The following is a 56,649-nucleotide window of genomic DNA, read 5'->3' as shown; positions in this document are numbered from 1 at the left end:
GTCGGTGCGGGACCGGGGGGTGAGGCGGCCTGTGTGGTCCCGGCATCAGCGGTGGGGGGAGCCGACGCGGGCCCGACGGACCGCGCGGGCCCGGCCTCAGCGGTGGGGGGAGCCGACGCGGGATCGGCGGTCGGCTCGGGCGGGAAGGCCGGCGTCGGACCGGTGGACGGTGGGTTCGCGGGGGCCGGGTCCGTGTCGTGGCCGGGGGCCGCCGCGGCCGGGGTGCCGTTGCGTGGCGGGGGAACCGCGGCCCGGGGCGGTACGGGCGACGGCGCCGGGGCCTCGGGCAGCCACCAGTCCTCCCGCCCGTCCCGTACGACGTCTTCCGTACGGGACTCCGGCACCCGGTCCACCGGCCCCTCCGAACGCACCGCCCCCGCCGCCGAGGCGAAATGGTCGTCGAGGGAGTCGGCGGTGGGCGCGGGGCCCGTGTCCGCGGTGGAGTCGTCGTACAGCTGCCCCCACCAGTCGTCCTCGGGACCGGTGGGCCTTCCCCCCTGCTGGCTCATGCCCCTGATTGTCCACCGCACGGGCCGTGTGGGAACGGGGCATCCGGAAAATGCACCACCGTCGCACATGCGTACGGGGCGCGCGGCGCCGACCGCCGGGCGGTTCCACCCCCCCCACGGGAGAACCGCCCGGCGACCTCCAGGTGATCCGGACTCAGTTCCCCTGCGCGCCCCTGCGCGTCATGAGCCCGGACCACGTCCGGGCCGGAGCACGGCCCGGCGCCGGAGTGTGCACGGCGTCCCCGTGGATCTCCCGGGGATCCCCCGTCGAATCCCCCCGGATCCCCGTGGATGATCACGTCTTCCCGCCGTGGCCACACCTTGGCAGAGTGATCCGCGGTACGGCGATGATGTACGGCGGCGGGTTTACGCCGTGGCCGTTTCCCGCCACCCCTGGACTGCCGGAGAAGGGACCGCACCCGATGCTGGGAGCGATTGGACTCGACGGGACGCACGAGTCGGCGTACCGGGCGCTGGTGTCGGTGGGCGCCGCCGACGTACCCGATCTGGCCCGCCGCCTGGCCCTCGGCGAGTACGACACCGAGCGTGCCCTGCGCCGTCTGGAGCGGCACGGTCTGGTGGCGCAGTCCTCGGGCCGCCCCGGCCGCTGGGTCGCCGCGCCGCCGGGTGTCGCGCTGGGCGCGCTGCTCACCCAGCACCGGCACGAGCTGGAGCAGGCGGAGCTGGCGGCCGCGCTGCTCGCCGAGGAGTACCGGGCGGCGGCCGCCGAACCGTCCGTGCACGACCTGGTCGAGGTGGTGACGGGTGCGGCGGCGGTCTCCCAGCGGTTCCTGCAGATCCAGCTGGGGGCGAGCGACGAGGTGTGCGCGCTGGTCACCGGCACCCCGGTGGCCGTGACCGGGGCGGAGAACGACGCGGAGGAGCGGGCGGCCGAGCGCGGGGTGCGCTACCGCGTCGTCCTCGAACGGGAGGTGCTCCACCAGCCGCAGGGCCTCACGGAACTGACCGCCGCGCTCGGCCGCGACGAACAGGTGCGGCTGGTGGACCGGGTGCCGACGAAACTGGTCGTGGCCGACCGTTCACTGGCCCTCGTCCCGCTGACCGGCCGCTCGGCGGAGCCCGCCGCGCTGGTGGTGCACGCCAGCGGACTCCTCGAACTCCTGTCGGGCCTGTTCGAGTCGGTGTGGCGGGAGGCCCTGCCGCTGGGGCTGGGCGCCGACGGGGTGGTGGAGCGGGAACCGCACGGGCCCGACGCCACCGATCTGGAGATCCTGTCCCTGCTGCTGGCCGGGCTGACCGACGCGAGCGTCGCCAAACAGCTGGACCTGGGGCTGCGGACCGTACAGCGCCGGGTGAAGGGCCTGATGGAGCTGACGGGGGTGTCGACCCGGCTCCAACTGGGCTGGGTCGCGCACGAGCGCGGCTGGGTGACCCGAGAGCGGTAGCCCCGCGCCCGCGTACCTCTTGACCTGCGTGTTCCCCGGGACTCCGGCACTCTGGGCAGATGGGAGCGTGGGAACTCCTGCTGGTCGGTCTGGTCCTGCTGCTCGGCCTGTGCGGAGTGCTGGTGCCCGGTGTGCCGGGGTCGTGGCTGGTGTGGTCCGCGGTCCTGTGGTGGGCGCTGAAGGATCCGCAGCCGGTCGCCTGGTGGGTGCTCGTGGGCGCCACGGCCGCGCTGATGCTGAGCCAGGTGGTCCGCTGGGCGCTCCCGCCCCGCCGGCTGCGGGAGAGCGGCGCGACGCCCCGGATGGCGGTGTACGCCGGGGCCGGGGCGTTCCTCGGGTTCTTCCTGCTGCCCGTGGTCGGCACGATCCCCGGCTTCCTGGGCGGTGTCTACCTCTGCGAGCGGCTGCGCCTGGGCCGCAGCGGCGAGGCCCGCGCGGCGCTGCGCCGGGCCATGCGCTCGGGCGGCTGGAGCGTCCTGGCGGAACTGTTCACCTGCCTGCTGATCACGGGTGCGTGGCTGGGGGCGGTGCTGTGGGGGTGAATCCCTTCGCCGGCTGCTCGGGACGGCGGAACAGGGCCGTCCACAGAAAGGCCTCGCCGAAGTGCGCGGACGCGGGGGGCTCGTCGCGCATCGGGCGGAGCTCGATCTCGGTCAGGCCGGAGAAGATCCGCCGCAGGGACTCCGGTGTGTAGGCGAGGCCGCCGTGGAGGCGGGACTGGCGGTAGAAGGCCTCGTCGGGGAGTTCCGAGCCCATCCGGCCGGCGGCGAAGCAGGTGAGGGAGAGGTGGCCGCCCGGCGCCAGGGCGCGGTCGAGCAGGGCGAGGTAGCTGATGCGGCGGTGCGGGGGCAGGTGGTGGAAGCAGCCGGAGTCGTGGATCAGGTCGTACGGGCCGCCGGGGCCGGCGCCGTCCGGGGTGAGGGCGAAGGCGTCGCCGCAGTGGAACCGGATGTCGGCCCCCGCCTCACGGGCCCGGTCCCGCGCCCAGGCCAGGGCGGCCGGGGAGAGGTCCACGGCGTCCACCTCGAAGCCGCGGGAGGCGAGGTGGAGGGCGTTGCGGCCGGGCCCGCAGCCCAGGTCGAGGGCGCGGCCCGGGGAGATGAGCCCCCGGTCGAGGTAGGAGACCAGGTTCTCGTCCGGCTTCGCCGCGAAGAACGGCACCGGCCGGTCGCGGTCCGCGTAGAAGCCGTCCCACCAGGAGGCCGCGCCGCTCGTCCAGCGGTCGGCGTCCGGCGCGAACAGGCCGTCCAGCAGCCTCAACACGTCGTCCACCGTACGTATGTGACGGTCCATGCCGTTCCCCCTTCTGCCCGCGGCGATGGGGAGAACCTAGGCGCGGAAGGCACGAAAGGCCAGCTCAGGAGGGGTGGCGGGCGGGCGCCCTCGCGTGTCTGACGGCCCCCGGCGCGGGGCGGGGACCCGGTGCCCGCCGGGGCCGCGGACCGGGTTCCGGAGCCCCGCCGAGGGCCGTCACGAGGCCTGTCGCGCGACCGCCGACGGCACTTTTCTCACCAGCGCGCCACCCCTTCGAGCTCGAGGAGCCGGATCTTGCGCTCCAGGCCGCCGGCGTAGCCCGTGAGCGAGCCGTCGGCGCCGATCACCCGGTGGCAGGGGCGCAGGACGAGCAGCGGGTTCGCGCCGATCGCCCCGCCGACGGCCCGGACGGCCGCCCGGGAGGCACCGACGCGGGCGGCGATCTCGCCGTACGTGGTGGTCGCCCCGTAGGGGACGGTGTCGAGGGCCGCCCACACCCGTTCGCGGAACTCCGTGCCCTCGGCCCGCAGTTCCAGGCGGAACTCCTTCAGCTCGGCGGCGAAGTAGGCGGCGAGCTGTTCCTCGGCGGCGCGGAAGGGGCCCGGGTCGTGCCGCCAGTCGTCCAGCACGGTGCGTCCGCCCTTCTGCCCGGGCACGGAGAGCGAGGTCAGCGCGCCGTCGGGGCCGGCGGTCAGGAGCAGGGTGCCGAGCGGACTGGCGACGCCGGTCCAGTACACGGGCGCGTTCGCCGGCTTGGGGGTCATGGGGTTTCCTCCGCTGCACGCAGGTGGTGAAGGGCGTACGTCCGCCAGGGACGCCAGCTGTCGGGTACGTCCGCGCCGGGCGGCGCGACGTCGGGGTCGCCGAGGGCGCGGGCCCGGATCGCCGCCACGGTACGGGCGTCCAGCCCGGGCACGGCGAGCAGGGCGGCCTCGGCGTCGTCCCGGTCGGTGCCCGGGTCGAGGCGTACGGCGCCGTCCGCGAGGGCGACGGCGAGCGGGCCGACGGCCCCCGTCAGGGCGGCCGGTTCCGGGAAGAGATGGGTGAGGGTGCCGCGGGACGCGTCCAGGGCCTTGCCGTGCGCGCGGACCAGCCGCTCGGCCCCGGCCCGGCCGACCAGGGCCCGTACGGCGTACTCCTCCGGGTCGGCCGCTCCCGGGGCGCGCAGCCCGGGCCGGGCGGCGACCAGGGGGGCGAGCCGTGGATCGGCACCGAGGCGGGCGTCGACGGCGTACGGGTCGGCGTCGAGGTCGAACAGCCGGCGCAGCCGCTGGACGGCGGTGGTGAGGTCGCGCGGGTCGGTGAGGTGCAGCCGGGCGTCGAGCCAGCCGCCGGGGTGGAGCGCCGAGGCGCGGCCCGGATCGCCCGGCCGCTCGTCGACGGCGGCGATCCCGGTGCCGTGGGGCAGGCGGAGCGTACGGCGGTAGGTGCGCCCGCCGGCCGGTCCGCTCACCTCCTCCACCCCGGCCACGGCCTCCCGCTCCAGCAGGTCGAACACGGAGGCCGCGTGGTAGGGGCCGCGGTGGGCGAGCCGCAGCGGGATCCCGGCGGACGGGGTGGCCGTACGCCGGGAGGTGCGGACGGCGGCCCGCAGCTCGGTCGGGGTCGCCGCGTACACGGCGCGGACCGTGTCGTTGAACTGGCGCACGCTGGCGAACCCGGACGCGAACGCGATCTCCGTGACCGGCAGGCCGGTGGTCTGGAGGAGGACCCGCGCGGTGTGGGCGCGCTGGGCGCGGGCGAGGGCGACGGGGCCGGCGCCGAGTTCGGCGGTCAGCTGGCGCTGCACCTGGCGGGCGCTGTAGCCGAGCCGTACGGCGAGACCGGCGACGCCCTCCCGGTCCACGACCCCGTCGCCGATCAGCCGCATGGCGCGGCCCACGACGTCGGCGCGCACGTTCCACTCGGCCGAGCCGGGCACGGCGTCCGGGCGGCACCGCCGGCAGGCCCGGAAGCCCGAGCCCTGCGCGGCGGCGGCCGTCGGGAAGAAGCGCACGTTGTGGCGCTTCGGGGTGACGGCGGGGCAGCTGGGCCGGCAGTAGATGCCGGTCGTCGCGACGGCGAAGAAGAACTCCCCGTCGAACCGGGCGTCCCGGCTGCGCACCGCCTCGTACCTGGTGTCGTACGGCGTGCCGTATCTGGTGTCCTGGCCCGTCATGGGTCCCAGTCTTCGCCCGTGACGGGAACCCCGCTAGCGGAAATCGGACGTGACGGTGGGGCGGGAACGGTGACCGGCGGGGGTGCGCCGGTCACCGGACGCGGCGGCCGCCGGTCAGCGGGGAGGGGCGGGCCGCCAGGGGCTCCGGCCCCGCTTGGCGTCCCCCGCCGCCCGGCCCTCCGCCTGCTTGCGCTTCCAGTCCTGGCGGACGTCGGCCCGTACCCGGGCGTCGGACTTGGCGACGATCCACTGGTTCTCGCGCACGAGCTTGCGGTAGCTCTCCAGCCGCCGCGGGGGCAGTTCCCCGTCCTCGACGGCGGCGCGCACCGCGCACCCCGGTTCCGATTCGTGCGCGCAGTCGTGGAACCGGCAGCCGCGGGCCAGTTCCTCGATCTCCGCGAACACCTGCCCGACCCCGCTGCCGGCGTCCCACAGCCCGACCCCGCGCAGTCCGGGCGTGTCGATGAGGACGCCCCCGCCGGGCAGCGGCAGCAGATTGCGGGTGGTGGTGGTGTGCCGTCCCTTGCCGTCCTGGTCGCGGGTGGCCCGGACGTCCATCACGTCCACGCCGGCGAGCGCGTTCGCCAGCGTGGACTTGCCCGCGCCGGACGCCCCGAGCAGCACGGCCGTGCCCCGCCCGAGCAGCCCGGCGAGTTCCTCGACGCCCTCCCCGTCGCGGGCGCAGACGGTGAGCACCGGCACGCCGGGCGCGCTGGTCCCGACGTCCTGGACGAGGTGCGCCAGCGTGACCGGGTCGGGTACCAGGTCGGCCTTGGTGAGCACGACGACGGGCTGCGCGCCGGACTCCCAGGCGAGCGCCAGGAACCGTTCGACGCGGCCGAGGTCGAGTTCGACGGCCAGGGACATCGCCACCAGGGCGTGGTCGACGTTGGCGGCGAGGATCTGCCCCTCGGACCGCTTGGAGGAGGTGGAGCGGACGAAGGCGGTGCGACGGGGCAGCAGGGTCCGCACGTACCGCGGATCGGCGCCCTCGGGGTCGAGGGCGACCCAGTCCCCGGTGCAGACGACCTTCAGCGGGTCACGGGGGACGACGAACTCGGTGTCGGCGCGGACGGTGCCGGCCGCGGTCACGACGTCGCACAGCCCGCGGTCGACCCGCACGACACGACCGGGCAGGAGACCCCGCTCGGCATGGGGAGCGAACTCGGCTTCCCAGCCCGCGTCCCAGCCGTGGGCGACGAGAGCGTGCGACGAAGCCGAAGCATCCGGAAAAGAGGAGTGATGCAAGGGAGACCCTTCACAGGGCGGCCCCGGCGGCGCGCTCACGGGCGCGCGTATGTGTCCGAGTGGTCAGCCGGAGACCGCGGGGGTGGGATGGATGAGCTTCTGGGTCCGGGGAGCACCCGGCGCAACGACGGTCATCACGGTCCTCACCTCCTGTTCTGCGCGAGCTGACGCTCAGTTGACGGCTTGCGGTGCAGAGCGTAGGGGACGGGGGCGCCGCGATGCCAACGCTTTTTTCCTCGACGGGGGTTCGGCGGGCCCGGATCGCCGGCTCAGATGCCGATGTCCAAGTGGCCGGACCTGTCCGGGCCTTCGGCCTGAGGGAGGTCGCCGGGTGCCGGATCGCCCTCGGCGGGCTCGCCGAAGTCGCCGAAGACGAGGTGGGGTTCGTCGGCGGCCGGTGCCATGTCGTCGGGCAGGACGTCCACGCGGGACAGCACGGCGTCGAACCCGCCCCGGTCGAACGCCCTCGGACGGCCGTCGAAGGACAGACTGGCGGCTGCTTCCCCGACGACCATCTGCGGCACGCCAGGCACGGGTTCGACGCGTCGCGCGAGCGACTCGGGCCGGCAGGGCCGGGAGTTCAGCGCGGCGGTGAGCTCGTCACGGAGCTTCTCCAGGCCTTTCTCCGGCCGCGCCCCGGTGACGACGTCGACGAGCGCCCGCGCGACCCGGGGCGCCTCCCGCACCAGTTCCATGCCGTCGACGGAGGACTCCCGGATCGACAGGCGCCGGGCAGGTCACCGCCCAGGGCGTGGCAGCCGGACACCCCGGCGTCGTCGGGGTGCCGTGGGCGAGCTCGTCCCAGGTGGCCGGGCCTCAGGAGCCCGTGCACTCCTGCCCGTTGAGGGTGAAGCCGGACGGTGCCGTGTTGGTGTCCTGCCAGGAGGCGAGGAAGCCGAAGGAGAGGGTGCCGTCCGCGGGCACGGAACGGTTGTAGTCGGCGGCGGTCGCGGTGACGCGGGAGCCGTTCTGGGCGACGCTCGCGTCCCACATCTGGTCGACCCGCTGGCCGTCCTCGAAGGACCAGGCGACCCGCCAGGAGTCCAGGGCGGTCGGGGAGGTGACCGTCACGGTGGCCTGGAAGCCGTCGGGCCACTGGTTGACGAGGTCGTAGTGGACCTCGCACACGGCCGCGTCCTGGCTTTCGCCCGGGCCGGCGGTGGACGAGGTGGTGCCCTGGGGTTCGGGGTCGGGCTTCTCGTCGTCGGTCGCGCTTGGCGAGGCGCTGGCGGTGGGCGCCGGGGACGCGGAGGACGGGGCGGCGGAGGTCACGGGAGCGGTGGACGGCCGTGCGGAGCCGGCCACCGGGGTGGTGTCGGTGGGGACGCCCTGCGCGCCGGTCTCCATGTCGCCGTCGCCGCCGAACGGCATCAGCGACACGGCGAGCGCCGCTCCGGAGACCAGTACGGCGGCCAGCAGCAGTCCGTTGCGCCGGAGCCGTGCCTTGCCCGCGGCGGCCCGCTCCGCCTCGCCCTGCGGGTCCGGCGCGTCGGGGCGCCCGGCGCCCAGGCGGACCTCGGCGGCCCGGCGGCGGCGCTCCAGGTAGGCGAGGCCGCCCCAGCCGATGACCCCGCCGGCGAGGGCGGCGGGCAGCCCGCCGCCGTGCAGCCGCAGACAGGCGGCGGCCTCGGCGCACTCCACGCAGGTGGCGAGGTGCCGGGAGAGGTCGTCGGGGGTCTCGGCGCCGGGCGAGCGGGTGACGGCGTCGAGCAGCCGGACGTACGAGCGGCACTCCGCGCTCATCGGCGTGTCGAGGTGGTTGCGGTGGCAGCGGTCCCGGAACAGTCCGCGGACCTGGTTCAGTTCCTCTACGGAGGCGTCCGGGTCCAGCCCCTGGCGGCGGACGACGGAGCGCAGCGGCAGCGCCTCCACCTCCGCCAGCCACAGCAGGGTGGCGTCCGCCTCTCCCATGTCGCGCAGTCCGCGCAGGGCGATGGGGCGGCTCAGCGGGGGGCCGGTGTAGCGCCAGGCCTTGTCCGAGTTGAGCCACAGGCGCAGGTCGGGGTCGAGTTTGTGGCCCTGTCCCTCGGCCTCCCACGCGGCCGCCGTGTTGCGTACGGCGGTCAGCAGCATGGGGATCCGGGGCAGCCGGGAGGAGCGGCGGCCGGCGTTGCGCGCGGTACCGTCCTCGGCGGCGCGGGCCTCGTGTATGCCGAGCGCGAACGCCTCGCGGGCCAGCTGGTTGGCCGCGGTCGAACCGGACGTGCACAGGTCCGCGTACGACAGGACGGCGTCCCAGCACTCGGAGAACAGCGCGGCCTCCGCGGCGTCCTTCGGGGTCGGCAGGTCGGGCATGGGTCTCCTGCATCCAAATGCGAGGTCAACTCACCATGGCGGCAATGGAGTTGGGGGGAACCTCGCGGCAGGGACCGAGGATTTCACGTTTCTCACACAACTGACAAGCGCCCTGTTCAGATGTCATGTAAGGACGTCCGTACAGGGGTTCGGCAGGCGGCCGCGCCCATTGCTCCGCCGGTTAGTACGGACGCGGGCCGCTCTGTGCTCAACAGCGGTGCCGGGACTATACGGCCGCCGTCTCCTGCGCCGGAAGACTGTCCATGAAGGAACTCACGGAGAACACCGCGCGGCCGGGTCCGGGCGGGCCGTAGCCGGGGGGCGAGGACAGGCCGAAGTCGTCCATCGTGGCCCGGTAGGCCTCGAGGAGACGGATGTGGTACTCCAGCGGCGCGCCCTGGGGGTTGGCCTTGCCGAGCGGGGTCGTCGGCTCGGGGCACCAGGTGGTGAAACGGGGCGTGATGCCGTGCGACATGAAGAAGCGCAGGCCCTCGGTGGTCGACGCGATCGCCTCGTCGACAGTGGTGAAGCCGAACGGCTCGGCCATCTCCACGCCCGCCACGAAGTTGGGGATGACGTTGCGCGCGCCGAACACCTCGGCGGAGTCGAGGATCCGCCTGTGCCACTCGTCGCGGCCGACGTAGCGCTCCTTGCCCGGGCAGTACAGCTCGAACAGCCGGCGGTCCCACACCTCGTAGTTGGGGTGGTAGATCTGCACGCCGTAGTCCTTGAACCGCTGCACGTCGTCGCGCGGCAGCGCCTGGGCCACGACCTTGCCGATCCAGCGGCCCGGGAAGCGCTCCTCGATGGCCTTGGCGTAGTGGCCGTAGAAGTCGGCCTCGTCGCGCCCGGCGACCGTCTTGGTGATGGCGCCGCCGGTGAGGGTGTAGGCGGTGGACGCCTTCGCGGTGTCGTACCGGTCGATGATCTCCAGGGCCTCCAGCACCTCCTCGACGTCCTTGACGCCGGTGTAGGGCCGGCCGGCCGCCTTGTGCTGACGCCAGTTGTGGTTGATGTCGCAGTACTGGCACTCCTCCTTGGCGCCGAAGTACTGGCAGACCCGGAAGACGGTCAGGTAGATCAGGTAGCCCCACTGGATGGTCGGGGCCACCTCCATCACGGACTTCCCGTTGGACAGGGTGTGCCGGTAGTACTCGGGCATGGGCGGCACGCCGACGTCCGCGACGCGCCTGCCGTCGAGGTAGAGCCCGAGGAGCCCCTCGTCGTCCGCCGCCACCCGGTACGGCGAGGACGGGTTCACCCGCACGGACACGACGGTCCGCCGCAGGTCGTACGGCCCGCCGGTGAGGATGATCTCCTCCGGCGGGCGGCGCAGCGCGGCCTCGCCCAGCTCGGGCAGGGTGCCGTGGTCGAAGGAGAAGATGAAGTACGACTTCGGCTTCACCTCGCCCGACTCGTTGTCACTGAGGGCGGAGGCGTCGAAGGCCACTCCCCCGCGCAGCAGGTCCTCCTTGAAGACGGCCTCCCGCGGAACATGCGGAAACCGCTCCATCAGATCCTCGACCAGCGCGGTACGGCTGCCCATCCGTCTCTCCTCCCGGCTCAGGCGTACGACTCCTCACGGTATGCCCCCGGCGGCACGGGGGTGGGGGCGGGGGGCCTCGTGTTGCCGGCACGGTAGGTTCGACCTGGGAATTCCCCGGTGCGCGGGAAGGTCCTGGTTCTCGGTTCTCCTCGGGAAGGGCGGGCAGTCGTATGGGCGGGACCGTGGCGGACGGGGTGGCGCGCGGCGCGGCGGCGCAGGGCCGGCCGTGGCGCAACTGGGCGGGCAACATCACCTTCGCCGCCGGGGAGCTGCACCGCCCGGACTCGTCGGACGCGCTGCGCGCGCTCGTGGCGTCGAGCGGGCGGGTGCGGGTGCTCGGCAGCGGGCACTCGTTCAACACGATCGCCGAGCCGGGCGCCGACGGGGTGCTGCTGTCGCTGGACGCCCTGCCGGCCGAGGCCGAGGTGGACACGGCGGCCCGGACCGTGCGGGTCGGCGGCGGGGTGCGGTACGCGGAACTGGCCCGGCGGGTGCACGCGCACGGGCTCGCCCTGCCGAACATGGCGTCCCTCCCGCACATCTCCGTGGCCGGTTCGGTGGCGACCGGCACCCATGGGTCGGGGGTGCGCAACGGTTCTCTGGCCTCGGCCGTGCGGGAGGTGGAGATCGTCACGGCGGACGGCTCGACCGTCGTCCTGGCGCGCGGCGACCGGCGCTTCGGCGGGGCCGTCACCTCCCTGGGCGCGCTCGGCGTGGTCACCGCGCTCACCCTGGACCTGGAGCCGGCCTACGAGGTCGAACAGCATGTGTTCACCGAACTTCCCCTGGAAGGACTGGACTTCGAGTCGGTGGCGGGGGCCGCGTACAGCGTGAGCCTGTTCACCGACTGGGGTGCGCCCGGCTTTCGGCAGGTGTGGCTGAAGCGCCGCACCGACCAGCCCCTGGCCGGCTTCCCGTGGGCAGCGCCCGCCACCGAGGCGCTGCATCCGGTGCCGGGGATGCCGGCGGTCCACTGCACCGAGCAGTCCGGGGTGCCGGGGCCGTGGCACGAGCGGCTGCCGCACTTCCGGGCGGAGTTCACCCCGAGCAGCGGGGAGGAGCTGCAGAGCGAGTATCTGCTGCCCCGGTCGGCCGCCGACGGGATGCTGTATGCGATCGACGGGATCCGGGAGACGGTCGCCCGTGTCCTGCAGACCTGCGAGGTGCGTACGGTCGCCGCCGACGAGCAGTGGCTGAGTCCCGCCTTCGGCCGGGACACGGTGGCGGTGCACTTCACCTGGGTGGCGGACCCGGCGGCCGTGCTGCCGGTGGTGCGGGAGGTGGAGGCGGTGCTGGAGCCCTTCTCGCCGCGGCCGCACTGGGGGAAGGTGTTCGGGATCCCGGCGGCCGAGGTCCGCGGACGGTATCCCCGGATCGCGGAGTTCGCGGCGCTGGTACGGGAGCTCGATCCCGCCGGGAAGTTCACCAACGCCTTTGTGCGGGACGTCCTGGGGAGCTGAACGCGCCACCCACCCTGAGGGACTTTATAAAGCCCCTTTCCTAACCCCTTGTCGAACGTCGTGGCACGCCATAGCCTGACGCCGCGCCGGTGCCGTCGCCCTACCGGCGACGGTGCCGGGTGTCGAAGGGAGCTCGATGAAGCGCGGCACATCACGGGACATCCGCACCGCGAACCGTTACGAGGTGCTGCGCCAGATCGTCGCCGCCTCGCCCACCTCACGGCAGGAGCTGGCGGCCGCGACCGGGCTCTCCCTGGCCACGGTCGCCACCCTCGTCGGCGAGCTGCTCGACCTCCGCATGATCACGGAGGTCGGGTTCGAGGACTCGGCGGGCGGCCGCCCCCGGGGCCTCGTGGCCGTCAACGCGTCGGGGGGCGCGTTGATCGGCGTCGACATCGCGGAGACGTACGTCCACGTCGAGCTGTTCGACCTCGCGCTGAACGTGCTGGCCCGCGCCGAGGAGGACATGCGGCCCGGCGAGAGCCGGCCGGAGCAGGTGGTCGGCCATGTCGCCGCGGCCGTCGGCTCGGTGGTGGCGCAGGCCGGGATCGAGGCGGCCCGGGTGCTCGGCGTCGGGGTGAGCGTGCCGGGGCAGGTGGACCGGGACACCGGTGTCGCCGAGTACGCGCCCAACTGGGACTGGCACGACGTGCCGTTGCTCGACCTGCTCTCCGAGCACATCGCCTATCCCCTGTACCTGGACAATCCGCTGCGCGCCGGCGCGGTCGCCGAGCTGTGGTTCGGGGCGGCGCGCGGCCACGGCAACGCGGTCGTGGTCAACCTCGGCACGGGCGTCGGGGCCGGACTCGTCCTGGGCGGCGCTCTGCACCGCGGGGTCAGCAACAGCGCCGGCGAATGGGGACACACCACCCTCGTGCTCGACGGCCGCCTGTGCCGGTGCGGCAACCACGGCTGCGTGGAGACGTACGTGGGCGCGCCCGGCATCATGCAGAACCTGCGTGAGATCGGCCCGCGGAGCCCCCTGCTGCATCCCGAGGACCAGACCGCCACCATCGACGCCCTGGCCGACGCGGTCGCCGCGCACGACCCGGTCGCCGTCAAGGTCGTACGGGACACGGCCCGTTACCTCGGGGCCGGCATCGCCAACCTGGTCAACGTGCTCAACCCCGAAGTCGTCGTGCTGAGCAGCTGGGTCGCCGCCCGGCTCGGCGTGCCCCTCCTGGAGGAGGTGCGCGAGGCCGTCGCCCGGCACGCGCTGAAACGGCCGCTGGCCGCCAGCCGGATCGTCCTCTCCCCGATCCCCACCGACCCGGCGTGTCTGGGCGCGGCGACGTTCGCGCTCGAAGGGGCGCTGCAGTCCGTGGGGCAGCGGTCCGCCAAGCGTCCGACCGCGGCGAGGAGCCGTACCGCGCCGGCCTCGTGAACCGGCGACCTCGCGCCGAAGAGGCCTGGCCGCACCCGTGACCGCCCCCTGAGCCGAGGGCCGCCGGACCTGACCCGGCGGCCCTCACCCCGGTGCCCCGAGCCGCCTCGCGGGCTGCCTCGGGGTTGTCCCGGGGCTGTCTCGCGGGCTGCCTCAACTTCCCGTTCCCGCGCCCGCGTTACCCACACCTGCGGCGCTCTACACCCCTCCTCGCAGCCTGGTCGGTTCGCGATCCCGAACCGATCACAACGCTTCGAACAGGCTTCGTCCAACCCCTTGCCGAAGCCTTAGCCGAAGGTTAACGTCCCGCTCCGCGACAGGAATCGAGCCACCTGGCGCCGGTGCACGGAGCCGTAGCCGCACTTCGAGACAAGGACGTCAGCATGTCGGCAATGAGCAACAACTGGTCCCGCCGTTCTCTCTTCCGGGCCGCCGCGGGCATGGCCGCGGCCGGCACGCTGGCCGCCTGCGGCAGCAACAACGGCAGAGGGGGGAGCGGTTCGGGCAAGGGACTGGTGCAGTACTTCCACGCGTACGGCGAGGCGGGCACCGAGCAGGCGATCAAGCGGTACGCGAAGGCCTACAAGGACGCGAACGTGACCACGCAGTGGATCACGGGCTCGAACTTCGAGAGCAAGCTCTTCGCGGCTCTGCTCACCGACCAGGCGCCCGACCTGTTCGAGTTCCACCCGCAGTACCAGCTCATCGAGAGCGGCCAGGTGGCCGACCTGACCGACCTCATCGAGCCGGTCAAGGACGACTTCAACCAGGCCGACATCGCCTCGCACACGGTGGACGGGAAGACGTACGGCATCCGTATGATCGACGACCCGCAGTTCTTCTTCTACCGCAAGTCGATGCTGGAGAAGGCGGGCGTCGAGCCGCCGACCACTCTGGACGAGCTGATGGAGGCCGCCGCCAAGCTCACCACCAGCAAGGTGAAGGGCCTGTTCCTCGGCAACGACCTGCACGCCGTCATCCAGCCCCTGATCTACGGGGCCGGTGCCGACACCCTCGACGACAAGAATCAGATCGCGTACCACACGGACGGCGTCGTCGAGGGCCTGAAGGCGATGCGCAAGATATTCACCAGCGGCGACCTGCTGCTGGACGCGCCGGCCGACTTCTGGGACCCGTCCGCGCTCAACCAGGGCCTGTGCGCCATCCAGTGGTGCGGGATGTGGGCGATGCCGCAGTTCCAGAAGGCGCTCGGTGACGACCTCGGCATCATGCCCTTCCCGAAGGTCGGCTCCGCGGGCAAGCCGGCCGTCTACAACGGCGGCTGGTCGATGTTCGTCAACGCCAAGGGCAAGAACGTCGACGCGGCCAAGGAGTACGTCAAGTGGCTGTGGATCGACCAGAAGGAGTACCAGGAGGACTGGGCCCTCTCCTACGGCTTCCACATCCCGCCGCGCACCTCCATCGCCGCCGGCGCGGACAAGCTGAAGTCGGGCCTGCCGGCCGAGGGCGTGAAGCTGTTCAACGAGTTCGGGCACTTCGACAAGATCGGCTGGACGCAGGCGATGATCACGGCCACGGAGGACGTCTTCGCCAACTGCGTCCGCAAGGACGGCGATCCGGAGGCCGCGCTCGACCAGTGCGACAAGAAGGTCGACGCCGAACTGAAGAAGCTCTTCGGATAGGCCGCCGGACGGATCGCGTCATGTCTGCCATCGCCAAGCGCGACCTCGCGCGCCCCGCCCCGGCCAAGGTCTCCAAGGCCCGGCCGCGGCGGGGGCTGCGGGGCAACCGCACCTTCAACTTCTGGCTCTTCACCAGCCCGTTCCTGGTCGGGTTGCTGATCTTCGTCTACGTCCCCATCGGCTGGAGCATCTACCTCAGCTTCTTCGAAGCCCGGTTCACCGTCACACCGAGCGAGTTCGTCGGCTTCGCCAACTACCGCGAGATGCTGGGCAACGACGACTTCATGGGGTCGCTCGTCACCTTCACCGTCTTCGCCGCGATCATCGTGCCCACCACGTGGGCGCTGTCGCTGGGCCTGGCGCTCCTGGTGAACCGGCTGCGCTTCATGCGGGCGTTCTTCCGGTCGGTGTTCTTCCTCCCGACCGCGTGCTCCTATGTCGCCGCCTCGTTGATCTGGAAGATGTCCATCTTCAACGGCGTCCGCTTCGGCCTGGCGAACACGGTGCTCGGCTGGTTCGGCGTCGAGAACATCGCCTGGCTCGCCAACCCCGACCCGCCCTGGTACTGGCTGGTCATCGTCACCGCCCGGCTGTGGCTGCAGTCCGGCTTCTACATGATCCTCTTCCTGGCCGCTCTGCAGAACATCCCGAGCGAGCTGTACGAGGCCGCCGCCATCGACGGCGCCCGGCCGGGCTGGCAGACCTTCCGGTACATCACGCTGCCGCAACTGCGCGCGACCTCCACGGCCGTGATCCTGCTGCTGCTCGTCGCCGCCTACCAGGCCTTCGACGAGTTCTTCAACCTGCTGGCGCGCACCACCTGGGGCCGGCCGCCCCTCGTCGAGCTGTACTACGTAGCCCTCGGCCAGGAGCAGGACTACGGCCGGGGCAGCTCCGGTGCCGTGATCCTGACCCTGCTGATCTGCGTCGTGACCCTCCTCCAGGGCAGGATCATGGGCTTCGGACGGGGTGAGGAGTCCAAGTGAGCACGATCGCACCCGAGGTGAAGGACGCGATGCCCCCGGCCCCCCAGCCGCACCGCAGGCGGCGCGGCAGCTCGGTCATGGGCTCCGCCGGCCTGTACGTCGCCACCGGCGTCGCCGCGCTGTTCTTCCTGATCCCGTTCTACCTGCTGATCCGCAACTCCCTGTCCACCGATCCCGAGATCACCGGCGAGAACTGGAAGTTCTTCCCCACGGACATCCAGTGGGGCAACATCACCGAGCCGTTCGAGGACACCACGGTCGACTTCAGCCAGTCGATGGTGAACTCGCTGATCGTGGGCATCCTGCACACCACCGGCATCCTGTTCGTGTGCTCTCTCGCCGGCTACGGCCTGGCGCGCATCCCCTACCGGCACGCCAACAAGGTCTTCTACGCCGTCCTGTTCACCCTGATGGTTCCCACCGCCGTCACCTTCGTCCCCAGCTTCGTGCTGGTGTCGTCCCTCGGCTGGGTGGACAGCTACCGGGGTCTCATCATCCCGGGCCTGTTCAGTGGTTTCACCTGCTTCCTCTTCCGGCAGTACTTCCTGGGCTTCCCGAAGGAGCTCGAGGAGGCGGCGCGGGTGGACGGACTCGGCTACTGGGGCGCGTACTGGCGCGTGGTCGTCCCCAACTCGCTGAACTTCTTCGCGGCCATGGCCACGATCACGTTCATCAACGGCTGGAACTCCTTCCTGTGGCCGCTGGTCATCGGCCAGGACCCCAGCGCCTGGACGGTCCAGGTCGCGCTGTCGTCGTACATGACCAACCAGACCGTCAACTACCACCTGATCTTCATGGCCACGGCGATTTCCATCCTGCCCCTGTTGTTGGTGTTCCTCTTCCTCCAGCGCTGGCTGGTGCAGGGGATCGCGCAGACCGGCATCAAGGGCTGACCTAGGAGACAGATGTCCTTCCGCACCACCAGCAGGACCACGGCCGTCGACTACGTCGAGGACGTCTCACCGGGCAGCGGGGCGCTTGCGCCCCGCGCCTGGTACGCCTCCTCCGACGCGAAGTCACTCTCTCTGAACGGAAGTTGGCGCTTCCGCCTGTCACCGACGGCGGACGCCGAGGACGACTCCTTCGCCGAAGGCGGCGACGAGTGCGGGAACTGGGCCGAGGTCACGGTGCCCGGCCACTGGGTCCTCCAGGGCGACGGCGCCTTCGGATCACCGATCTACACCAACCATCTCTACCCCTTCCCGGTCGACCCGCCGCGGGTGCCGACCGAGAACCCGACCGGTGACCATCTGCGGGTCTTCGACCTGCCGGCGGACTGGCCCGGCCGGTCGGAAGGCGGCGCCGTCCTGCGCTTCGACGGCGTCGAGTCCTGCGCCCGGGTATGGCTGAACGGCACCGACCTCGGCGAGTTCAAGGGCTCCCGGCTGGCGCACGAGTTCGCGGTCGGACATCTGCTGAAGCCGTCGGGCAACGTCCTGGCGGTCCGGGTGCACCAGTGGTCCGCGGGCTCCTACCTGGAGGACCAGGACCAGTGGTGGCTCCCGGGCATCTTCCGTGACGTGACGCTGCTGCACCGGCCGGCGGGCAGCGTGCTCGACTTCTTCGTGCACGCCTCCTACGACCATGTCACGGGCGAGGGCACCCTGCGCGTCGACTCCGACGTCGACGGGCGGGTGACCGTGCCCGCCCTGGACATCGATGTCGAGACCGGCGAGACGGTCACCGTCCCCGTGCTGCCGTGGACGGCGGAGACCCCGCGGCTCTACGACGGCGTCCTCGCCACCGGGGGCGAGCGGGTGCCGCTGCGGATCGGCTTCCGGACCGTGGAGCTCGCCGACGGCCTGATCAAGGTCAACGGCAGGCCGGTCCTCTTCAAGGGCGTCAACCGGCACGAGTGGCACCCGGAACGGGGCCGCGCCCTGGACCGGGAGACGATGCGCCAGGACGTGCTGCTGATGAAGCGGCACCACATCAACGCCGTCCGCACCTCCCACTACCCGCCCCACCCCGCCTTCCTCGACCTGTGCGACGAGTACGGGCTGTGGGTGATCGACGAGTGCGACCTGGAGACCCACGGATTCGTCGAACAGGACTGGCGGGACAACCCCGTCGACGACGACCGCTGGACCCCCGCCCTCCTGGACCGCGCCGCCCGTATGGTCGAGCGGGACAAGAACCACCCGTCGGTGGTGATCTGGTCGCTCGGCAACGAGGCCGGCACCGGGCGCGGTCTGACCGCGATGGCCGAGTGGATCCACGCCCGCGACAGCTCGCGCCTGGTGCACTACGAGGGCGACGCCGACTGCCGCGACACCGACATGTACTCGCGCATGTACGCCTTCCACGAGGAGGTCGAGCGCATCGGCCGCCGCCTGGACGGCGGCACCCTCAAGCGGCGCGGGCTCCCGTTCATCCTCTGCGAGTACGCCCACGCCATGGGCAACGGGCCGGGCGGACTCGCCGACTACCAGCGGATCTTCGAGGCGCACGAGCGGGTCCAGGGCGGCTTCGTCTGGGAGTGGATCGACCACGGCATCCGGCACCCCGAGCTCGGCTACGCCTACGGCGGCGACTTCGGAGAGGAACTGCACGACGGGAACTTCGTCTGCGACGGCCTGCTCCTCCCCGACCGCACCCCCTCCCCCGGCCTGGTCGAGTTCACGAAGGTGATCGAGCCGGTCGCCCTGGAGGGCGCGGGCGACGGCACCGTGCGCGTCACCAACAAGCAGGACTTCGCCGATCTGTCGGCGCTGACCTTCACCTGGGCGTTCGAGGCCGACGGCGAGACGGTCGGCTCGGGTGTCCTGCCGGTGCCCGCGCTCGGGGCGGGCCGGTCGGCGGACGTGAAGCTGCCGCGGCCCCCGGCGGACGTGCCGGGGGCTGCGGAGACGTACTGGACGGTGCGGGCCGTGCTCGCCGAGGACACGGCGTGGGCACCGGCCGGCCATGTGGTGGCGTGGGGCCAGGTGCCCGGCACGGCCCGGGCCGTGCCGTCCGTCGCCGCCACGAGCGGCCCGGTGGCCGACGGGCGCCTCATCACCCTCGGCCCGGCCGCCTTCGACGCGCGTACGGGCGCGCTGCGCGGCATCGGCCCGGTGGAGGTGAGCGGCCTGCGCCTGGACGTGTGGCGGGCGACCACCGACAACGACGACGGCGCGCCCTGGCAGTCGGACGTCCGGCACGGCGTGCTCTGGCGCAAGCTGGGCCTGCACCGTATGCGCCACCGCCTCGACGCGGTGGAGCTCGCGGACGACGCGCTGACGGTGCGGACCCGGGTGGCGCCGGCCGCCTGGGAGGTGGGACTGTCGACGGTGTACCGGTGGACGTCGGACGGAGACCGGATACAGCTGACCGTGTCCGTCACTCCGGAGGGCGACTGGACGGTTCCGCTCCCCCGGCTCGGCGTGCGCTTCGGCCTGTCCGAGGCCGACGCGGTGACCTGGTTCGGCGGCGGTCCCGGCGAGGCGTATCCGGACAGCAGGACGGCGTCGGCGGTCGGCCGTTGGCGGTCGACGGTGGATCGTATGCAGACTCCGTACGTCCGTCCGCAGGAGAACGGCGCCCGGGCCGACGTCCGGTGGGCGGAGCTCGGCGGACTGCGCGTCGAGGGCGCCCCGGAGTTCTGGTTCACCGCCCGGCGCTGGACGAGCGAGCAGCTGGACGCCGCCCGGCACCGTACCGATCTGACGCCGGGCGACACGGTGTGGGTCAACCTCGACCACGGTCAGCACGGTGTGGGCTCGCAGTCGTGCGGCCCGGGCCCGCTGCCGCAGTACGTCCTGGACGTGACACCCGCCGAGTTCTCGTTCGTGTTCACGGCCACCCGCTGACCGGGTGGCCGTCGGCCGACCGTGTCCGGGTCGATTAATCGATTGACCGGTTGATCGACAGTCCGACACGGTGAGGACCTCTCCCGCGGCCGTGCCGGCCCTCCCGCCGGCCGGCCGCATTTCACTGGAGGTTGAAACGAGTGAGCGGCACCATCCAGGTGCGCGGTCTGTCCCGCACCTTCCACACCGCCGTCCGTCGACCCGGCTTCTCCGGAGCCCTGCGCTCCCTGGTCAACCCCGAGCGGGTGGCCAAGCACGCGGTCAGTGACATCACCTTCGACGTGGCCGCGGGCGAACTCCTCGCGCTGCTCGGCCCGAACGGCGCCGGCAAGTCGACCACCATCAAGATGCTGACCGGCATCCTCACCCCCACCTCCGGCGAGGCGCGTGTCGCGGGCGTCGTGCCGTACCGCGAGCGGGAACGCAACGCCCGTAACATCGGCGCGGTGTTCGGGCAGCGCACCCAGCTGTGGTGGGACCTGCCGGTGCGCGAGTCGTTCGCGATCCTCAGGGACATCTACGAAGTCCCGCGAGCCGAACACGGCGCACGCTTACGGGAGTTCGACGACCTGCTGGCCCTGTCCTCCTTCTGGGACACCCGGGTGCGTCATCTCTCCCTCGGCCAGCGGGTGCGCTGCGATCTGGCGGCCGCGCTGCTGCACGACCCGCCCGTCGTCTTCCTCGACGAACCGACCATCGGAATGGACGTGGTGGTCAAGGAGCAGGTCCGCGAGTTCCTCCGGTACCAGGTCGAACAGCGGGGCCGTACGGTCCTGTTGACCACGCACGACATGACGGAGGTCGAGCGGCTCGCCGAGCGCGTGGTGCTGGTCAACCACGGCCGCCTGGTGCTGGACGGCACGCTCGACGCGATCCGCCGCACGTTCGGCTCCACCTGGCAGGTGCGGGTCACGCTCGCCGACGCGCACTCCGAGGTCGCGGCGCTGCCGGGGATCGCGGTGGTCCGGCACGAGGGCGCGCGGGTGGTGTTCGGTCCGGACGGGTCCGCCGCGCCGACCGTGCACCAGGCTCTGAAGGCGGTCGTCGAGCGGTACGAGGTCACCGACGTCGCGCTGGACGAGGCGGACCTCGAGGACGTGATGCGGGCCGCGTACGTCTCCACGGGGGCGCTGTGACGGCGATGGTGCACGCGTGGCGCGCCGCCCGCGTGACTCCGCTGGGCGAGCTGCACGCCCCGCCCCGGATGGCCGCCGTGCTGCTCCGGCTGGCGGTTCAGGTGGTGCTGGTGGCGTCCCTGTGGCACGGCCTGTACTCCCGCACCAGCACCTCCGCCGGACTCGACGAGGGACAGGCGGTCACCTACGCCGTGCTGGCCGTACTCGCGTCCCGTCTGCGCGAGTTGGACCAGTACGCGGGCCGGGACACCGTGATCCAGCACATGCACTACGGCACCATCGTGTACTGGTACCTGCGCCCGCTGCCGCCCCGGCGCTACTACGCCCTGCGCGCCCTCGGCGAGCAGGTGTACGGGTTCGCGTGGGCGCTGGCCGGATACGCGGTGTGTCTGGTGGCCGGAGTGATCGAGCCGCCCGAATCGGCGGCCGTGGCAGGGGTGTTCGCGCTCAGTCTGCTGCTCGGCCAGTGGGTCCTGTACTACGTGATGCTCGTCCTGGACCAGTTGTGCTTCTTCACCCTCCGCAACAACTCCGCGATGCTGATCCTGATCTTCGCGCAGAACCTGCTGTCCGGGGTGTACGCGCCCCTGTGGTTCTTCCCGGACTGGTTCGTCGGGCTGAGCGGATTCCTGCCGTTCCAGGCGACGCTGAACGTGCCGCTGTCGATCTACACCGGCCGTATCCGGCTGTCCGACGCGGGAGTCCAGTTGGCCGTGCAGGCCGCCTGGGTCGTCGTGCTGGCGCTGTTCACCCGGTGGGTGTGGCGGCAGGCCGCGCGGCGCGTGATCTCACAAGGAGGCTGAGGTGTCGGTGAAGGCCGTGCGCATCGTCTGGCGCATCACGCTGCTCAACGTCCGTGCCTCGATGGAGTACCGCACCGAGTTCCTGCTGAACATCGTGGCCGGCGCGATCTGGCAGGTGGCGGTGATCGTGTTCGCGACCGTGCTGCTGTCCCGGTTCACCGGGATGGGCGGCTGGGACAGCTCGGAGGTGCTGCTGATCCCGGCGACGCGGATGCTCGCGCACGGTCTGATGGTGCTGCTGCTGGGGCGGATGCACTTCATCGGCCGGCAGATCCAGGAAGGGAGGATCGACGTCTATCTGCTGCGCCCCATGCCGGTGCACCGCCAGGTCCAGCTCGCCTACTTCCCCGCCAACGCGATCGGCGACCTGACCGTGGCGGCGGGTCTGATGGTGGGCGCGATCAGCCGCAGCCGTCTGGACTGGACGTCGGGCCGCATCGCGTACCTGGTCGCGGCGGTCGTCGGCGGCATGCTGCTGGAGGCGGCGCTCTTCACCGCGGTGGCCGCCGCCTCCCTGCGTTTCCCGGCCGCCGACCACTGGAGCCGCTGGCTGGAGGAACTCCTCGGGACCTTCGGCAGCTACCCGCTGAACGTGCTCCCGCGCGCGGTCGGCGGCCTGCTGACCTACGGCCTTCCGCTCGCGTTCGTCGCCTATCTGCCGGCCGCCGTCCTCACCGGCCACGGCCACGACACCGGCGTCCCCTACTGGCTGGCGGCGGCCTCCCCCCTGCTGGGCGCGCTGGTGTACCTGGGGTCACGGCTGCTGTGGCGCTGGAGCCTCGGGCGCTACACCGGCGTGAACGGCTGACCACGGCCGGGGGACCGTCACCCTCGTCCCGCCCCGCGGACCGGGGTCAGCAGGGCGACCGTCGCGACCAGGACGCAGGCGCCGCCCGCCGCCAGGGCCACGGGGGCGGTTCCATGGTGTTCCGCCGTCCAGGTCAGGACGGCCGCGCCGACCGGGGCCGCCGCGTAGTGGAGGGTCCAGAAGGCGGAGGTGACGCGGCCGAGCAGCGGCTCGGGGGTCACCTCCTGGCGCAGGGACATCGAGCAGGTGCCGGCGACGGCGACACAGGCCAGGAAGACGGCGGCGAGGGCACCCACGACCGGCACGTCCTGCGCCCAGCCCAGACCCGCGACGGCGGCGCCGCTCACCGCGACCGCGGCCGTCCAGGTCGGGCCGAAGCCGAGCCTGCGGCGCACCCGGGCCACGAGCAGGGAGCCGGCGACGGTGCCGAGCGCGCCGGTCGCCAGCACGCTGCCGACCGTGCCGTCGTCCTGGCCGAGATCGTGCTTGAGGTGGTAGATGACCAGGTCGTTGAGGCCGAGGGTGAGGAAGCTGAAGACGAAGAGCAGGGCGGTCAGCGCACGCAGCACGGGATGGCCGTACAGGAACGCCATCCCGGCCCGCAGATCCCGCCACAACGCCGCCTTCCCGGGGGCCTGTTCGTCCGGTGGCCGCCTTCGGATCCGTACGACGGACAGGCAGGCGGCGGAGACGCCGAAGCCGGCCGCGTCCACGCCGACCGCGGCGGCCGGCCCGGTCCGGGCGGCCAGCAGTCCGGCGCACAGCGGGCCGAGGACGCCGGCCGCGGCGGCGGTCGCGTTGAGCCGCCCGTTGGCCTCGGTGAGCCGGCCGGTGCCGACCAGGCCGCGGACGACGGTGACGTAGCCGACCGCGAACAGCATGCCCACGGCCTCGCACAGCGGGAGGACCGCGTACAGCAGCCAGACGCGCGGCCCGAACAGCCACACCACCGGGACCAGCCCGTAGAGCACCATCCGGACCAGGTCGCAGACGACGAGGAGCCGACGCCGGTCGACCCGGTCCACCAGCGCCCCCGCGAACACCGCCGCCACGACCGAGGCGGCACCGCCGACCGCCGTCAGCAGGCCCATGCGGGCGAGCGAGCCGGTGGCCTGAAGGACGAGCAGCGGCAGGGCGATCAGGGCGAAGGAGTCGCCGAGGAACGAGAGCGTCTGCGCGGCCCAGAAGATCCCGAAGTCCCGCTGCCGCCACAGGGGTTGCGGCCGGCCGTCGAGGCCGGTCCGCTGCGACCGGCCGCTGCGCGCCCTGTACGCCACCGCTCCCCCTCGGAGTCACCGGCACCCCTACGTCCCGCGGCGGCGGGGCACGGGCCAGCACCCGCGTTCCCCTCCCCGCCTCCGGGAGCAGCCGCGCCGCACCCACCGCCGAACCGCCGCCGACGGCACGTGACACCCTGGTGAAGGCCCGGCTGCCCTTAGGATTTCCCTGATCTGTCAAGGCCCGAGTCCACCAAGGCGGTCCCGCATGCCCCGCGCCGGCCTCACCACCGACCGTCTCGTCGCGGCCGCCGCCGAGCTGGCCGACGAGGCCGGGGCCGACGGCGTCACCATCTCGGCGCTGGCCCGGCGCTTCGGCGTCAAGGACGCGAGCCTGTACTCCCACGTCAGGAACCTCGGCGATCTGCGGACGCGGCTCGCGCTGTTCGTGGGCGGCGAGATGATCGACCGTATCGCCGTGGCCGTCGCCGGGCTGGCCGGCAAGGACGCGCTCGCCGCCTTCGCCGGCGCCTACCGGGAGTACGCCCTCCAGCACCCGGGACGGTACGCGGCCGGGCAGATCCGCATCGACCGGGACCTCCTCGCCGAGCCGGAGCCCGCCGCCCTGCGCCGCACCGCCGAGATCACCTACGGCATGCTGCGCGCCTACGGCCTCGCCGAGCCCGACCTCACCGACGCCGTCCGCCTGCTGCGCAGCACCTTCCACGGGTACTGCGCCCTGGAGGCCGGCGGGTCGTTCGGCGCGCCCCGGGACGTACAGCGGTCGTGGGAGAAGGCGATCGACGCGCTGCACACGGCCCTGACCCACTGGCCCCGCGAGGACGTCCCGGGGGACTGACCTCCTTGTGCCGACCGCTGTCCGCGCCCGCTGGACGCGTTCGTCCGCGTGTTCATACGCGCACGCTGGACGCCCGGCGCTGCGGCGCCGGCCGAACCGTCGCCGGCACCGCGCCGCCCGCCGCTCAGCCGGACGCGGTGGCCGTCCGCTCCGCCTCGCCGCGCTCCACGCAGAACTCGTTGCCCTCCGGGTCCGCTAGGACGACCCAGCCGGTGCCGTCGGGCCTGCGCCGGTCGTCGACCAGCGTGGCGCCGAGGGCGAGCAGGCGCTCCACCTCCTCGTCCCGGGTCCGGCCCTGCGGCTGGAGGTCGAAGTGGACGCGGTTCTTGACGGTCTTGGGCTCCGGGACGGTGACGAAGAGCAGGCCCGCCCCCTCGATCAGCGCCTCCTCGTCACCGGGCTTGTCGTCCTCGTGCAGGGGCCGGCCGAGCACCTCGGACCAGAAGCTGCCGAGGGCGTAGGCGTCGGAGCAGTCGACCGTCACATGGCGGATGGCAGAAGTCATGCCGGGATTGTTCTGCACGCCCTTCACGCGCGGCAACGCCGAATTCCCGCCCCGGCACGCTCTGTTCACCCGTCCCGGACATCCCTCCCGGCACGGCAACCCTTCTCCGTCCCGGCGGCGACCACAGGCCATGACATCTGCACGACGCACCACGCGCCACCGCCGCATCCGCGCGGCCCGCAAGCCCGCGATCGGCGCCCTCGCCGCCGCCGGGGTGCTCGCCGGCGCGTGGTACGCCACCGCCGGGGCCGCGACGACCACCGCCGCGCCGAACCTCACCCCCACCACCACCGCCGTGGCCCTCGACGCCAAGTTCCCCTATCTCTCAGCCGGTTACAACAACACGCGCGAGTGGACGCGGACCACGACCGCGGTGGCACCCGACGGCACGCTGCGGGTGGCCTGGCCCGCCGCGGACGGCGTCCATGTCACCCCGCTGACCGCCGCCGGGAAGCGCTCGGGCGCGGACACGGTGGTCAAGGGCGCCCGGGAGGTCGGCGGCCTGGTCGCGCACAACGACGGGTTCGCGCTGCTCACCCGCGTCCTGGACACCAACAAGTGGAAGGAGACGGCGGCGGCGATCGTCCGCTACACCGACGGCAGACAGACCTTCCGCACGAAACTCACCGGCACCGCCTCGCACGACACGGCTCCGCTGCTCGACGGCCAGCTCACCTGGAACGGCACCAAGTACGGCGCCTACTTCGTCGTGCACGGCGCGGGCGGCTTCGCCGACGGGCACTACGGCGACAAGCTGACGTACCTCAGTGCCAAGGGGACGAAGCTCAGCGGCGGCTGGAGCTGGGGATGCAGCCACAACGAGGGCATCGCGCTGCACGCCGAGACCTCCGGCGCCTTCACCTCCCTCTGCTTCGACGACTGGCGCTCGGGCCTGTTCGTCACCACGGGGATCGGCGCCCCGGACACCGCCCCGGTCGTGCAGCGCGAGCAGTGCTGGGCGGGGTACTGCGGCGGCACCTTCCCCGGCCGCACGGGTGACCTCGTGAAGTCCTCCACCGGTCGCTACGCCACCGCGTTCGCCTCGCGCGGGGCCGCCTCCGCGAAGAAGAACCCGGACGACTCCAGCGGCCGCGGCTGGACCGTCGAGCCGAAGACCAGCACCCATCAGGTCGCCGTCGCCTTCATGAAGAACCGTGCCTCCGGCCCCGGCAAGGCGGTCCGTCTGACCCATGCGGCCGGTACCGAGAACGTCGACGTCCACCTCGCCCCGTACGGCAAGGACCGGCTCCTGCTGTCCTGGGAGTCCCTGAAGAACGCCAAGTGCGCCGAGGGCACCTGCACCGGCACGTTCACCGGCACCCATCTGCGTCTCATCGACTGGAACGGCACGTTCCGGAGCGCGGACAAGGTGGTGAGCACCCGCATCACGGGCGATCTCGCGGTCCTCAGGGACGGCACCCTGACCTGGGCGTACGCCCCCGTGACCCCGACGTACACCAAGGCGCTCACCGGGGCCTCGCCGACCACGACGACCCTGCGGATCGCCCGCCTCGAGCCGTGACGCCCCAGGCGGCCGGCGCGTGTGAAACCCCGGCGTCCGGCGCCGTGGTGAAGCCCGGGGCCGCCGGGGAACGTACGGGGCCGGTCAGCCGTCCGCCCCGGCGGCGGGCGGCCCGACCCGTACGGCGTCCCCGGAGAGGCTCACCCGGACCTCGGTCCCCCCGCTCCAGCGCACGCGGATCCCGTCCGGTCCCTCCACCCGGACGGAGACCGTGTCCTCCAGCGGGACCGGTCTCGGCTCGGCGGTGAGCCGGGCGAGCGCGACGAACAGGGTGGCCCCCTCCCCCGTAGTACCCGTGAGGGATGCGGGGGAGCCGGAGGAACCGGGTGAGCCGGGGAAGCCGTCCAGACCGGAGACCGGGACGAGCTCCGCGCGTACCCCCTCCGGGGCCGCCCACCCCGTCACCCGCACCGGGGTCCCGGGCTCCGCCCCCGTCACCAGATGGGCCCGCACCTCCGTGGCGCCCCGCGCCAGCAGGACGCTGGTGACCCGTACCCCGGCGCCGCCCACGGTGTGCCGGGACGCCGCCCAGCCGTCCCCCGCGCCCAGCGGCTCGATACCCGTACGACTCGGGTCGCCCCCGACGGTCACACTGTTGTCGTACGCCGCGGAGGAGGACGACGCCAGGGAGGCCGACGGGGAGGGGGCCGTCGCCGTCGAGTACGCCAGCCGGGTGTAGTACGGGTCGTAGCGGACGTCCTCGCTGCCGTGGTTGTGCAGCCGCACCAGCCCGTCGGCCCGGGTCGACTGCAGGAGCCAGTTGGGCGCGGCGACCGGTGTCACCGCGTCCTCCCGCTCCGCCGGGCCCGGCTCCTCCGGTGCCGTCCACACCTCGTGCTCCGGGGGCAGCAGCAGACCGAGGAAACCCTTGCTCGCCCAGTAGGGGGAGGCGGGACCCGAGTAGCCCTGGAGGACGGCGGGGTCGGGGCCGTGCCAGCCGAGGGTGAGCAGGCCACGCTGGTCGACGGCGTGCCGCTCCAGGAAGTACTTCAGCGCGCCCGAGGCCAGTCTGCGCGTCTCGCCGGGCGGCAGCGGGGTGTGGCCGGTGAGGGCGCCCAGCCACAGGGGCGCGGCCGTGGCGAAGCGGTAGGTGAGCGAGCGGCCCTGGTGCAGGGGGGCGCCGTCGCCGCCGAACAGGCGTGCGTAGTCGGCGAGGTGGGCCCGGAGGCGGCTGCCGTACGCGGTCATCAGTCGGCTGTCGCCGGCGAGATGGGCGTGCAGCACCGGATACAGGTGCATGGCCCAGCCGTTGTAGTAGTCGTATTTCCGGCCGTCGCCGTCCGTGTACCAGCCGCCGCCGACGTACCAGTTCTCGATCCGCTCCAGCCCCCGGTCGATCGCCCTGCCGGCCGCCTCGGGCCGGTAGCCGATCTCCTGGAGGAAGCCGCCGACCGTGACGGGGAACAACTCCCAGTTGCACGGCCAGGGTTCGGCGGTCAGCGCGTCGCCGAGCCAGGCGGCCGCGCGGTGCCGTACGGAGTCGTCGAGACGGTCCCAGAGGAGGGGCCGGGTCAGCCGCAGCGCGAGGGCGATCGACGCGGCCTCGACGAGCGGCTGGCTCCGGTCCTCGATACGGGGCCACACCCCGAAGACGCCGGCCGCGAGTCCGTCCGCGTACCGCTGAAGTGCCGTCTCGTCCCGGCGGAAGGCGGCGAGGAGCAGGGTGCGGGCGTATCCCTCCAGCCCGTCGGAGAGACGGCCCGACCAGCTCTCCCGGTCGCCGGGGAAGTGGTAGAGGGCGCGGTCCTCGGTGGCGTACGGCTCCACCGCGGCCAGCAGGGCGTCGGCGGCCGCCTCCCAGTGGGCGCGGGTGTAGCCGGTGCGGGGGCTGAGGGCGGGGTCGGGCGGGGGCAGGTGCATCGGCGGGTTCTCTCTCGGCACGCGGCCGGTACGGGTGCCGGCGGCCTCGGCCCCGTACGGGTCGGGGCCGGGAAGACCCCGGCTCTCGTCAGGGGCGGGACCTGGGGGCGTCCCGGTTCCGGTCGGGGCGCCCCCAGGGGTTCATCCCACCCGCACGGTGCCCCTCGGCACCAGGTGCTGGGCGACGAGCTCGTCGCGGACCAGGCCCGCGTAGACCGTGGCTCCGTGCACGGAGGTGTGGGTGTTGTCGCGTTTCTCGTTGTAGAGGTAGAGCGCCTTGGAGCCCTCCACGCCCAGGGACTCCACCAGTGCCTTCGTCCTGGCCGTCAGGTCGATCAGCGGTACGTCCCGCGCGGCGGCGACCGAGCGGATCACCGCCGGGTGGTCGACGCCGAGTCCGTTGACCAGCAGGGCGGTTCCGTTGTTCAGCGTGCCGTCGGAGTTGAACCAGCGGCGCACGATGGGCGTGACGAGGACCGGTTCGCCGCCCTTGTCGCGCACTCCCGCCACCAGTGTCTCCAGATTCGTGCGGTACGTCACCTCGTCGGTCGTCTTGTCGTTGTGCGCGAGCTGGATCAGGACCAGGTCGCCCGGGCGGATCCGCGGCTGGACGGTGGCCCACAGCTGCGGGTTCTGCAGGTAGGTGACCGTACTCTCGCCGGAGTCCGCGTAGTTGGCGACCGACACGCCCTTGCGCAGGTACTGCGGGAGTTCCTGGCCCCAGCCGGTGTAGGGATCGCCGGGCTGGTCGCAGACGGTGGAGTCGCCGACGAGGAAGATCTGGCGGGCGTGCCGGGCGGGGGTGACCCGGATGCCGGCGAGGGCGGGCGCCGAGCCGCCGAGTACCAGGTCCAGGCCGGGAGTTCCCTCCGCGCCGGTCGGTTCGCCCTCGGGCGTACGGACGTCGACGGTGAAGCTGCGGGCGACGCGTTCGCCGGCCGCGGCGGTGGTCTCGGGCAGCAGCGCGCGCCGGGTCTCGCCGCTGACGCTCGTGCTCGAGCCGGCGTCACCGCCGAGCAGGACCCTGACGTCGTACGTGCCGGGCGGGACGTCGAAGTGGCAGGCGGTGGCGGTGCAGTGGTCGATGCCGAGCGGTGCGGGGCGCTCGTACGCCCGGGCGGTGGCGGGGACGGCGGTGAGCACGGCGGTCAGGGTCAGCGTCGCCGACGCGGCGATGGTGAAACGTCTCACTTGCGGCTCCTCCGTCACGGCTGCAGTCCTGGCGGCTGGACCGTACCGCCTCCGGCAAGCGCTTTCTAGACCCTGGACCGATTTCACGAGGTCACCAACCTCCAAGCAGCGAAAGCCCTTTCGCGAAATCGATTCAACTGTCACTCTCTCCCACACCCGCACACCCCACACCTCCCGAAGGAGGCACCCCCATGTCCGGATCCGACCGCCACCCGGTCCGACGCCGCACCTTCGTCCTCGGCACCGCGGCCGCCGCCGGTTCGACCGCCCTCGCCGGCCCGCTCGCCGCCCCCGCGTCCGCCGCGGGCTTCGGCTGGAGCGACGACGGCTCCCACTACGTCGTCGACACCGGCGCGAGCCTGGTCTTCAAGGTCAGCAAGACCAACGGCGACCTGACCTCGCTGGTCTACAAGGGCACCGAGTACCAGGGCTACGACGGCAAGAACTCGCACATCGAATCCGGCCTGGGCACCTCGACGGTGACGATCGGTCAGTCCGGTTCGACGATCCTGGTCTCGGTCACGTACGGCACGCTCAAGCACTACTACGCGGCCCGCAGCGGCGAGAACAACATCTACCTGTGGACCAACAAGGCCGACACGTCGGTCTCGGCGACCCGCTACATCGTGCGCGTGAAGAAGGGCCTGTTCCTCAACGACGAGCCCGACTCCTACACCTACACGTCCTCCACCATCGAGGCCTCGGACGTGTTCGCGAAGTCCGACGGCCAGACCCGCTCCAAGCACTACGCGAAGCTGCGGGTGATGGACTACGACTACATCGGCTGGACGACGGGATCCGTCGGACTGTGGATCGTGCGCAGCAACCACGAGAAGGCCTCCGGCGGCCCGTTCTACCGCTCCCTGCTGCGCCACCAGAGCGCCGACGGCGGCGGTCTGTACGAGATCCTGTACTACGGCGAGAACCAGACCGAGGCCCAGCGCTTCGGTCTCCAGGGCCCCTACGTCATCGCCCTCACGGACGGCGGCGCGCCCTCCTCGTCGCTCTTCCCCGGGACGCTGACCACGTCCTGGGCGGACTCCCTCGGCATCGCCGGGTACGTCGGAGCGGGCGGCCGGGGGCGGGTCGCGGGCGTCGGTATCACGGGGCGGAACACGGCGTACGCCTACACGGTCGGGCTCGCCAATTCGGCCGCTCAGTACTGGGGGCCGGCGCGGGCCTCGGACGGCTACTTCTCCGTCGGCGGGGTGCTGCCGGGGACGTACACGCTGACCGTCTACAAGGGCGAGTTGGCTGTATACAGTACACAGGTGACCGTGTCCGCCGGCGGTACGACCACCCTGAACACGATCGCCGTCCCGTCCTCGAACGACCCGAGCAACGCGAGCGCGATCTGGCGGATCGGCGACTGGAACGGCACGCCCGGCGGTTTCAAGAACGCCGACCTGATGACGTACGCGCATCCGTCCGACGTGCGGGCCGCGTCCTGGACCGGCAACGTGGTGATCGGCAGCGGCAGCGAGACGTCGTCCTTCCCCTGCTATCTGTGGAAGGACGTCAACAGCGGGATCATCGTCTACTTCCGGCTGACCGCCGCCCAGGCCGCCGCCGCGCACACCCTGCGCATCGGCGTGACGACGGCCTACGCCAACGGCCGTCCGCAGATCGTCGTCAACGACACCTGGACGTCGGCCGTCCCCTCCCCGCCCACCCAGCCGAGCACCCGGTCGCTGACCGTGGGCTCCTACCGGGGCAACAACCACACGTTCACCTACAGCGTGCCGGCGTCCGCCTGGCTGACGGACACCAGCGCCTACAACCAGCTGAAGATCTACGTGGCGAGCGGCTCGGGGACGACGTCCTTCCTCAGTGCGGGCACGTCGATCGACGCGATCGACCTGCTCGCCTGACATCACCTCATGTTCCCTGCGTCCACTGCTGGTTCGTGCCGCCGTTGCACGTGTACGTGATGATCGCGGCCGAGTTGGCGGTGGACGCGCCGCTCACGTCCAGGCACTTGCCGCCGGCGCGGGACTTGACGGTCACATAGCCGCCGCTGGTGGTGAGGGACCACTGCTGGGTGGTGGCCGAGGCGTCGCAGTTCTCCTGGGTGACGGTGCTCGCGTTCTCCCGCACGCACAGGGAGCTGTTGCGGACGACCAGCTGGTAGTAACCGCTTCCCACCGACTTGAACCAGTACTTCTGGTTGTTGCCGCCGTTGCAGGTGTACTGCTTGATCTGGGCCCCCTGCCACAGCGACTGGCTGGTCACGTCGGCGCACTTGGAGCTGTGCCGGGCGACCAGCGTGTTGTACGTGGCACTGGTACCGGTCACCGTCCCGGCGGCCGTGTCGACGGTGACCTCCGGGGACCAGGACAGGGACAGGGAGGTCGAGGTCGGGAAGGTCAGCGGCAGCCACACATAGCGGGAGTCGTTGACCGTGCCGCCGAAGGAGTTGCCCCAGCGGTCGCCCATGTACAGGTACGAGGTGCCCGAGGTGCCCTGGACCGGGAGGACGTACGCGGTCTGCGAACCGTAGGCGGTCGAGTCGCCGACGTTCGTCATCGACGACCAGGGGCCGGACAGGCTGGTCGCGGTGGCGTACTGCTGCTGGTTGGGGTTCCAGCCGGTCGCGCCCGAGGTCAGCATGAAGTAGACGCCGCCCCGCTTGAACAGGGCCGGGGCCTCGCGGTGGCCACCCGCCCAGGGGTTGGCGACCAGGCTGTCGACGGCCGTGTAGTCGGCGGTGAGCCGGTAGATGTGCAGGTCGTAGTTCTCGTTGGCGGCGGAGACCATGTAACCGGTTCCGTCGGTGTCGACGAACGTGGTGATGTCGCGGGACATGTACGCGCCGAGGGGGCGGAAGCTGCCGTGGTAGGTGTAGCTGCCGTCGACGGTGTCGGAGACGGCGACGGCCGCGCGGGCCTCGCTGTAGTCGGTGCCGTTCTCCTTGTGCATCCACATCACGAACTTGCCGGTGGAGGCGTTGTAGACGACCTTGGGCCGCTCGATGTAGGCGGTGCCGAGCTCGGAGGCGCTGGACTGGGTCAGGACATGGTTCCTGAACTCCCAGTTCTTCAGGTCGGTGGAGCGGTAGGCGTCCACGTACCGGAAGGTGTTGTCCGGGTTGCGGTCCTCGCCGAACCAGTAGTAGTAGCCGCCGACCTTGATGACACCGCCGCCGTGCGCGTGCACGACGTCTCCGGAGGTGTCGGTGAACTGGACTCCGTTGGGGACGGTCAGGGCCGCCGCCCGGGCGGGCCCGGCGGTGGCGAGGGCACCGAGCAACGCCAGACAGAGGGCGAGCAGGGTGGCGTACGCACGTCTCATCTACGCACTCTCCTTCAGGTCTCGGCGACGGGCGCGCCGAAGTCGGGGGTGCCGTCCGGTCCCCGGCCCAGGGCCTGGATCCGGGTGGGGCGGTCGGGGTCGTCCGGCGGTTCGCCGTCGATCCGCCGGTGGCAGGGTCCACGGATGCGCCGTCGCGGGTGCAGAAGGGGCGTTCGTCACTGCGAACAACATGTGGAATGACGAACGCCGAAAAGGTAAGGGTGTGTTACGAGCAGGTCAACGGGTCGCGCGAGACTTGATAGAAAACCTTTTCTGGAGGATTCCGGCGGGCCCCGGCGGATTCCGGCGCGGCTGCGAATTTCTGTTATCGGCGACGGCCCCGCAGCGTCTCCGAGCCGTGCGCAGTTCTCTCCACACCTCAGCAGCGGCCGCCGGCGCCCTCGCGGCCGTCGCCGCCCTCCTGACAACCACTCCCCCGGCCGTGGCCGCCGGCGCCCGGGACGTCACCGCCGACGTACTGGCCGGCCGGGACGTCACGCTCACCGGGGACACGGTCGTCACCGTGCCGTCCGGGACGACGGCGTACCACGGTGTCTTCCGGGGCGAGGGAACGCTCACCGTGCGCGGCGGCGGGACGCTGGTCCTCACCCGGGACAGCGACTTCACCCTGCCGAAGGCGCGGCAGCGGCAGGTGGTGCGCACCCAGGGCGGCAACCACCCCTACACGACGGTCACCCACCCCGACCCGCCCGCCATCACGGTCGAACGCGGGACGACGCTGCAGTACGGCACCGGCGGCGGCACCGGTCTCATCGGCCACTTCCCTTACGACACCCCGGGCTTCCGGCTCAACCAGCTCAACGTGCGCGTCGACGGCACGCTCCGTCTGTCGCTGACCCGCACCTTCAACATCGGCACGATCAGCGGCTCCGGCCTCGTCACCCAGCCCCGCAACACCTGGGGCACCCTCGACCTGGCGGGCACGCACCCCTTCTCCGGGGTCGTCGACAACGGCACGGGCATGGCCGTCGGCCGCCCCGAATACCCCGTGTCGCTGCCGGCCGCCCGCGCGATCCTCAACCAGGGCTCCTGGATCATCGACACCCCGCTGTACCAGACGATCACCCTGCGCCAGGACTTCTACCAGCGCGCGTACGGCAGCGACGTCAACGTCCACACCCGGCCCGGCAGCAAGGTCGTCCTCACCGGCCAGTACAGCTACAGCGACCAGGGCGGCGACACGCATCCGTCGCTCAGCGACCCCGGCCTCAACTGGCGTGCGCTCCCTCATCAGTCGAACAAGCGCGGCACCAACATCGAGGGGGCGGACGTGCGGTGGGGTGACGGCACCACGCACCGGATCTTCATGCCGGGAACGAAGGACACCGTCTACATCAACCTGCACGAGCGGAGCGGGCGGCGGTCCCGGCTGACGTTCGACTACGACGGGCCGGTGACGCTGGGCGCGCCGATCGGCGGCGGTGTGTACCACGACACGCTAGCCGCGCCCGGCGCCGGGGACGTCGTCATCGCCGGCACCGAGGGGAACGACGTCACCTTCGCGGCCGCCCAGTACTACGACGGCTCCACGACCGTGGAGAAGGGCGCGGTGCTGCGGCTGGGGTCGGGGGCGGCGGGCGGGGACGGTTCCCTGCTCACCGGGACGGCACGGCGGCGGATCGTGAACGACGGAACCCTCGTCGTGCGCAACACCAGGACACCGGTCTCCCTGTCGGGGATCGGCGGGAGCGGCGCGCTCGTCCAGTCCGGGACGGCGACCACGACCCTCACCGGATCCGCGGTGACCTACACCGGCACGACCACGGTCCGGAAGGGCACCCTCGCCCTGCGCGCCGGGGCCGGCCTCGCCAACAGCCGTGCGATCCGGCTCACTTCGGCGGGCGCACGGCTGGACACGGGCGGCTCGGCGCTGCGGGTGACGAGCACGCTCGGCGGCAGGGGCACGGTCGAGGGGGCCGTCACCAACGAGGGCGTGGTCACGGGCGGGCTGACGGTGAGCGGGGACTACACCCAGCAGGACCAGGGTCAACTGGTACTGCGAGCAGCACCGTTGAAGGTGAGCGGCCGGGTGCGGCTGGGCGGCGGGCTCGATCTGTCGGCGGCCGGGTCGGCCGCCGAGGGCTCCGGGCGGGGCGAGCGGAAGCGGGAGATCGCCGTCCTCGACCACTCCGGGCACGGCGCGGTGGCCGGAACCTTCGCCGGACTGCGGGAGGGCGCGCGGGTGAAGCTCACCGACACCGTGTACCGGATCAGTTACCGGGGCGGCGACGGCAACGACGTGGTCCTCACGGCCGACGCCGTGAACTCGTCGCCGTCCGCCCGGAAGACGGCCTCCGCCGGGGAGGCCGCGGCGCGGACCCGCAGCGCGAACACCGGTATGGACGGCGGGATGGGGTGGTGGCCGTACGTCCTCGCCGCGGGGCTGCTCACGGGGCTCGGGATGCCGATGACCCTGCGCCGGCGGGCCCGGCCCCGCCGCGGTGGCGGGCGGCACGCGGCGTAGGCGTCAGACTGTCAGGACGTCCCAGGACGTCTCAGGACGCGTAAGGACGCCTCTGGGTGCCGCTCGGGGCCTCGGGGAATCCGCCCCGGGGGGCCAGGGCGCGCGCCTCCGCCGCCCACTCGGCGAGGAAGGCGAGCGTCAACCCCCTTTCCCGGTAGCGGAGTTCGGGGGACACGGTGCGTTCTCCGCCGTAGTCGAGCTGTTGCTCGCCCGCACGGGCCGGCATCCGGGCCGTCAGCCAGTCGTACTTCACGGCGGACGCGCACACCGCGAGGCGTACCAGACGTTCGTCACCGCGCCACCCGCTCTCCCGCAGTCCGTGCAGATACGCGTCGTAGGCGGCCGCCGCGTAGGCGGGAAGGCGGGCCGCGGGCAGAAAGAGATCGAGCACGCTGTCCGGGAGACAGTTGCCGAGGTCCTCCCCGAGCGCGCCGTCGCCGGCGAAGGCCCAGTCGAGCGCGACCGAATCCCCGCGGTCCGACGAGCGGACGTTCGCCGGCCACATGTCGAGATGACTGAAGGCACGCGGAAGGCGCTCCATGACGTCGAAGAACCAGTCCCGGTCGTGGTGCAGACGGACCATGTCCGCGCGCAGGCCGGGCGGGAAGTGGTCGCGGACCAGGGGCCGGCGCCAGGCCTCGTCGTCGTCGAGGAGTTCCTGGCCGAAGGTGTTGCTCTCGACGTACTGGCGCAGGAAGCGCCGTGTCAGCCACGGCTCGTCGACCGGGGGTGCCGCGCCCTGTGCCCGGCCCAGCCTGTGCAGGTGTTCGATGTGCCGCGCGAGCGGCCATGCCGTGGCCGGTTCGCCCGGTGCGTGCTCCAGCCACAGCGCCAGATCGCCGTCCGGCCGTTCGACGCAGGCCAGCAGCCGGGGGGCGCGGATGCCGTACGGCTGCCAGTGCGCGGCGAGTCCCGACTCGTAGACATCGGCCTCGCGCCGCCAGTAGTTCCAGTGCCGCGGGTCCGCCGAGGCGGCCCAGCCGGCCTCCGTCTCCTTGGAGCGGGTGAGCACCTTGAGCACGGCCGAGCGGTCGCCGGCCGAGACGGTCCAGACGCCGCCGGTGACTCCGTTCTTCGGGTTGTGCGTGAGCGGGGTGAGCAGCGCGGGCCCGCCGGAGGGGCCGAGCACCTCACCGGCTTCGGCGCGTACGAGGTCGGTGGCGGTGTGGGGCGGCATCCCTCAAGGCCAGCCGGACGCTTCCCACATGGTGGGCGAATTGTTCACGAAGTGGACGCGGACGTCCCTGCGCCACCCGTTCGACTAGCGTCGTGACATGACCAGCGACACCCCTCCCCCGCACGGCGCACCGCTCGCCGAAGCCCTTGCCGCAGGAACCGTCGTCCTGGACGGGGGCATGTCCAACCAGCTCGAGTCCGCCGGGCACGACCTGAGCGACGAGCTGTGGTCCGCGCGGCTGCTGGCCGAGCGGCCCGAGGCGATCACCGAGGCGCACCTCGCCTACTTCGAGGCCGGCGCGGACGTGGCGATCACCTCCAGCTACCAGGCGACGTTCGAGGGCTTCGGGCAGCGCGGGATCGCCCGTAAGGAGGCCGCCCGGCTGCTCGCGCTGAGCGTGGAGCTGGCCCGGGAAGCCGCCCGCCGGGCCGGGGACAAGGGGGTCGCGCGCCCGCTGTGGGTGGCGGCGTCGGTGGGGCCGTACGGTGCGATGCTCGCGGACGGTTCCGAGTACCGGGGCCGCTACGGGCTGAGCGTCGAGGAGCTGGAACGTTTCCACCGGCCCCGGCTGGAGGTGCTGGCCGCCGCCGCGCCGGACGTGCTGGCGCTGGAGACGGTGCCCGACGCCGAGGAGGCCGAGGCACTGCTGCGGGCGGTGCGGGGACTGGGGGTGCCGGCCTGGCTTTCGTATACGGTCGACGGTGAACGGACGCGGGCCGGCCAGCCTCTGGACGAGGCGTTCGCCCTGGCAGCCGACGCGGACGAGGTGATCGCGGTCGGGGTGAACTGCTGCGCCCCCGAGGACGTCGACGCGGCCGTGGCGACGGCGGCGCGGGTCACCGGCAAGCCGGTCGTCGTCTACCCGAACAGCGGAGAGGCCTGGGACGCCGCGGCCCGGGCGTGGAACGGCCGCTCCACCTTCACCCCCGAACAGGTCCTGGGCTGGCGGGAGTCGGGCGGGCGCCTGATCGGCGGCTGCTGCCGGGTGGGACCCGAGGCCGTCGCGTCGATCGCTCGGACGCTGGGAGCGTCGTAGCTCCACGCCCCCGGACCGGGGTCAGTCCTGTCGCGCCCCTCCGGCGCGGCGCAGTCGGCGCACGGCCGATCTGAGCTCCGTACGGCGGATGATCCGGCCGCCGGTGAGGGGATCCAGGGGCGTGGCGGGTGTGCCGGGTGCGGCCGGTGAGGCGGGCGGGGCCGGGTCGGCTGCGGTCGTCCAGAGGGCGAGCTCACGATCCCGTAGCCCGTATGCGGTATACGATCCATCGGCGCCTGTATGCGAAATGTCGTCGTTCGTAGGCGCCCGACCGTCGTCCGCGGGCGAAGGCTCACCGAAGACCCGCACCGGATGCCTGGCGTCCCACGACTCCCACCCCGGGTCGCCCGTCGCCACGAACCGCACCCAGGCGGCGTGCAGGTCGTCGGCCAAGTCCTGCGGGGCGCCCTCTCCGGCGAGTTTCGCCGAGTCGGGCTTGTGGCCGGTGTCGAAGACGAAGCCGAGTTCGAGGGCGTGGCAGGCGCCGAGGCCCGGGCGGCGCGACGGCCAGGCGAACTCGTACACGTACGACGTTCCGGGGCGGGCGTCGGCCAGGCGCCGCAGGGGCAGGCGCAGCAGGTGGTCGGTGACCATCTGGCCCACGATCTCGGCGGTGCCGGATTCCGGGCTCAGGGCACGGTAGCCGCGCGGCACCTCGTGGCCGCAGCGGCAGCGGGCCATGGCCCCGGCCAGCGCGACGGCGCCGAGCCGGTCGACGCGTTCGAGCAGGCCGCCCGGTACGAGCCAGAGCCGGTACTCGTCGCGGGTCCAGCCCAGCAGGAGGTCGGCTCCGGTGGCCGCGTCGCCGTCGACGAGGGCCTGGAGCGGGTCGCGCGGGACGAGGTCGCCGTCGACGACGATGCCGAAGGCGGGCCCGCCGAGGACGGGGCTGCTGAGTCTGCCGACCTCGGCCTGGGTGCGCAGCAGCAGATCGCGGTCGACGGCGGCGAAGGCCTCGGCCGTGGCGGGGATCTTCAGCCGGGTCGCCATCCGGCGCACCATGCGGCGCACCTTGTCGCGTTCCAGGGCTTCCGGCGGCCCGCTCTGCAGGACGGCCCGCCGGAACAGGCCCTGGGCCTGGGGGGCGGCGATGAGCGCGCCGGTGCTGATGGCGCCGGCGGACTGCCCGGCCAGGGTGACCCTGTCGGGGTCGCCGCCGAAGGCCCTGATGGACCGGTGGACCCACCGCAGCGCGGCGAGCTGGTCGCGCAGGCCCGGGTTGGCGGGGGCGTCCGGGAAGAGCCCGTACCCCTCCACGCCGAGCCGGTAGTTGATCGAGACGAACACGATGCCGTCACGGGCGAAGTGCCGTCCGTCGTAGACCGGCACGGCCGAGGAACCCCTGGTCAGCGCGCCGCCGTGCAGCCAGACCAGGACGGGGAGGCGGGCGCCGGGGCCGGGGTCGGGGGTCCAGACGTTGAGGTTGAGACAGTCGTCGCCGGGCACGACCGGGTCGGACAGGTACTGCGCGAAGGCGTCGGAGTACGGCGGTTTGGGCGAGGTCGGCCCGAACGCGCCGGCGTCGCGCACCCCGTCCCAGGGCTCGGGCGGCTCGGGCGGCCTGAACCTGCGGGGGCCGAAGGGGGGCGCCGCGTAGGGGATGCCCCGGAAGACCGCGATGCCGTGCTCGTACCGTCCCCGTACGGCCCCGTAGGGGATCGCGACGACCGGGGCGGGGGCGCTCCGGTCGTCGGCCACGGGGTTCGTCTGGTCCGCCGTCATCTGCCACCAGCCCTTCGCCGCGGTGTGCACCGGTAGTACCAGAGCATCACACCGGCGCGCGGTATTCCGGTGCACGAGCCTGCGGCAGGGCTGTTCGGCGTACACGAGGGTGCCGAAACCGAGCCGCCCGCAGCCGACGCCGGTGGACTTCGCCTGCGCCTTGGGGGCGGGGACCACGGGAGACGTACTTATCGGCCGGGCGATCCATCCGGCCGATTGACCAGGCTTCCGGAGCGGACCTACGGTGGAAGGCGCTCGCAGAAAACGCTTTCCACGCACCTCAGGAGGGTCATGCCCAGCGCCCAGCCGCCGAGGGCCGTGTTCGCCATGGATCCGGTGCACCTACCCCTGCTGTTCCCCGCCCCGCTGCTGGCCCGGCTGCGGCAAACGGCCGAGATCGATCCCGCCCTCGTCGTGCGGGACTTCGCCGACCCCGTCGCGGCCTCGGCGCTGGCCACGGCCGATGTCCTCATCACCGGCTGGGGATGTCCGCACCTCGACGGGGACGCGCTCGGGGCGGTCCCCCGGCTGCGCGCGGTGCTGCATGCGGCGGGATCCGTGCGACCGCTGGCCGGCGAGGCCCTGTGGGAGCGAGGGGTAACCGTTTCCAGCGCGGTGGCCGCAAACGCAGTACCGGTGGCCGAGTACACGCTCGCGATGATCCTGCTCGCGGGGAAGGACGCGTTCACCCACCGCGAGCGCTATCGCCGTACGCACAGCGGGCCCGCCCCCGCCGAGACCGCCGCCCTCGGCAACGCCGGCCGCCGGATCGGCGTCGTCGGGGCCTCCCGGGTGGGCCGCCGTCTGCTGGAACTGCTGCGCCCCCACGACTTCGAGGTCCTGCTGCACGACCCGTACGTCGACGCGGCCGAGGCGGCCGAACTCGGCGCCCGGCTCTCCTCCCTGGAGGATCTGCTGCGGCACAGCGACATCGTGAGCCTGCACGCGCCCGACATCCCCGAGACCCACCACATGCTGGACCGTGCCCGCCTCGCCCTGGTGCGCGACGGCGGCGTACTGATCAACACCGCCCGCGGCGCCCTCGTCGACCACGCGGCGCTCACCGACGAACTGGTCTCCGGCCGGCTGCACGCCGTCCTGGACGTCACCGACCCCGAGCCGCTGCCCGCCGACTCACCCCTGTACCGGCTCCCCAACGTCTTCCTCACCCCGCACATCGCGGGCTCCCTCGGCAACGAACTGGAGCGGCTGGGCCGCGTCGTCGTCGAGGAACTGGAGCGTCTGGCGAGCGGTCTGCCGCCGGCGCACGAGGTCCGGCACGCGGACCTGGCCCGGGTGGCCTGAGGCGGGCGGGAGCCCGGCACTCCGCCCGCCGCGGCCTCCCGTCGCCGCCGTCCGACCGGTCACGGCCTTTTCGAAGGCGTCCGGCACCCAAGATCCCGCGATTCCCGGCGTCTTCACGTCGCGCGGAGCCACCCCTAGGATAGCAAGCGCTTTCTGCGAGCCGGCTGTCCGGATCGGCTCCGAAAGGGCGCTGGTCGAGCTTTCGCTGGCCCTCGGGCGGGCCGGAGAGGTGGTTCCGCATGGTGCGCACGGCGAGTGGGAGCGCGACGGCCGGTCCGACGCTGGCGGTCGTGGCCCGCGAGGCGGGGGTGTCCGTACCCACCGCCTCCAAGGTGGTCAACGGCCGCGAGGACGTGGCACCCGAGACCAGACGCCGGGTCACGGAGGCGCTGGACCGGCTCGGTTATGTGCGCAGACCGCGCTTCGACGCGACGAAGCCGCCCCGGCTGGTGGACCTGGTCGTGCACTCGCTGGAGAGCTCCTGGTCGGGGGCGGTGCTGCACGGGGTGGAGGAGGCGGCGCACGACGCCGGTCTGGACGTGGTGGTCTCGGCCGCCCTGTCCCGCACCCGGGCGGGCCGTCCGCAGCGCGGCTGGCTGGACAAGCTGACCCTGCGCGGGTCCGCCGGAGTGCTGTTCAACCTGGCGGAGTTGACGGCCTCTCAGTACGCGTGGCTGGAGCAGCACCGCACACCGTTCGTGATGATCGATCCGGTGGTGGAGCCGCCGCCGGGCGTGGTGTCGGTGGGGGCCGCGAACTGGCAGGGCGGGGTGACCGCGACGGAACATCTGCTGGCGCTCGGTCACGAGCGCATCGCCGTGGTGGCCGGGCCGCGCCGCAAGATCTGCAGCAGTGCCCGGGTGGCCGGCTACCGATCGGCGCTGGCGTCGGCGGGCCTGCCGCACCGACCCGAGTACGTGCGCGACGGCGGCTTCGAGGAGGTGGTGGCCCATCGCCGGATGTGTGAACTCCTCGACCTTCCCGAGCCGCCGACGGCCGTGTTCGTCTGCTCCGACAGCATGGCGCTGGGGGTCTACCAGGCCGTGCTGGAGCGGGGGTTGAGGATCCCGTACGACATCAGCGTGGTCGGTTTCGACGATCTGCCCGAGTCCCGCTGGGCCAGCCCCGCCCTGACCACCGTCCGCCAGCCGCTGGCGGAGATGGCGGCGACGGCGCTGCGGCTGCTGGTGCGGATGATGGACGGCGAGCATCCGGAGGGCACGCGGACGGAGTTGTCCACGCGGCTGGTGGAACGGGCCAGCACGGCTCCGCCCCGGCTCTGAGTCGCACCGCGGCCGCGGGCCCTGGACCTGGAGTCCGGCGTCCGGTGTCCCGGCGTCCGGTGCGTGCCGGCCTTTCCGTCAACGGAAGCGGATCGGAGGGCGGTTCACGTCCAGGTCGTCACCCTGCCTCGGGGCCGAACCGTGCCGCCCAGGCGATCCCGCCCCGCAGATGGGCCAGGAAGTCCGGGTCCCGGTAGGCCTCCGAGGCGTGGCCGAGCGCGGTGTAGAAGACGCGGCCCTCGCCCTCCTCGCGGCACCACACCAGGGGGTGGTCGGCGCCCATCCCGCCGCCGTCGTACGAGGCCTCGTCGGCGCCGGCGAGGACATGGACCCGTCCACGGGGACTGGTGCGGAAGTCGTACCACTCGTCGGTGAAGTCCCAGACGGCCGGGAGATGCCGGGTGGCGGGGTGGTCGTGGTCCTCGATCACCGCCCTGCCGGGCTGGTACGCGGGGTGGCGGTCGAAGCGGGCGCCGAGGAGTTCGCCGTAGTACGGCCAGTCGTACTCGGTGCAGGCCGCCGCGTGCACCCCGACGAAGCCGCCGCCCGAGCCCACGTACCCGGCGAGGCGTTCGCGTCCGGCGGGAGTGAGGACCTCGCCGCTGGTGGAGAGGAAAACCACGGCCGCGTATCCGTCGAGCGGGGCCTCCAGGGCGGCCGGGTCCTCGCTGTGGTCGACGGTGAAGCCCTCCAGGGCGCGTACGGCGGTGACGGCGTCCGGGATGGAGTCGTGGCGGTAGGCGGTGGTGCGGGTGTACACGAGCAGGCGGGCGGTCATACGGCCGAGCCTATGACCGGGACGGACCGGGCCCCAGGGAGATCATCGGGGCGAAATTTCCGGGACCCCGGCCCCCGGCACCTTCCCCGCTCTCCGCCGACTCGTCATCCGCCCACGCCGACGTCGTTGTCGGGCGCGCCGTCGCCCTCCGGCGGCAGGTCGCCGCGCTCCACCGGCTCGCCGCCCGCGGGGGCGGAGGGCAGGAGGGTGTCGAGTTCGGCGGCGGTGGGGCGATGGGCGTTCTCGGCGGCCTCGCGCAGGTCGTCGCGGGGCACCCCGTCGCCGCTGATCCGGATGACCAGGTCCTTCTTCGGTACGGCGTACTCACTGCTGCCGTCGGTGGTGCGGTACCAGGTCTCGCCGTCGCGTTCGCAGGCGGTGGAGGCGCCGTCGGTGCCGGCGACCGGCTGACCGGAACAGTCGGCGGCGGTCAACGTGCCACGTTCGACGGACAGTTGGAAGAACTTGCCGCTCTTCCGGGAGAAGTAGGCCGCGGAGAAGCCGTCGTCGCCGTGCACGCCGACGGACTGCTGGGCGAGGGTGTAGCCCTCGACGTCCGTGGTGTACACGAGGTCCGGGGCGATGCCCAACGCCTGTGCCCTGTCGGCCAGTTCGGTCGGGTCCGCCGCCGCGCCGGGCCGCTCGTCGCCGCAGGCCGTGAGCAGCAGGGGCAGCAGCGACAGTGCCGGCAGGGCACGCAGGGCACGGATCATGGGGTCATCCTGCCGGACAGGTGTTCCACGGGCGCGGCCTTTTCGGTGGCGTGGCGCGTAGGCTCGGGCGGGATGGACACGATTCCCGCACGTCTCGACCACATCGTTCTCGCAACGCCCGATCTGGCGGCGACGGTCGCTGAGTTCACCCGGCGCACGGGAGTGGTTCCCGCACCGGGCGGGGCGCACGTCGGGCACGGCACCCGCAACCATCTGGTGGGGCTGGGCGGCCGCGCCTACCTGGAGATCCTCGGTCCCGATCCGGAGCAGCCCGAACCCACGGGCCCGCGCCCCTTCGGCGTGGACGGCCTCGACGCCCCACGGACCATCACCTGGGCGATCAGCCCCCAGGACCTGGACGCGACGGTCGCCGGCGCCCGCGCACAGGGCTACGACCCGGGTGACGTGCGGGACATGAGCCGGCGCCGTCCCGACGGCACCCTGCTGCGGTGGCGGCTGACCGACGGAGGCTCCCCGCACCCGTCCGGGCTGGTGCCCTTCCTCATCGACTGGGGGACCACCCCGCACCCCTCCGCGTCCGGGCTGCCCGTGACCCCGCTGCGGGAGATGACCGCCACGGCCCCCGACCCGGACGAGATCCGCCCGCTGCTGGCGGCCCTGGGCACCGGTCTCTTCCTCACCGAGGGCCCGGCCGCCTTCTCCTTCACGGTGGACACCCCGAACGGGCCGGTCACCTTCACCTGAGGCCCCCGGCGCGGGCGCCACGCTTCGCGCAGCCGCGCCGGGCCGGTGTCCGATTCCTTCAAGACCGGCAGCTCGGGCCCTGCCTAGCCTGGCCGCATGAGTACACGTTTCGATGCCATCGGACTGGTCGTCTCCGACATGGCCGCCTCCGTCGCCTTCTACCGCCGGCTCGGGTTCGCGTTCCCCGACGGGGCCGAGCGGGAGCCCCACTGCGAGGCGGAGCTGCCGGGCGGGCTGCGGCTGCTGCTGGACACCGAGGAGACCGTGCGTTCCTTCCATCCGGGCTGGCGCCCGCCGTCCGGAAGCGGCCGGGCCTCGCTCGCGCTGCGCTGCGACGCACCGGCGGACGTGGACGCGGTGTTCGAGGAGCTGGTCGGCGCCGGTCATCACGGCGAACTCAAGCCGTGGGACGCCTTCTGGGGCCAGCGGTACGCGGTCGTCCACGACCCGGACGGCAACGGCGTCGACCTGTTCGCGCCGCTACCGCCGCAGTAGGTCGCTCAGGGTGGTCCCGGTGAACTCCCTGACGTCACGGGCGAGATGGGCCTGGTCGGCGTATCCGGCGCGGGCCGCCGTGTCCGCGTACGGCACTCCCGCCCGGGCCAGGCCGAGGGCCCGCTGCAGACGCAGGATGCGGGCCAGCGTCTTGGGTCCGTAGCCGAAGGCGGTGAGGGAGCGGCGGTGCAACCGGCGGGCGCCGAGGCCGAGTTCGTCGGCCGTGGTGGAGACGGGGCGGCCCGCGGCGAGCGCGGTGACCAGCCGGCGCAGTGCGGGGTCGGGCGGGGTCGCCCGCTCCAGCGCCACCTCTTCCAGGGCCGTGACCGGGTGGGCCGCCGCGGCGATCCGGCCGGTCAGGCGCCGCACCCGGGCCGCGGGCCACAGGTCGGCCAGCTCCACGCGGCGGTCACGCAGTTCGTGGGCCGGTACGCCGAGAAGGGCGGGTGCGGTGCCGGGGAAGAAGCGGACACCGGCCCAGGCGGTGGGCGGGCCGCCGGGGACGTATGCGCGGGTGTCGGGGCCCGCCACGAGCAGGCGGCCGTCGTTCCAGAGCAGGTCCATGCAGCCGTCGGGCAGGACCGGCCGCGCGCCGGGCCCCGGCACGGGGGCGTTCGTCCAGACCACCGCCCCGGCCAGCCGGGAGGGCCGCTCCTCGTACACGTGGGCCAGGCTACGCCTCCATCCGGGCAACGGTGGCCGCAGCGGACGGTCGCGCAGGGCCCGTCGGGCCGCGTTCCCGGAGGGGGTACGAGGGGTCACGGATCGTCGCGGGTGGTCACGACGCTCGTGTCCGGCCCGCGTTCGGACTCCCCCTGTGCGCCGGCTGGAGGACGGCCGAGGACTCCGCCGACGACGGCATCGAGGGGCCCGCCGGTGACGCGCGGACGGTCGGCGACGGCGCGGGCAGCGCGCGGGCCGGGCGTGGCAGGTCATCGACGTTCGGTTCGCCCACGGCACCGGTGAGGCGGCGTACGGCTGCGGCCCGGTCCGGGCGCCTCCCGCACCGGCGGCCCGGGAGGCGCCGGCACCAGCGGCGCGGGACACGACCGTCCGTGGTGCGCCGAACCGTCTGGACGGGGCCCGGCACCCAGCCGCCGGCCGGGGCGCCCGCCGGGAACCCGGCCGATTCAACGGAACACGCCCCGCCGAAGCGCCCGACAACCAGAACGCCCGCCCAGGGCCCGGCCCGGCCAACCGGACGCGCACGCGGAGGCCACCCGAAGACCGCTGCACGCCCCCGGGGCCCAGCCGACGAACCGGAGGCCCCGCACGAAAGCGCCCCACGGCTGGAACACCCGCCCGGAACCCAACCGACGACCGGGACACCTGGGTCCCCGCCGCCTCGGCCGTCAGCCCCCGCAGCTGCCGTGCGGGCCGCCCGCGCGGCCTCCCGCACCGCCTCCCAACGGTGCCACCGCCCCCGTCGGCCCGAGCCGGCTCGCCGCCGGGCACGGGGCGAAGGACACCGGCGCGGGGCGCAAGACGTCGGGCGCAGGGCAGGGGGCGCAGGGCGCGGGGCGGGCCGCAGCTCGGCCGGCCGGGTCTCGTAGCGCGGCAGCGGCAACGGCACTGGGCCGTCCGGGGCCGGCCCCGTAACGAGCCGGTGTGCGCGGTGACCAGGGTCGGTGCGGGGCTCCCCGCCGCCGAGGATCGTGCGGGAGGGGACGGCGCCCCCGCACGAGCCCGCTCACTTCTCCGGCGGAGGCGGTTCCTCGCCGTTCGTTCCGGTGACCCCGTTCGGCTTGGGGGTGCTCTTCGCGTGGGTGCGCAGCCGGGCCGTGACGTCGTCCGGCGGGAGGAAGCGCGACCAGCGTTCGGGGAACTCGGAGGGCATGTCCGGGTCGTCGGGGTCGTCGTCGTGGGAGCGGGCCGCCGTCATGCGGGCGACGTACTCGGCGGCCTCCTCCTCGCGCAGCCGTTCGTTGGCGGCGCGGGCGGCGGCCGTGGCGGCGGCGGGCCAGACGCGGTCGATGGCGGCGTTGACGGCGGCGCCGACCAGGACGGCGAAGGCGGACACACCGATCCACAGCAGGACGGCGACGGCGGCGGCGAGGGAGCCGTAGATCGTGGCGCCCTCGATGGTGCTGGTGAGGTAGATGCGCAGCAGGAAGCTGCCGAGGACCCACATGGCGAGGGCGACCAGGGCGCCGGGGACGTCCTCGATCCACGGGGAGCGCACCGGCACGGACACGTGGTAGAGCGTCGTCAGGAAGGCGATGGACAGGACGATCACGACCGGCCAGTACAGGACCTGGACGACGGTGGTCGACCAGGGCACGATCCGCACCACGGCGTCCGGGCCGGCGACCATGAGGGGCAGCGCGACCGAGCCGATCAGCAGGGCCGCGATGAACAGCAGGAACGCCACCAGCCGGGTCTTGACGATGCCGCGTACGCCGTCGAGGCCGTACATGACGGTGATGGTGTCGATGAAGACGTTGACGGCCCGCGATCCCGACCAGAGGGCGAACAGGAAGCCGATGGAGATGACGTCGGGCCTGCCGCCCTTCATCACGTCGTCGAGGATGGGCTGGGCGATCTCGGCGACGCCCTTGTCGGACAGGACCGTGCGGGAGGCCTCCAGGAGGTTGCTCTCCAGGCTGCTGATGGAGTCGGTGCCGGTCCAGTCGTCGACGTAGCCGAGCAGGCCGATGAGACTGAGCAGCAGCGGCGGCACGGACAGCAGGGTGAAGAACGCCGCCTCGGCGGCGAGACCGAGGATGCGGTACTCGATGCAGGAGTTGACGGTGTCCTTCAACAGCAGCCAGGCGGTCCGCCGCTTGGAGACGTTCCGGTAGAGGGCACGCGCCCGGTGGAGGCGTCCCGTGGGGCCTCCGGGTGGCTCGGGTGACTGTCTTGCTGGCTGCACGCCCTAAAGGTATCCGCCGTTCGGGTCTGCACTCACCTCCGGCGAGACGGCGTGGCCGGGCCGGGAAGCGGCACGCGGGCTCCGGGCGGTCATGACGGGCGTACCCGGGGGTAGGTTCGCGGTATGGCAGGCAGCACGCACACCGTGAGCAACCAGCCCCCTCCGCTGAGCGGGTACGACGTGTACGGCAGCGACCGGGCCCTGGTGTCCGCCGTGGAGCGGCACCTCGATCCCGCTCTGCTGGAGGAGGTGCGCGGGGAGCTGTCCGCGCTGGGGCGGGCCGCCGGGTCGGCGCAGTTGCAGGAGTGGGCCGTGCAGGCGAACGAGCATCCGCCGACCCTGCGCGCGTACGACCGTTTCGGCCACCGGGTCGACGAGGTCGATTTCCATCCGGCGTGGCACCGGCTGCTCGGCAAGGGGGTCGGCGCCGGTCTGACGGCGGCCTGGGCGCGGCCGGGCGGGCATGTGCGGCGGGCGGCGGGGTTCGTGGTGTGGACGCAGGTCGAGGCGGGCAACGGCTGTCCGCTGTCGATGACGCACGCCGCGGTGCCCGCGCTGCGCGCCGACCCTGAGCTGGCCGCCGAGTGGGAGCCCCGGCTGACGTCCACGATCTACGACCGTGAGCTGCGGCCCGCCCGGCTGAAGGCGGGGGCGCTGTTCGGGATGGGGATGACGGAGAAGCAGGGCGGCAGCGACGTACGGGCCTGCACGACGGCGGCCGAGCCGCTGGCCGAGGCCGGGACGTACACGCTGACCGGGCACAAGTGGTTCTGTTCGGCGCCGATGTCGGACGGGTTCCTGGTGCTGGCGCAGGCCCCGGAGGGGCTGACGTGCTTCCTGGTGCCGCGGGTGCTCGAGGACGGCACGCGCAATCCGTTCCGTCTGCAGCGGCTCAAGGACAAGCTGGGCAACCGGTCGAACGCGTCGGGTGAGGTGGAGTTCGACGGGACGTGGGCGCGCCGGGTCGGGGCGGAGGGGCGCGGGGTGCGCACCATCATCGACATGGTCGCGGCGACCCGGGTGGACTGTGTGCTGGGGTCGGCGGGGCTGATGCGGCAGGCGGTCGCGCAGGCCGTGCACCACTGTTCGTACCGTGCGGCGTTCGGCGGGAAGCTCGTCGACAAGCCGTTGATGCGCAATGTGCTGGCCGATCTGGCACTGGAGTCGGAGGCGGCGACGACGCTGGGGCTGCGGCTCGCGGCGGCCTACGACGACGGCGGTGAGCAGGAGCGGGCGTTTCTGCGGATCGCCGTTCCGGCCGCCAAGTACTGGGTGACCAAGCGCTGCACGCCGGTGGTGGTGGAGGCGGCGGAGTGTCTGGGAGGAAACGGTTACGTCGAGGAGTCGGGGATGCCGCGGCTGGTGCGCGAGTCGCCGCTGAACTCGGTCTGGGAGGGTGCGGGCAATGTGCAGGCCCTCGATGTGCTGCGGGCCCTTCAGCGCGAGCCGCGGGCGCTGAACGCGTATCTGCAGGAGGTGGGGCTGGCGCGCGGGGCCGATCACCGGCTGGACGCGGCGATCAAGGGGCTGCTGACGGAGCTGGCCGATCTGGAGGGGGTGGAGGCGCGGGCGCGGCGGCTGGCGGAGCGGTTCGCGCTGGTGCTCCAGGGGGCGCTGCTCGTACGGTTCGCGCCGCCGGAGGTGGCGGACGCGTTCTGTGCGTCCCGGCTCGGCGGGGACGGCGGCGCGGCCTTCGGCACACTGCCGCACAGTCTTGATCTGGCGGGTGTGGTGGAGCGGGCCGCTCCTGGGGTCTGAGCTGCGCGGACAGGGAGCGGGGGTGGTGCTGCGCCGACACGGCACCACCCCCGCAGCTCTGGCCCTGCGAGGCCACGATCGCCGCTCGGGACGGCGTGGCTCAAGTTTCGGACACGGTGTGGATGTTCACCAGGGTTGCAGGGGGTTGCAACTTGTCGGTGGTTGTGACCGGAGTGCGCCCCTCCGGCCGAGGTGGACGGCAAGATGGGGCCGCCGGCACGACTGGAAACAGTCGCAGCGGGAACTTGACATCCGGTCGTCTCAGCGTGTCCTCCCGGGAGGCTCTTGTGGCCCACTCGCCGATGAACGTGCCGCAGCTCGCGGCCGTCGACGCCGCGCGGGCGGCGCGGGTGCTCAACGAGGTGCGTGACGCGCGGCTGGCCGGCCGGCGGGCGCGGGTGGCGCCGCGCCCGGTGATCGAGCAGTCCTGGGAGCGGATGCTGCGCAGCGGGCTGGATCCCGAGAACGGTTTCTCCGCCGGTCTGCTGAGCGCCGACGAAGTGCGGCGCCGCCGGGAGGAGTCGCCGCTGCGGGAGGTGCTGCCCGTGCTGCGGGAGGGGCTGTTGTCGGTGGCGGACGTCGCGCAGCACATCATGGTCGTCGCCGACGCGGAGGGCCGGGTGCTGTGGCGGGAGGGCTGTTCTCCCGTGCTGCGCAAGGCCGACGGGCTGGGCTTCGAGCTGGGCGCGGACTGGGGGGAGGGCGTGGTCGGCACCAACGGGGTGGGCACGCCGGCGGTGGTGCGGCGGCCGGTGCAGGTGTTCGCCGGTGAGCACTTCGTGCGTGCGCACGGCACCTGGACGTGTGCGGGTGCCCCGATCTCGGATCCGCGCAACGGCCGGCTGCTCGGTGTGGTCGATGTGAGCGGGCCGTTGGAGACGATGCATCCGGCCACGCTGGCCTGGGTCGACTCGGTGGCGAAGCTCGCCGAGGCCAGACTGCGGGAGCTGCACGTGGGTTCGCTGGAGCGGCTGCGGGCGGTGGCGGCGCCGGTGCTGGCCCGGCTGGGCGGCCGGGCGGCGGTGGTGGACGGGGAGGGCTGGACGGCGGCGGTGACCGGGATGCCGTACGCCGGCCGGATCGCGCTGCCCAAGTCGCCGTCGGCGGGGCGGCGGTGGCTGCCGGCGCTGGGGCCGTGCGCGCTGGAACCGCTGGCCGGGGGCTGGCTGGTGCGGCCGGTGGACGAGCCGGGCGAGCGGTCGCCGAGCGGGGCCGCCCACATCGTGCTGGATCTGAGCCGGTCGCGCCGCTGGTCGGTGACGGTGTCGGGCGGGGCCGGCTCCTGGTCGCGCGAACTCAGTCCGCGGCATGCGGAGTTGCTCTACCTGCTCGCGGTGCACCGGGGCGGGCGCAGCGCGTCGGGCCTGGCCGAGGACATGTTCGGCGACCCGGCGCGCACGGTGACGGTGCGGGCCGAGATGTCGCGGGTACGGCGGTATCTGGGGGGACTCCTGGAGCATCGGCCGTATCGTTTCTGCGAGGCGGCGGAGGTCGAGGTGCTCCTCCCGGCCGACCCGGCGGACCTGTTGCCCCAGTCGACGGCGCCCGCGGTGCTGCGGGGCCGGGTTCGCACACCGTAGCGACGCAGGGAGGGGCGCCGCCGCGACGGCGGGCCCACCTGCCGTAGTGAACGAATCGCGCACCGTAGCAGGAATGCTGCACCCGGTGGCATCTTCCGCATATTTGCGCAGTCTTCGTCCGGGAAGGCGGCCGACTGCCGTAGCATCCTCTACGGGTCACCCCACCTGCTCCTCGGTCAACGTACGGATCATCAGGCGCAGTTGGCCCGCCTCGGGAGGACGAATGAGACATCGCGGCCGACACCGCCGGCGCAGGCGGGGCAGGGCGGTACGCGCCTTCCTGGCCGGAACCGCTCTCGCGCTCACCGCCGCCGCCACCATGATCAGCGCCTCCCAGGCCACGGTCACCGACGACGGTCCCGGCGCCCTGAAGCCGCTCGCCGTGTCCGCGGCGGCGCAGGGCACGGTCCTGACGGAGGACCGGGTCCCGCAGGCCGATCTGGACCGGCTCGCCGCCGGGATGGGCCGGCCGGTCGGTGTGGGCGCGGTGCTGGCCGGCGCCGACCGCACCCTGCGCAACTCCGGCGACTGCTCGGCGGCCGAGCGCGGGGACCTGCCGGTCTCCCCCGCGGCCACGCGCGCGTACTGCTGGAACACCGACGACACCGAGGGCTGGCGGGCGGGCGCGGTCACCACCTCCGGGGACGCGGACGACGACGGCTTCTGGGGCAGCAACCGGGTCATCCTCTCCGGCTGGTCGCGCACCGGCGGCGCGGCGGCCGACCGGGGTCTGGCCCGCGTCGCCTTCGTCGACGCCGACGACCTGGACCACCTCTCCTACACCTGGGTGCTGCTGGCCGTCCCGGTGGACGGCGGCCGCGACTACCGGGGCCTGGCCTCCCATGTCTCCGGGATGGTCTGGTACCAGGACAAGCTGCTGGTCACCGCCGGCGACGGGGACGCGTCCGCGCTGTACGTGTACGACATGAACCGCATCCAGCGCGCCGATGTCACCGGCGAGGCGGTCGGCCGGGTGGCCGGCGGCTGGTCGGCGCACGGCTACCGGTTCGTCCTGCCGGCCGTGGGCTCCTACCGGCTCGACGGCGCCGCGGACTCCCCGCGGCCCACCACCGTCTCCCTCGACCGCAGCACGGCTCCGGACAGCCTGGTGGCCGGCGAGTGGACCCTCGACGGCGACGACCGGACGGCCCGGCTGTGGCGCTACCCGTTCAGCACGGCCGGCGGCCAGGAGGGCCTGCTCGCCGCGGACACCGACGGGCGCGTGCGCGCGTCGGAGGCGTACGAGACGAAGCTCACCGGCGTGCGGGGCGTGCTGTCGTACGACGGCGACTGGTACGTCAGCCGGGCGGCCGCGGGCCGGGAGCGGCACGGCGTGCTGTGGCGGCAGACCACCGAGGGGGCGAAGGCCGCGAAGTGCGGCGCCGCCGGGTCGCACGCCTGCTGGAGCGGGCACACCGAGTCCCTCTCCTACTGGGCGGAGACCGGAGAGGTCTGGACGCAGTCGGGACGGGTGCTGTTCGCCACACCGCTGGGCTCGATCGGCGGATCGGACCGGTAGTCCCGGCGGGCGGCACGGCCCGGTCCGTGGACCGCGATCGACAGATCCTCGGCTCCGATGATTCCCTGACCGCATGACCCACATCCCCGTGACCACGTGGTCCCTGGAGCAGACCGCCCCGGCCGATCTCCTCCCGGCCGCCGCGCCGGACGGTGACGTCCGGATCGTCCGCTCCGAGGTGCCCTCGCCCGAGTTCAGCCGCTTCCTGTACGCCTCGGTGGGCGGGGACATCCGCTGGATCGACCGGCTGAGCTGGTCGTACGCGCGCTGGACGGAGCACCTGGCGCGTCCGGGGGTCGAGACCTGGGTCGCCTACGACCGGGGCACGCCGGCCGGGTACGTGGAGCTGGAGCCGCAGGACGACGGGGTCGTGGAGATCGTCTACTTCGGGCTGATCCCGGCCTTCCGCGGGCGGCGGATCGGCGGGCACCTGCTGTCGTACGGGGCCGCCCGCGCCTGGGACCTCGGGGACCGCTGGCCGGGGCTGCCGGAGACCAAGCGGGTGTGGCTGCACACGTGCAGCCTGGACGGTGAGCACGCCATGGCCAACTACCAGCGCCGGGGCTTCAAGCTGTTCGACACCAAGGTGGAGGAACAGCCGCAGGTGTCCGCGCCGGGCCCCTGGCCGGGTGCGCACCCCGCCTGACGAGGGCCCGCCTAGCCGTTCTGACCTGCGTGGACAAGGGTTCGCGCAGGTCATGTGATCGAGGACACCCTCGTCTCGCATCTCGGGACAAGGGTGTCCACATGGCGGATAAAGCTGGACTGTGTCCAGATCGCCGTGACACGCTTCCGTCATGTCTGGAACTGGAATTGCCTTGGTGAGTCGGCGGCACGTCGACCTCGGCCGCATGTCCAGCGCCATCTGTCCGGCGAGCTGAGCAGTCCAGCAGCGCCGACGTCTCCTGATCCTGCCTCCCCTGCGCAACGACGCGCACGCATGCCTCCATGCGCCCGTACCCGCAGGTGAGAGCCTCCTGCCCGCCACCCGACCGCCCCTCGCCGGACGGCGCTACGCGCCGGCCCCATCCGTCGCTGTCCCGAAGGACGTATTCACCATGGCCGCCACCCCGCAGAACCCTGCCGCCTCCGCGCCCCGCCGCAAGGTGAGCCGTCACCGCGGTGAGGGTCAGTGGGCAGTGGGTCACTTCACCCCGCTCAACGGCAACGAACAGTTCAAGAAGGACGACGACGGTCTCAATGTGCGGACACGCATTGAGACGATCTACTCCAAGCGCGGTTTCGACTCGATCGACCCCAACGACCTGCGCGGCCGGATGCGCTGGTGGGGCCTGTACACCCAGCGCAAGCCCGGGATCGACGGTGGCAAGACCGCGATCCTCGAGCCGGAGGAGCTGGACGACGAGTACTTCATGCTGCGCGTCCGCATCGACGGCGGCCGGCTGACCACCGAACAGCTGCGGGTGATCGGGGAGATCTCGCAGGAGTTCGCGCGCGGCACCGCGGACATCACCGACCGGCAGAACGTCCAGTACCACTGGATCCGCATCGAGGACGTGCCGGAGATCTGGAACCGCCTGGAGGCGGTCGGCCTGTCCACCACCGAGGCCTGCGGCGACACGCCCCGCGTGATCATCGGCTCCCCGGTGGCCGGCATCGCCGAGGACGAGATCATCGACGGCTCCCCGGCGATCGAGGAGATCCAGCGCCGGATCATCGGCAACAAGGCGTTCTCGAACCTGCCCCGCAAGTTCAAGTCCGCGATCTCCGGCTCGCCGCTGCTGGACGTGGCGCACGAGATCAACGACGTCGCGTTCGTCGGTGTCGAGCACCCCGAGCACGGCCCCGGCTTCGACCTCTGGGTCGGCGGCGGCCTGTCCACCAACCCCAAGATCGGCGTCCGGCTCGGCGCCTGGGTCCCGCTGGACGAGGTCCCGGACGTCTACGAGGGCGTCATCTCCATCTTCCGCGACTACGGTTACCGGCGCCTGCGCACCCGCGCCCGCCTGAAGTTCCTGGTCGCCGACTGGGGCGCGGAGAAGTTCCGCCAGGTGCTGGAGGACGAGTACCTGGGACGCAGGCTCACCGACGGCCCCGCGCCCGCGCAGCCGGTGGAGCGCTGGCGCGACCACGTCGGCGTGCACCGCCAGAAGGACGGCCGTTTCTACGTCGGTTTCGCACCGCGTGTCGGCCGGGTCGACGGCGCGACGCTGTCGAAGATCGCCGACCTCGCCGAGGCGCACGGCTCGGGCCGGGTCCGTACCACGGTCGAGCAGAAGATGATCGTCCTCGATGTCGAGGAGACGCAGGTCCAGTCGCTGGTCGACGCCCTGGAGGCGCTGGATCTGACCGCCAAGCCGTCGCCGTTCCGGCGCGGCACGATGGCCTGCACCGGCATCGAGTACTGCAAGCTCGCCATCGTCGAGACGAAGGCGCGCGGCTCCTCGCTGATCGACGAACTGGAGCGCCGCATCCCGGACTTCGACGAGCCGATCACCATCAACATCAACGGCTGCCCGAACGCCTGCGCCCGTATCCAGGTGGCGGACATCGGTCTCAAGGGACAGCTGGTCCTCGACAAGAACGGCGAGCAGGTCGAGGGATACCAGGTCCACCTCGGCGGCGCGCTCGGTCTCGAGGCGGGCTTCGGCCGCAAGGTCCGTGGCCTGAAGGTCACCGCCGAGGAACTGCCGGACTACGTGGAGCGCGTGCTGAAGCGGTTCCAGGACGAGCGCGAGGACGGCGAGCGGTTCGCCGCCTGGGCCGCGCGCGCCAGCGAGGAGGCCCTCTCATGAGCGAGCGGGCCGCCCCCTTCTACTGCCCCTACTGCGGCGACGAGGACCTGCGACCGAACGAGCAGAGCCACGGCGCCTGGGAATGCGTGGCCTGCAACCGCGCTTTCCAGCTGAAGTTCCTCGGGCTGCTGGCCCGGGGCGTTCAGCGCACCGAAACGGGAGGGGAACGGATATGACGACGGTTCAGGAAGGCCGTACGACCGAGGAGTTGAAGGCGCTCGCCGAGCAGGCGGGCCGCGACCTGGAGGACGCCTCCGCCCTGGAGATCCTCCAGTGGGCGGTGGACACCTTCGGCAAGGGCTTCTGCGTGACCTCCTCCATGGAGGACGCGGTCGTCGCCCACCTGGCGTCCCGGGTCCTCAAGGGCGTGGACGTGGTGTTCCTCGACACCGGCTACCACTTCCCCGAGACCATCGGCACCCGGGACGCGGTCGAGGCCGTGATGGACGTCAACGTCATCACGCTCACCCCGCGCCAGACGGTCGCCGAGCAGGACGCCCAGTACGGGCCGAAGTTGCACGACCGCGATCCCGACCTGTGCTGCAAGCTGCGCAAGGTGCAGCCGTTGGAGGAGGGGCTCAAGGGGTACCGGGCCTGGGCCACCGGCCTGCGGCGCGACGAGTCCCCGACCCGGGCGAACACCCCGGTCGTCGGCTGGGACGAGAAACGGCAGAAGGTCAAGATCTCGCCAATCGCCCGCTGGACCCAGGACGACGTCGATGCGTACATCACCGAGCACGGCGTACTGTCCAACCCCCTGTTGATGGACGGCTACACCTCCGTGGGCTGTGCCCCCTGCACCCGCCGGGTCCTCGAGGGCGAGGACGCACGCGCCGGACGCTGGGCGGGGCGCGCCAAGACCGAGTGCGGGCTGCACGGCTGACCCCCATGACACAGACATTGGAGAACCACGTGACGACCGGAGCCACCGTCTGGCTCACGGGTCTGCCGAGTGCCGGCAAGACCACCATCGCGTACGAGCTGGCCGGCCGGCTGCGCGAAGAGGGCCACCGCGTCGAGGTGCTCGACGGCGACGAGATCCGCGAGTTCATCTCGGCGGGCCTCGGTTTCAGCCGTGAGGACCGGCACACCAACGTGCAGCGCATCGGCTTCCTCGCCGAACTGCTCGCCCGCAACGGTGTGAAGGCGCTCGTGCCGGTGATCGCGCCGTACGCGGACAGCCGGGAGGCGGTGCGCAAGCGCCACCAGGAAAACGGTTCCGCCTACCTGGAGGTGCATGTGGCGACTCCGGTCGAGGTGTGCTCCGTACGTGATGTGAAGGGCCTGTACGCCAAGCAGGCGGCGGGCGAGCTGACCGGGCTGACCGGCGTCGACGACCCGTACGAGGCGCCCGAGTCGCCCGATCTGCGGATCGAGTCCCAGGATCAGACCGTGCAGGAGTCCGCGGCGTCGGTGTACGCCCTGCTCAGCGAAAGGGGACTGGCGTGACAACCGTCGCCACGGCTCAGGAGGGCACGGCCGGACCGTACACCCTCAGCCATCTGGACGCGCTGGAGTCCGAGGCGGTGCACATCTTCCGCGAGGTGGCGGGCGAGTTCGAGAACCCGGTGATCCTGTTCTCCGGCGGCAAGG

The 56,649-nt window shown here is 72.6% G+C and carries 48 protein-coding genes and 1 pseudogene (1 of these 49 only partly in view); 30 read left to right on the top strand and 19 right to left on the bottom strand.

The window, feature by feature from the left end:
* Positions 1 to 509: the start of a protein phosphatase 2C domain-containing protein gene (locus ACFY2L_RS29825; RefSeq protein ID WP_390823937.1), read on the bottom strand. The gene continues 1,252 nt to the left of window position 1, outside the view; 509 of the gene's 1,761 nt are visible here — the first part of the coding sequence; the start codon lies at positions 507 to 509; its stop codon lies beyond the left edge, outside the window.
* Between the two features lie 422 nt (positions 510 to 931).
* On the opposite strand from ACFY2L_RS29825, the gene ACFY2L_RS29820 reads away from it, so the two are divergent.
* Both ACFY2L_RS29820 and ACFY2L_RS29815 read left to right on the top strand, forming a co-directional pair.
* Positions 932 to 1,915 (top strand): helix-turn-helix domain-containing protein, encoded by a 984-nt coding sequence (locus ACFY2L_RS29820; RefSeq protein WP_390823936.1) that lies wholly within the window; start codon positions 932 to 934, stop codon positions 1,913 to 1,915.
* Between the two features lie 59 nt (positions 1,916 to 1,974).
* A complete protein-coding gene (locus tag ACFY2L_RS29815) occupies positions 1,975 to 2,457 on the top strand; it encodes a DUF456 domain-containing protein (RefSeq protein ID WP_390662496.1) in 483 nt (160 codons plus the stop codon).
* Here ACFY2L_RS29815 and ACFY2L_RS29810 read toward each other — a convergent pair.
* The 7 genes from ACFY2L_RS29810 to ACFY2L_RS29780 all read right to left on the bottom strand — a co-directional run bounded on the left by ACFY2L_RS29810 (position 2,420) and on the right by ACFY2L_RS29780 (position 10,416).
* On the bottom strand, positions 2,420 to 3,208 hold the full coding sequence (locus ACFY2L_RS29810) for a class I SAM-dependent methyltransferase (RefSeq protein ID WP_390662497.1): 789 nt from the start codon (positions 3,206 to 3,208) through the stop codon (positions 2,420 to 2,422). The two genes, ACFY2L_RS29815 and ACFY2L_RS29810, sit on opposite strands and share 38 nt — an antisense overlap.
* A gap of 215 nt (positions 3,209 to 3,423) precedes the next feature.
* A complete protein-coding gene (locus ACFY2L_RS29805) occupies positions 3,424 to 3,933 on the bottom strand; it encodes a methylated-DNA--[protein]-cysteine S-methyltransferase (protein WP_390662498.1) in 510 nt (169 codons plus the stop codon).
* The gene (locus ACFY2L_RS29800; protein ID WP_390662499.1) at positions 3,930 to 5,327 is read right to left on the bottom strand and encodes a DNA-3-methyladenine glycosylase 2 family protein; all 1,398 of its coding nucleotides are present in this window, start codon (positions 5,325 to 5,327) and stop codon (positions 3,930 to 3,932) included. The genes ACFY2L_RS29805 and ACFY2L_RS29800 overlap by 4 nt, the downstream gene beginning before the upstream one ends.
* Before the next feature lie 114 nt (positions 5,328 to 5,441).
* Positions 5,442 to 6,575, bottom strand: coding sequence for a ribosome small subunit-dependent GTPase A (gene rsgA / locus ACFY2L_RS29795; RefSeq protein ID WP_390662500.1), 1,134 nt, complete (start codon positions 6,573 to 6,575; stop codon positions 5,442 to 5,444).
* 269 nt (positions 6,576 to 6,844) lie between these two features.
* The gene (locus tag ACFY2L_RS29790; protein ID WP_390662501.1) at positions 6,845 to 7,270 is read right to left on the bottom strand and encodes a hypothetical protein; all 426 of its coding nucleotides are present in this window, start codon (positions 7,268 to 7,270) and stop codon (positions 6,845 to 6,847) included.
* 121 nt (positions 7,271 to 7,391) lie between these two features.
* On the bottom strand, positions 7,392 to 8,870 hold the full coding sequence (locus ACFY2L_RS29785) for a cellulose binding domain-containing protein (RefSeq protein ID WP_390662502.1): 1,479 nt from the start codon (positions 8,868 to 8,870) through the stop codon (positions 7,392 to 7,394).
* Positions 8,871 to 9,096: 226 nt separating this feature from the next.
* Positions 9,097 to 10,416, bottom strand: coding sequence for a radical SAM protein (locus ACFY2L_RS29780; RefSeq protein WP_390662503.1), 1,320 nt, complete (start codon positions 10,414 to 10,416; stop codon positions 9,097 to 9,099).
* A gap of 170 nt (positions 10,417 to 10,586) precedes the next feature.
* On the opposite strand from ACFY2L_RS29780, the gene ACFY2L_RS29775 reads away from it, so the two are divergent.
* The 9 genes from ACFY2L_RS29775 (at position 10,587) to ACFY2L_RS29735 (ending at position 22,427) form a co-directional block, all read left to right on the top strand.
* On the top strand, positions 10,587 to 11,876 hold the full coding sequence (locus ACFY2L_RS29775) for an FAD-binding protein (RefSeq protein WP_390823935.1): 1,290 nt from the start codon (positions 10,587 to 10,589) through the stop codon (positions 11,874 to 11,876).
* Positions 11,877 to 12,012: 136 nt separating this feature from the next.
* Positions 12,013 to 13,260, top strand: a complete 1,248-nt coding sequence (locus ACFY2L_RS29770; RefSeq protein ID WP_390662505.1) for an ROK family protein — start codon at positions 12,013 to 12,015, stop codon at positions 13,258 to 13,260.
* Between the two features lie 383 nt (positions 13,261 to 13,643).
* Positions 13,644 to 14,903: an ABC transporter substrate-binding protein gene (locus ACFY2L_RS29765; RefSeq protein WP_390662506.1), complete on the top strand. Its 1,260-nt coding sequence runs from the start codon at positions 13,644 to 13,646 to the stop codon at positions 14,901 to 14,903.
* Positions 14,904 to 14,923: 20 nt separating this feature from the next.
* Positions 14,924 to 15,889, top strand: coding sequence for a carbohydrate ABC transporter permease (locus ACFY2L_RS29760; protein WP_390662507.1), 966 nt, complete (start codon positions 14,924 to 14,926; stop codon positions 15,887 to 15,889).
* 29 nt (positions 15,890 to 15,918) lie between these two features.
* Positions 15,919 to 16,782, top strand: a complete 864-nt coding sequence (locus ACFY2L_RS29755; protein WP_390662540.1) for a carbohydrate ABC transporter permease — start codon at positions 15,919 to 15,921, stop codon at positions 16,780 to 16,782.
* A 12-nt stretch (positions 16,783 to 16,794) separates the two neighbouring features.
* Complete coding sequence (locus ACFY2L_RS29750; protein WP_390823934.1) at positions 16,795 to 19,680, top strand: glycoside hydrolase family 2 TIM barrel-domain containing protein; 2,886 nt, start codon at positions 16,795 to 16,797, stop codon at positions 19,678 to 19,680.
* A 140-nt stretch (positions 19,681 to 19,820) separates the two neighbouring features.
* On the top strand, positions 19,821 to 20,816 hold the full coding sequence (locus ACFY2L_RS29745) for an ATP-binding cassette domain-containing protein (RefSeq protein WP_390823933.1): 996 nt from the start codon (positions 19,821 to 19,823) through the stop codon (positions 20,814 to 20,816).
* Positions 20,817 to 20,821: 5 nt separating this feature from the next.
* Complete coding sequence (locus tag ACFY2L_RS29740) at positions 20,822 to 21,619, top strand: ABC transporter permease (RefSeq protein WP_390662541.1); 798 nt, start codon at positions 20,822 to 20,824, stop codon at positions 21,617 to 21,619.
* Position 21,620: 1 nt separating this feature from the next.
* Entirely contained in the window at positions 21,621 to 22,427 is an 807-nt protein-coding gene (locus ACFY2L_RS29735; protein WP_390823932.1) for an ABC transporter permease, read from the top strand.
* Between the two features lie 17 nt (positions 22,428 to 22,444).
* On the opposite strand, the gene ACFY2L_RS29730 is transcribed toward ACFY2L_RS29735, so the two are convergent.
* On the bottom strand, positions 22,445 to 23,704 hold the full coding sequence (locus tag ACFY2L_RS29730; RefSeq protein ID WP_390823931.1) for an MFS transporter: 1,260 nt from the start codon (positions 23,702 to 23,704) through the stop codon (positions 22,445 to 22,447).
* 208 nt (positions 23,705 to 23,912) lie between these two features.
* Here ACFY2L_RS29730 and ACFY2L_RS29725 point away from each other — a divergent pair, with 208 nt between their 5' ends.
* Positions 23,913 to 24,503: a TetR-like C-terminal domain-containing protein gene (locus ACFY2L_RS29725; RefSeq protein ID WP_390662512.1), complete on the top strand. Its 591-nt coding sequence runs from the start codon at positions 23,913 to 23,915 to the stop codon at positions 24,501 to 24,503.
* 124 nt (positions 24,504 to 24,627) lie between these two features.
* On the opposite strand, the gene ACFY2L_RS29720 is transcribed toward ACFY2L_RS29725, so the two are convergent.
* Entirely contained in the window at positions 24,628 to 25,008 is a 381-nt protein-coding gene (locus ACFY2L_RS29720) for a VOC family protein (RefSeq protein WP_390823930.1), read from the bottom strand.
* Positions 25,009 to 25,138: 130 nt separating this feature from the next.
* Here ACFY2L_RS29720 and ACFY2L_RS29715 point away from each other — a divergent pair, with 130 nt between their 5' ends.
* Positions 25,139 to 26,530, top strand: a complete 1,392-nt coding sequence (locus ACFY2L_RS29715) for a hypothetical protein (protein WP_390823929.1) — start codon at positions 25,139 to 25,141, stop codon at positions 26,528 to 26,530.
* A gap of 84 nt (positions 26,531 to 26,614) precedes the next feature.
* Here the strand turns inward: ACFY2L_RS29715 and ACFY2L_RS29710 are convergent, their stop codons facing one another.
* Together ACFY2L_RS29710 and ACFY2L_RS29705 are read right to left on the bottom strand one after the other, a co-directional pair.
* Positions 26,615 to 28,390, bottom strand: a complete 1,776-nt coding sequence (locus ACFY2L_RS29710) for a DUF2264 domain-containing protein (RefSeq protein WP_390823928.1) — start codon at positions 28,388 to 28,390, stop codon at positions 26,615 to 26,617.
* 141 nt (positions 28,391 to 28,531) lie between these two features.
* Positions 28,532 to 29,581 carry a rhamnogalacturonan acetylesterase gene (locus tag ACFY2L_RS29705; RefSeq protein ID WP_390823927.1) on the bottom strand — a complete coding sequence of 350 codons (1,050 nt, stop codon included), beginning with the start codon at positions 29,579 to 29,581 and terminating at the stop codon, positions 28,532 to 28,534.
* Positions 29,582 to 29,772: 191 nt separating this feature from the next.
* On the opposite strand from ACFY2L_RS29705, the gene ACFY2L_RS29700 reads away from it, so the two are divergent.
* Positions 29,773 to 31,452, top strand: coding sequence for a rhamnogalacturonan lyase B N-terminal domain-containing protein (locus ACFY2L_RS29700; protein ID WP_390823926.1), 1,680 nt, complete (start codon positions 29,773 to 29,775; stop codon positions 31,450 to 31,452).
* 7 nt (positions 31,453 to 31,459) lie between these two features.
* Here the strand turns inward: ACFY2L_RS29700 and ACFY2L_RS29695 are convergent, their stop codons facing one another.
* Positions 31,460 to 32,872 carry an RICIN domain-containing protein gene (locus ACFY2L_RS29695; protein ID WP_390823925.1) on the bottom strand — a complete coding sequence of 471 codons (1,413 nt, stop codon included), beginning with the start codon at positions 32,870 to 32,872 and terminating at the stop codon, positions 31,460 to 31,462.
* Between the two features lie 358 nt (positions 32,873 to 33,230).
* Between ACFY2L_RS29695 and ACFY2L_RS29690 the strand changes: the two genes are divergently transcribed.
* The gene (locus tag ACFY2L_RS29690) at positions 33,231 to 35,357 is read left to right on the top strand and encodes an autotransporter (protein WP_390662519.1); all 2,127 of its coding nucleotides are present in this window, start codon (positions 33,231 to 33,233) and stop codon (positions 35,355 to 35,357) included.
* A 31-nt stretch (positions 35,358 to 35,388) separates the two neighbouring features.
* On the opposite strand, the gene ACFY2L_RS29685 is transcribed toward ACFY2L_RS29690, so the two are convergent.
* Positions 35,389 to 36,534 (bottom strand): aminoglycoside phosphotransferase, encoded by a 1,146-nt coding sequence (locus ACFY2L_RS29685; protein WP_390823924.1) that lies wholly within the window; start codon positions 36,532 to 36,534, stop codon positions 35,389 to 35,391.
* A gap of 97 nt (positions 36,535 to 36,631) precedes the next feature.
* On the opposite strand from ACFY2L_RS29685, the gene mmuM reads away from it, so the two are divergent.
* On the top strand, positions 36,632 to 37,570 hold the full coding sequence (mmuM, locus tag ACFY2L_RS29680; RefSeq protein ID WP_390823923.1) for a homocysteine S-methyltransferase: 939 nt from the start codon (positions 36,632 to 36,634) through the stop codon (positions 37,568 to 37,570).
* Between the two features lie 21 nt (positions 37,571 to 37,591).
* Here the strand turns inward: mmuM and ACFY2L_RS29675 are convergent, their stop codons facing one another.
* Positions 37,592 to 39,292, bottom strand: coding sequence for a carboxylesterase/lipase family protein (locus ACFY2L_RS29675; protein WP_390824004.1), 1,701 nt, complete (start codon positions 39,290 to 39,292; stop codon positions 37,592 to 37,594).
* 291 nt (positions 39,293 to 39,583) lie between these two features.
* Here ACFY2L_RS29675 and ACFY2L_RS29670 point away from each other — a divergent pair, with 291 nt between their 5' ends.
* On the top strand, positions 39,584 to 40,597 hold the full coding sequence (locus tag ACFY2L_RS29670) for a hydroxyacid dehydrogenase (protein ID WP_390823922.1): 1,014 nt from the start codon (positions 39,584 to 39,586) through the stop codon (positions 40,595 to 40,597).
* Positions 40,598 to 40,836: 239 nt separating this feature from the next.
* A complete protein-coding gene (locus tag ACFY2L_RS29665) occupies positions 40,837 to 41,880 on the top strand; it encodes a LacI family DNA-binding transcriptional regulator (RefSeq protein WP_390823921.1) in 1,044 nt (347 codons plus the stop codon).
* A gap of 118 nt (positions 41,881 to 41,998) precedes the next feature.
* On the opposite strand, the gene ACFY2L_RS29660 is transcribed toward ACFY2L_RS29665, so the two are convergent.
* Together ACFY2L_RS29660 and ACFY2L_RS29655 are read right to left on the bottom strand one after the other, a co-directional pair.
* Positions 41,999 to 42,658, bottom strand: a complete 660-nt coding sequence (locus ACFY2L_RS29660; protein WP_390823920.1) for a ThuA domain-containing protein — start codon at positions 42,656 to 42,658, stop codon at positions 41,999 to 42,001.
* 104 nt (positions 42,659 to 42,762) lie between these two features.
* Positions 42,763 to 43,371, bottom strand: coding sequence for a hypothetical protein (locus ACFY2L_RS29655; RefSeq protein WP_390823919.1), 609 nt, complete (start codon positions 43,369 to 43,371; stop codon positions 42,763 to 42,765).
* 72 nt (positions 43,372 to 43,443) lie between these two features.
* On the opposite strand from ACFY2L_RS29655, the gene ACFY2L_RS29650 reads away from it, so the two are divergent.
* Positions 43,444 to 44,076, top strand: a complete 633-nt coding sequence (locus ACFY2L_RS29650; protein WP_390823918.1) for a VOC family protein — start codon at positions 43,444 to 43,446, stop codon at positions 44,074 to 44,076.
* Between the two features lie 96 nt (positions 44,077 to 44,172).
* Positions 44,173 to 44,571: a VOC family protein gene (locus ACFY2L_RS29645; RefSeq protein ID WP_390662528.1), complete on the top strand. Its 399-nt coding sequence runs from the start codon at positions 44,173 to 44,175 to the stop codon at positions 44,569 to 44,571.
* Here the strand turns inward: ACFY2L_RS29645 and ACFY2L_RS29640 are convergent.
* Together ACFY2L_RS29640 and ACFY2L_RS29635 are read right to left on the bottom strand one after the other, a co-directional pair.
* Positions 44,557 to 45,234: a helix-turn-helix domain-containing protein gene (locus ACFY2L_RS29640; RefSeq protein WP_390662529.1), complete on the bottom strand. Its 678-nt coding sequence runs from the start codon at positions 45,232 to 45,234 to the stop codon at positions 44,557 to 44,559. The two genes, ACFY2L_RS29645 and ACFY2L_RS29640, sit on opposite strands and share 15 nt — an antisense overlap.
* Before the next feature lie 1,027 nt (positions 45,235 to 46,261).
* Complete coding sequence (locus ACFY2L_RS29635; protein WP_390662530.1) at positions 46,262 to 47,443, bottom strand: YihY/virulence factor BrkB family protein; 1,182 nt, start codon at positions 47,441 to 47,443, stop codon at positions 46,262 to 46,264.
* Positions 47,444 to 47,566: 123 nt separating this feature from the next.
* On the opposite strand from ACFY2L_RS29635, the gene ACFY2L_RS29630 reads away from it, so the two are divergent.
* The 10 genes and pseudogenes from ACFY2L_RS29630 to ACFY2L_RS29585 form a co-directional block, all read left to right on the top strand.
* Positions 47,567 to 49,201, top strand: a complete 1,635-nt coding sequence (locus tag ACFY2L_RS29630; protein WP_390662531.1) for an acyl-CoA dehydrogenase family protein — start codon at positions 47,567 to 47,569, stop codon at positions 49,199 to 49,201.
* Positions 49,202 to 49,488: 287 nt separating this feature from the next.
* Positions 49,489 to 50,781 (top strand): GAF domain-containing protein, encoded by a 1,293-nt coding sequence (locus ACFY2L_RS29625; RefSeq protein WP_390662532.1) that lies wholly within the window; start codon positions 49,489 to 49,491, stop codon positions 50,779 to 50,781.
* A 223-nt stretch (positions 50,782 to 51,004) separates the two neighbouring features.
* The gene (locus ACFY2L_RS29620) at positions 51,005 to 52,300 is read left to right on the top strand and encodes a hypothetical protein (RefSeq protein ID WP_390823917.1); all 1,296 of its coding nucleotides are present in this window, start codon (positions 51,005 to 51,007) and stop codon (positions 52,298 to 52,300) included.
* Positions 52,301 to 52,373: 73 nt separating this feature from the next.
* The gene (locus tag ACFY2L_RS29615) at positions 52,374 to 52,946 is read left to right on the top strand and encodes a GNAT family N-acetyltransferase (protein ID WP_390662534.1); all 573 of its coding nucleotides are present in this window, start codon (positions 52,374 to 52,376) and stop codon (positions 52,944 to 52,946) included.
* Positions 52,947 to 53,097: 151 nt separating this feature from the next.
* Entirely contained in the window at positions 53,098 to 53,181 is an 84-nt protein-coding gene (locus tag ACFY2L_RS29610) for a putative leader peptide (protein ID WP_309486338.1), read from the top strand.
* A gap of 177 nt (positions 53,182 to 53,358) precedes the next feature.
* A complete protein-coding gene (locus tag ACFY2L_RS29605; protein ID WP_390662535.1) occupies positions 53,359 to 55,056 on the top strand; it encodes a nitrite/sulfite reductase in 1,698 nt (565 codons plus the stop codon).
* Entirely contained in the window at positions 55,053 to 55,232 is a 180-nt protein-coding gene (locus ACFY2L_RS29600) for a hypothetical protein (protein WP_390662536.1), read from the top strand. Before ACFY2L_RS29605 ends, ACFY2L_RS29600 begins: the two co-directional genes overlap by 4 nt.
* Positions 55,229 to 55,939 carry a phosphoadenylyl-sulfate reductase gene (locus tag ACFY2L_RS29595; protein ID WP_390662537.1) on the top strand — a complete coding sequence of 237 codons (711 nt, stop codon included), beginning with the start codon at positions 55,229 to 55,231 and terminating at the stop codon, positions 55,937 to 55,939. The genes ACFY2L_RS29600 and ACFY2L_RS29595 overlap by 4 nt, the downstream gene beginning before the upstream one ends.
* 29 nt (positions 55,940 to 55,968) lie before the next feature.
* Complete coding sequence (cysC, locus tag ACFY2L_RS29590; RefSeq protein ID WP_390662538.1) at positions 55,969 to 56,505, top strand: adenylyl-sulfate kinase; 537 nt, start codon at positions 55,969 to 55,971, stop codon at positions 56,503 to 56,505.
* A pseudogene (locus ACFY2L_RS29585) lies at positions 56,502 to 56,649 on the top strand (sulfate adenylyltransferase small subunit); the annotation flags it as partial. The gene cysC and the pseudogene ACFY2L_RS29585, both read left to right, overlap by 4 nt.

It is taken from the genome of Streptomyces sp. NPDC001381, assembly GCF_042895685.1.
GTDB lineage: Bacteria > Actinomycetota > Actinomycetes > Streptomycetales > Streptomycetaceae > Streptomyces.
The sequence above is the reverse complement of the archived record's forward strand: the minus strand, read 5'-3'. Positions and strand labels throughout refer to the sequence as shown.

Excerpts from the sequence above, each read along its gene's own strand:
- ACFY2L_RS29820 (WP_390823936.1), top strand. The coding sequence starts at position 932 with ATGCTGGGAGCGATTGGACTCGACGGGACGCACGAGTCGGCGTACCGG.
- ACFY2L_RS29815 (WP_390662496.1), top strand. The coding sequence starts at position 1,975 with ATGGGAGCGTGGGAACTCCTGCTGGTCGGTCTGGTCCTGCTGCTCGGC.
- ACFY2L_RS29810 (WP_390662497.1), bottom strand. The coding sequence starts at position 3,208 with ATGGACCGTCACATACGTACGGTGGACGACGTGTTGAGGCTGCTGGAC.
- ACFY2L_RS29805 (WP_390662498.1), bottom strand. The coding sequence starts at position 3,933 with ATGACCCCCAAGCCGGCGAACGCGCCCGTGTACTGGACCGGCGTCGCC.
- ACFY2L_RS29800 (WP_390662499.1), bottom strand. The coding sequence starts at position 5,327 with ATGACGGGCCAGGACACCAGATACGGCACGCCGTACGACACCAGGTAC.
- ACFY2L_RS29790 (WP_390662501.1), bottom strand. The coding sequence starts at position 7,270 with ATGGAACTGGTGCGGGAGGCGCCCCGGGTCGCGCGGGCGCTCGTCGAC.
- ACFY2L_RS29785 (WP_390662502.1), bottom strand. The coding sequence starts at position 8,870 with ATGCCCGACCTGCCGACCCCGAAGGACGCCGCGGAGGCCGCGCTGTTC.
- ACFY2L_RS29780 (WP_390662503.1), bottom strand. The coding sequence starts at position 10,416 with ATGGGCAGCCGTACCGCGCTGGTCGAGGATCTGATGGAGCGGTTTCCG.
- ACFY2L_RS29775 (WP_390823935.1), top strand. The coding sequence starts at position 10,587 with ATGGGCGGGACCGTGGCGGACGGGGTGGCGCGCGGCGCGGCGGCGCAG.
- ACFY2L_RS29770 (WP_390662505.1), top strand. The coding sequence starts at position 12,013 with ATGAAGCGCGGCACATCACGGGACATCCGCACCGCGAACCGTTACGAG.
- ACFY2L_RS29765 (WP_390662506.1), top strand. The coding sequence starts at position 13,644 with ATGTCGGCAATGAGCAACAACTGGTCCCGCCGTTCTCTCTTCCGGGCC.
- ACFY2L_RS29760 (WP_390662507.1), top strand. The coding sequence starts at position 14,924 with ATGTCTGCCATCGCCAAGCGCGACCTCGCGCGCCCCGCCCCGGCCAAG.
- ACFY2L_RS29755 (WP_390662540.1), top strand. The coding sequence starts at position 15,919 with ATGCCCCCGGCCCCCCAGCCGCACCGCAGGCGGCGCGGCAGCTCGGTC.
- ACFY2L_RS29750 (WP_390823934.1), top strand. The coding sequence starts at position 16,795 with ATGTCCTTCCGCACCACCAGCAGGACCACGGCCGTCGACTACGTCGAG.
- ACFY2L_RS29740 (WP_390662541.1), top strand. The coding sequence starts at position 20,822 with ATGGTGCACGCGTGGCGCGCCGCCCGCGTGACTCCGCTGGGCGAGCTG.
- ACFY2L_RS29725 (WP_390662512.1), top strand. The coding sequence starts at position 23,913 with ATGCCCCGCGCCGGCCTCACCACCGACCGTCTCGTCGCGGCCGCCGCC.
- ACFY2L_RS29720 (WP_390823930.1), bottom strand. The coding sequence starts at position 25,008 with ATGACTTCTGCCATCCGCCATGTGACGGTCGACTGCTCCGACGCCTAC.
- ACFY2L_RS29715 (WP_390823929.1), top strand. The coding sequence starts at position 25,139 with ATGACATCTGCACGACGCACCACGCGCCACCGCCGCATCCGCGCGGCC.
- ACFY2L_RS29710 (WP_390823928.1), bottom strand. The coding sequence starts at position 28,390 with ATGCACCTGCCCCCGCCCGACCCCGCCCTCAGCCCCCGCACCGGCTAC.
- ACFY2L_RS29700 (WP_390823926.1), top strand. The coding sequence starts at position 29,773 with ATGTCCGGATCCGACCGCCACCCGGTCCGACGCCGCACCTTCGTCCTC.
- ACFY2L_RS29695 (WP_390823925.1), bottom strand. The coding sequence starts at position 32,872 with ATGAGACGTGCGTACGCCACCCTGCTCGCCCTCTGTCTGGCGTTGCTC.
- ACFY2L_RS29685 (WP_390823924.1), bottom strand. The coding sequence starts at position 36,534 with ATGCCGCCCCACACCGCCACCGACCTCGTACGCGCCGAAGCCGGTGAG.
- mmuM (WP_390823923.1), top strand. The coding sequence starts at position 36,632 with ATGACCAGCGACACCCCTCCCCCGCACGGCGCACCGCTCGCCGAAGCC.
- ACFY2L_RS29675 (WP_390824004.1), bottom strand. The coding sequence starts at position 39,292 with ATGACGGCGGACCAGACGAACCCCGTGGCCGACGACCGGAGCGCCCCC.
- ACFY2L_RS29670 (WP_390823922.1), top strand. The coding sequence starts at position 39,584 with ATGCCCAGCGCCCAGCCGCCGAGGGCCGTGTTCGCCATGGATCCGGTG.
- ACFY2L_RS29665 (WP_390823921.1), top strand. The coding sequence starts at position 40,837 with ATGGTGCGCACGGCGAGTGGGAGCGCGACGGCCGGTCCGACGCTGGCG.
- ACFY2L_RS29660 (WP_390823920.1), bottom strand. The coding sequence starts at position 42,658 with ATGACCGCCCGCCTGCTCGTGTACACCCGCACCACCGCCTACCGCCAC.
- ACFY2L_RS29655 (WP_390823919.1), bottom strand. The coding sequence starts at position 43,371 with ATGATCCGTGCCCTGCGTGCCCTGCCGGCACTGTCGCTGCTGCCCCTG.
- ACFY2L_RS29650 (WP_390823918.1), top strand. The coding sequence starts at position 43,444 with ATGGACACGATTCCCGCACGTCTCGACCACATCGTTCTCGCAACGCCC.
- ACFY2L_RS29645 (WP_390662528.1), top strand. The coding sequence starts at position 44,173 with ATGAGTACACGTTTCGATGCCATCGGACTGGTCGTCTCCGACATGGCC.
- ACFY2L_RS29630 (WP_390662531.1), top strand. The coding sequence starts at position 47,567 with ATGGCAGGCAGCACGCACACCGTGAGCAACCAGCCCCCTCCGCTGAGC.
- ACFY2L_RS29620 (WP_390823917.1), top strand. The coding sequence starts at position 51,005 with ATGAGACATCGCGGCCGACACCGCCGGCGCAGGCGGGGCAGGGCGGTA.
- ACFY2L_RS29615 (WP_390662534.1), top strand. The coding sequence starts at position 52,374 with ATGACCCACATCCCCGTGACCACGTGGTCCCTGGAGCAGACCGCCCCG.
- ACFY2L_RS29610 (WP_309486338.1), top strand. The coding sequence starts at position 53,098 with ATGTCTGGAACTGGAATTGCCTTGGTGAGTCGGCGGCACGTCGACCTC.
- ACFY2L_RS29605 (WP_390662535.1), top strand. The coding sequence starts at position 53,359 with ATGGCCGCCACCCCGCAGAACCCTGCCGCCTCCGCGCCCCGCCGCAAG.
- ACFY2L_RS29600 (WP_390662536.1), top strand. The coding sequence starts at position 55,053 with ATGAGCGAGCGGGCCGCCCCCTTCTACTGCCCCTACTGCGGCGACGAG.
- ACFY2L_RS29595 (WP_390662537.1), top strand. The coding sequence starts at position 55,229 with ATGACGACGGTTCAGGAAGGCCGTACGACCGAGGAGTTGAAGGCGCTC.